Raw genomic sequence first — 57671 nt, 5'->3', positions numbered from 1 at the left:
ATCGGAACTCACATTTTAATAACTCCTTACTATAAAAACTACTAATCTCCCCTACCATAAATTTTGCAAGGTACTTCTCCTCATCCCCTAAGTACACATTGCTAGCTTGTGAGTAATAGAGATTCTTTCCATCCGGATGTAACTTTCTATAGATACTAAATCTATGCCAATTCAACACCTCATCATAACGTGAACCTAGAGCATTATATAAATTCGATATGAAGTCAAATTTGCCACGTAATATCTCCTTTAGGATAGCCATATTCTTTTCCCGATCTTCAAAACGAGTAATTGAAGCCCAACCAATATAATTATTGTCTATCGTTCCAACAATACATACTTCTCGCTCATGACTGACGTAAATATTAATCGATATCTCTTTCTCGCTAATGTCATAATTAGGGTTAATACAATTAGACTTATCAACTAAGTTAAACTTTTTCAATAATAGACCTCCCTCGTTACACCTGAAATGTCTTCAATATCGTTTTACTAGCTGACCGGCTAACTGGAATAACTGTCTTTTCCTTATTTTTCATGGTTAAATTACTTGTACCATTAAACCACGGCGTAATTTCTAAAATATGATTTAAATTTACTAAATAACTTCTGTGTGCTCGGAAGAACATATGACCCGAGAGCTTATCCTCTAGCTCTTGTAACGTCATCCTACTCATAATGACTTTATCCTCTGTATGTATTTCTAATAATCGATTATTCGGGACAGCATAATATATAGAATCAGGCGATAGGACAACCATTCGATCTCCATCATCTACTAAGAGCTTGGCTGTAGTTGGCGTCTCTTGCTCTTTCTTAATATCTTGTGATATTTCCTTGTTCATAAAACTTTTCCGGATTCGTGTCATCGCCTTCTTAAACCGCACTTCATCATAGGGCTTCAATAAATAATCCACTGCCTCAATCTCGAAAGCATCCAGTGCATATTCATCATAGGCCGTTGTAAACACAAACATAGGCGCATTACCATCTGATTGCTCCGTAATATACCTTGCTGCCTCCATCCCCGTAAATCCTGGCATTTCCACATCTAGAAAAATTAAGTCAGGCTGATGCTCAGAATATAATTGAATTAATTGTTCTCCATTTTCCGCATGAGGTGTCAATATTATATCCTTCTCATCTCGTAATAAATAGAGTAATTCCCTTCTTGCCATCATTTCATCTTCTGCTATCATCGTTCGGATATTCATCCCATCACCAGACCTTCTACTTTTTCAATCGAAATTGGAATCGAGAAGCTAACTTCACTACCGCCACTAGGTATATTGCGTATATGTAAACGAGCAGACTCCCCAATTAGTTGAATTAACCGCTGATTAACATTATAAATACCAGTCCCACCACTTTGATCCCCTACTAAAGGCTTATGACTAACAATGGGTAAAATATGCTTGGGAAACCCAATACCATTGTCGCAAATCGTTATGAATAACTCGCCTTCAAATTTTTCCATGCTAATCTCCACCTTAGCATGGTCGGCAACATTTTTCAGTCCGTGTTGCACAGCGTTTTCAACCAAGGGCTGGATGGTAGACGGTGGAATATAGATATTAGAAACATCCTCCGGTACGTGAAAGTCAATTTGTAGTCTGTTGCGGAACCGCTCCTGAATAATCGTCGTATATGCCAGTACATGTTCACATTCTTTCTCAAGCTCCACAAGGGACTTTGACACTAACCTTAAATTAAATCGCATATAACTAGCCAACTGCAAGGTCAGGTGACGTGCTAATTTTGGATCTTCCCGGAAAAGTGATGCAATCAGCTGAAGCGTATTAAATAAGAAATGCGGATTAATCTGCGCTTGAAGATTACGTAGTTCCGCATCACGAATATTGGCTTTTAATTTTTCCGTTGTCAGAACCGTTAATTGATTAGAAATATATTGTCCGAACCCCTCTGCCATCATCAACTCAACCGGTGAGATATGCTGAGATTTACGGAAATAAAAGGTGATTAAATAGGAAACATCCTCCGCTTCTGTAACCGGAATCATGATACCAGCCTCTAAGGGACATCTCTCATGTTCGCAAGGAATATCCGACTTTGCGTAACTGACTTGTATTTTCTTCGATTCAATCGCCTTTAGGGCAAGCGGCGAAATAACACGGTCGCCTTTTCTATGATGCTTATCCCCTAATCCTTTATGTGCTAATACTTCCTGTTTATTCGTAACCGAGACAGCAGCAAGTTTCAACCGTTCATAAAGTAAATCAGCAAGTCCATCTGCCACATCAATCGTCGAGTCTTTTTTCAAGAAAGGTAAAGCTTCCTCTGCAATCTTCAGAGCCTGTCTTGTCGCTAGTGCAGCCTCATTTTCCTGTTCCTTCATCACAACCCCAATCATCGTGGTAAAGATAGCAATTGCGAGACTATTCGAAAGCACAAGCGGCAATCCAATTTGATCCACAATGTCTACCATCCCTTCCCCATCCGTATAGAGAATAAGAAAGAGTTGCATTTGCAAAATCGGCGGAAAAACCCCAATAAATAATGCCTTCAATGGAGATATAACCCGCTCATTGGAAAAGAATCTTGCCGTCATTCCAGCTAATAACCCAGTCAATGGATTAACAAGGCCATTAGCTAACCAACCAACTCCACCCAGAAACATTAGATGGATTCCAGCAATCAGCCCTGCGCCAAGACCCACAATGGGACCACCAAGCAAACCAGCAATTACAATTGCTACAAGACTTAAGCTAACAATTAATTGACTATCTTCAACAGGAAAAATAACAAATGCACGAAGTATTTCCGCTTCTTCCGTAATAATAATTCCAGTTACCGTACTGGCAATCCCAAAGATTCCAAATACAACAGCATGAACTAAAGACATTCTCCAACTAAACTCCCGATACAGAAGCGACTTGAACCCAGGTGTTCTTGTCAACACAAAGGCAATCACAAGAAGCAAGCCCAATCGTTCAAATAACATGATGGTTAAATCTCTCATGCGCCCTCTCTCCTTGAATCAATCCCTGTTTGTGACCGGATATAAAATCGACTAAACTCTTCTATTGGTTGAGCTTGTTTTGACGAAAATAACGTTCCTAGAATTGCTCCCAGAAATCCAATTGGAATCGCAATAATACCTGGGTTATGTAACGAAATCACTGCTTCTCTTGCTATCCAACCACTGTCCGGATTCATAATATGTGGCCCCAACATTACCAATACTAAGGAGGCAACAAGTCCACTGACCATACCTGCTATTGCTCCGACTTGGGTAAAGCGCTTCCAATAAATCGTTAAAAGTAATACTGGAAAATTACTAGCAGCCGCCACGATAAATGTCATGGAAACTAAAAAAGTCACATTAATGGTCTCTAGTCGCAAGGCAAATAAGGTAGAAATCAACCCTATTCCTAAAGCAGTCCAACGCGCTGCTTTCAATTGCTCCTTTTCCGTTGACTTCCCTTTTTTAATAATATGATGGTAAATATCATGCGAAAATGCAGTTGTTGCAGATATGACCAGTCCCGCTACCACGGCAACAATCGTCGTAAAGGCAATTGCCGAGACAAAAGCCAACAGGAAATCTCCCCCAACTTCTCTAGCAAGTAGTGGTGCCGCTAGATTACCAGTTGGATCTGTTGCTGTCAGAGATTGATAACCTAATAATGCTACTGTTCCAAACCCTAGCACTAATGTCATGACATAAAAAACGCCAATAATCCAAGTTGAACTAATTAATGAACGCCTAACTTCCAACGTATTTCGAACAGTAAAAAGTCGTATTAAGATATGAGGCAAACCAGCTGTCCCAAGTACTAACGCAAGCTGTAGTGAGAAGAACTCCAGTGGGTTTCCGAATAAATGTCCAGGAAGGAAAAAGTCCTCTCCTAACGGTGTCCCTTCTTTTACCTTGTCAATTAGAGCGGACACATTCCAATCGAAATTAGAAAAAACGATTAACGAAAGTAAAAATGTTCCCGACATCAGCACAACGGTTTTGACAATTTGCACCCAAGAAGTCGCAACCATTCCACCGAACACAACATAGATTGTCATCAATCCCCCAATAACTAAAACAGAAATGGAGTAATCAATATCAAGTAATAGTCGTAACAAATAGCCGGATGCTACTAGCTGGGGAATCATATAAAGAATAGAAATAGTAAAAGCACCAAAAGCCATTATCCAGCGCATCTTATTACTCGGGAAACGGGAACAAATGACATCACCAAGTGAGTATTTCCCTAAGCGATGGACAGGCTCTGCCACTAGAAACAACACCACCAAATAAGAAACTAAAAATCCAATAGAATAAAGAAACCCATCATAACCATTAATCGAAATCATCCCAACAATTCCAAGAAAAGAGGCCGCACTAATAAAATCACCAGCAATGGCCATTCCGTTCTGAAAACCTGTCAAACTACCAGCTGCCGTGTAAAAGCGATTTGTTGTATTACTACGTTTAGCTGCCCAATAGGTAATAATCAACGTACAGACTATGATACAAATGAAAAATAAAAAATACGTTAGATTCACGACTGCCCCTCCCGCATTATCGCATCAACCTGCTGGTCAAATTTTTTAGCCTTCATATGATATACCCATCCGACCACCCAAGTCATCGGGATTTGCAAGAAACCATAAGCCCATGCCCAGGTCACTCCAGGGATAAAGCTTGTCTTGTTCATGGCATTAGGAATAAAGATTAGCGACAAAGGAAGCATAAAATAAAACAATAATACTAATATAATAGCTGGTACCAGTAATCGCCTTTTCGATCGAATCAAGTGCAATACACGTTCATCCATCTCTATTCTCCCAACTAGAATTGATTTATTTAAAAAATCCATTAATTATATTAATTCTAAAATATCGAATATAAGTTTGAATGTAAAGGTATTTTAGTAAGATGGGTATAAGGTCCTCGTTGGTGTTGTGTTGGCGGTGTTATTCTTTATTTAATCGGGATTTTGGGATGATGTGTGAGTGGTTAATACTTATCAGTTTAATCCTAGATTTGGATTGAAATGATGTATGAGGGCTTGTTACACATCATTTCAATGTCTTTTTTTGTTTGAGATGATGTATGAGGGTTTGCTATACATCATTTCAAACCGTTTTATTAATTGAAATGAAGAATGTGAGACTTCTATACTTTAGTTCGACCTAAGTTTTTGTTTAAAATGAAGAATGAGAAGCTTCTATGCTTCATTTCGACCTAAGTTTTTGTTTAAAATGAAGAATAAGAAGCTTCTATGCTTCATTTCGATCTGAGTTTTTGTTTGAAATGAAGAATAAGATGCATCTATACTTTAGTTCGACCTGAGTTTTTGTTTGAAATGAAGAATATGAAGCTTCTATACTTTAGTTCGACCTGAATTTTTGTTTGAAATGAAGAATAAGATGCTTCTATACTTTAGTTCGACCTGAATTTTTCTTTAAAATGAAGAATAAGATGCTTCTATACTTCAGTTCGACCTGAGTTTTTGTTTGAAATGAAGAATAAGATGCTTCTATACTTCAATTCGACCTGAGTTTTTGTTTGAAATGAAGAATAAGATGCTTCTATACTTCAATTCGACCTGAGTTTTTGTTTGAAATGAAGAAAGACCAGTTGCCATACTTCAGTGTGACTCAAGAATAAGATTGAAACGAAGAATGAGAGGCCACAATACATCAATTCTACCAAGAATTAGCATTTAATTGATCTATAAAAGTCCGCAATACAAAAACAGGACATGTTCTCCCAGAACATGCCCACTAACACTCTATCATTTTACTCGCCAATCCCCACTAACGATCCTTTCATTTAATAGATTCTCACTAGCAGCTACATACACAAAAGCTGTAGTAGTCCCTGCCCCTGTTTCAACTGATTGAATCACACGCTCATATAGATTATCACTTGCACCATCTGTATATCCTTCTAACCGGTCTAACTCTATTAATTCATCATCTGATACTTGGTATAGTTCTCCATACACTCGGGCTTCGTTTGAAAGTTTAATAGCCGGATAACCGTATCCAGTATCATATAGTTCGCCTAGGGTCGTACAATGTTCTGCAATACAGGTCGCATTTTTCAATAAAAAGTCATTTCGTTCCCCTTTTAACAAGGTGCCATAAACAAAGACGTTATGCATGCTTTTCATCTCCTAGCCCTGCACGTTTTCTACTTCTTGCATTAATACTTTTACATCACCAGATTTAGAGTTAATGCGAATAGCATTTTCCCCTTCTCCAGTAACACCTATTAACCTAGAAGAATCGTTCTGAACTTGTAGTGGAAGATTCGTTGATATTTCTTCTGAATCGCTCGTGATATCAACTGTAGCATTTAATCCTATTTCATGATCTAATTTAACCGTGATATCTCCACTGTTTGCTTCTAGATTAACTATACACTCTTCCCTAACATCGAGTTTTAAATCACCGGCTCCAATGGAACCATTTAAGCTCCCTGAGAATTCTTTAATGTTCATGTCACCCGTTTTAGTGTTTATCGTTAACATTTCCGCTTGAACATGATTAGCTTTAACAACACCAGTACGAGATACGACGGTTCCTTTTACGATATTAATTTTTTTCAAATCTACGTCACCTGAAGCTATCTTAACCTCAAGGTCTTCTCCTTGTAGGTCAGCAATTAGAATATCACCAGAACTCATCTCTGTCTTAACATTACTAACAGCAAGTTTTCGTAACACCATATCTCCAGAAGATGAGTTTACATAAAGCGTGTCTGACTTCATATTTTTAGCCTTAACATCGCCTGATGCACATCGAAGATTAAGTTGTCCAGCTTCCATATCCGACAAATTAATATCACCAGAACCGACATTAACCGTAAGCTGATCCATGATAACCTTTGAAAATCTAACATCACCAGATCCTGTTCGCACGTCCCACTTCTCCGCTACTGCAGTTGGTACGACGAGTTGCATTTTTGTTGATGGAAAAAGACCGAAAAATGTCTGTTGTTGATTTGGTTTAAAAGCTGTTATTTCCAATACATGATTTTCTAAATTCAGCTTCATTTCTGGTCCATCTTTATAGGTTTTCAATACAATATCAATATGAGGTTGATCATGACTAGTAACTTCAACATTAATACTTGATGTAATGATATGTATTTCCTTTAAACTAGCATAATCGATTCGTTCCTTTTGAATGACTTCTTCTTTGACAATAGAACGCTTCGCATTTCTGATAACTCGATTAACTACTGTTTCAACTGTCTTCTCTATTCTCATCCAATTCAACTCCGATCTTTATTTTGTTATTACCTACTAGTTTACGAGAAATAAAAAGGGAAACAAGTATCTCTAGGTGTAATTGTTCTCCGCCTAGAGACGGATAAACTAAAGCAAAAACCTAACACTCCAACCCAGAATCATGATATGATATGGATAATTCAATATGGTTATCAAGAGTGAATGAGAGCACTGGCTCTATGACTTCACAGCAACCTGCTCAAGATGAGTAAGGTGCTCCAACCAGCAAAGCTTGCTTTGAATGATAACGAACGGTGCTATAAGCTCTTTGTCCGCATTCAATTGCAACAAAGGGCTTTTTTATTTTGTTCTTATAACCTATTTGAAAAAAACATTGGAGGTAATCATATGAACACTACTGGCTTTATTAGAGGTTACATGTCTAAAAATTTGAAAGGGGAAAAATTTATAGAGCATGTTGCAACTTGTATTGAACAACAATTACAGGAATGGGATCCTAACTATCAAGTACAAGTAATCCATCTAGCAAACTACGAAATCGTCATTAAAAATAATAACGTTATATGTAATCTAACCATTTCCAAGAATGAACTAGTTAACCTACAATCCCGTTCCCCTTATGCATTAGATAGATTTATCTGGAGGAAGTTAAAAGAAAAAGGGGTGAAATATGGTGAATATGGTGGAAATTATTTAACGTATGTATTCCGCTAATGAAGGGAGGCTGAGACATAACTAAAAGTATAAGTTGAGAACCTGAACGAAACGCCACATCAGCTCCGGAAATATACGGAGACTCCTGCAGGAGGATAGGCATCGGTGAGACCCCGGAAGAGCTTTAGCTCTGAGGAGGCTCACCAGCCGCCCGCGGCAAGGAAGACACTGTGAGGTCTTTTCGAACAGATGTCGCCCCTATGCTGGCAGTAAAAGCGTAGTATATTTCCGGAGCGGGTCTATGCGCCTTTCATGTTCGTTCGGATATTAATCAACTAAAACTCTTTTGTCCCAGCCTCTGTTTAGAATGTTAACTCTTCCTCAAATACCTCTCCATTTGGATAGATAACCTTTATTGCATGATTTATATTATCACGCTTCTCTACATCTTCAATTCGAAAAAGACTAGTGTATTCCGTACCCTCAACATAATCTAGTTTTACTTCATCGATTAATTCTTGTCCCGAATACTCCAAAAGATATACTTCTTCAATTAAGTAATTATAATTTTCTACTGCTCCATGATGTAATGTTATGTCTACTTTTTCATCCATAATTTGGACCTCTGTCTCTATAATTCCATATTGTTGTACATTAAAATCCTGTAAGAAAATCTTTTGTATATCTCCATTTTTAAAAGTACCATCCTCATTGGTAACAGAAACAAAATAGTAAAATGCTGTTTCTTCATATTCTTCCTTTTTAAATTCATACTCTATTCCACTATCTGCCGTTTCCATCTCACTATTCGGTGTATAATTAATGATAACAGGATTCCAGGCTGGCCCAAGGTTAAGTTCTAGTGGAATCGATATTTGGTATAGTCCCTTATCTTTCTCTTCGGCCAGCACTTCAGTAAAGTCCCCTTCCTTCCGAAAAGAATAATTGAAGTGTACGTTAGACCCACCTTCTAGCTCTTTGACCTGCCAGGTAAAACTAATCTCCCCTTCGTCATTTTCAATTGAACTTGCTTCCACTTCCACTTCCCCTAACCAACTTTGTTGCTTCTGAAAATCATCCAAGGCACTCTGAATCTGGTGACTTTGGCCATCTACACTGTTTAACACATTATGCTGTAAACTTACCATATCACTCATCTGATTCTCTAAATTAGATACTTTGTTCGTTAATAAAAAAATGGAAATTAAACAAATTGTTAATGCAGCAACTACAAATATAGTAAAATATTGTTTAGTTTTTCTATTTTCCATGCTCTCCCCCTACTTAGAATATAAAAAAGAAAACCACTACAATAGAATCTCTTTGTAATGGTTTTAATGTAATGTAGTATTAAGAATATAGTATTACGAATAGTTGGTTTACGCAATAGATTTATTAGTATATTTAAACTAAAACCAAACATTTGTTCTACTATTATGTATTATTTCCTTCTATTATCTGATAGAATATCATTAACAACTACATAATATAGTGGGCGGTTGGCCACTTCCTTTGAAGGAGGTGGTATGAATGACGACATACGAAGCTTTGAGTATACTAGTACAATTTAGTCTCTCATTAACAGCAGGAATAACATGCATTGTAACTATTGTCGTCTTTCTAACAAACAAAAAGAAGTAACCGCCCCTAGACCATAGTGTGCGTTACTTCTTTTTAGAAAGTCTTCAATTGGTCATCCGCTCTTTATGCGGTTTGAAGTTGTGGTACTTAGTAGTTACCCGCTACTAAGTACCTTTTTCTATTATTAGTATAGAATTTTATTATTATACAGTCAAACTATTCTATACAAATCTTATCCTCACCGCTTTAGAAATTGAACAATGTCCTCATAAACTCTCTGGTTATCAACTTCATTCAACACCTCATGTCTCATCCCAGTATACACCTTACTACTCACATGCTTGTAACCTATTTTTCTAAGTGCATCAAATGAATCTTGTAACCCCTTTTCCCCACCAGTTACCGGATCATCTTCCCCAACTACACTTAAAATCTCTAATTCTGGATTATGACATGAATACTTCTGGTATTGATGTAAATTCCAATCTGCTTCAAATACCGTTAACATCCCATTATTTTGATAATTGAATTGGCATAGTGGATCATTACGATAGGCTATAAGATTCTCTTGACTCGCACTTAGCCATGAATCGTCCTTACTATTTCCATTTAGATTACGCAGTACTTTACTATAACCATGTTTACCTGAGAAAAAAGTAATTATCTTGCCTAGAAAGATACCTACACCAACTAGGGATACATAATTAGCTGTACCACTCATCACAAGCTTCTTAATTTTATAATCATGCTTTTGTAAATAACATCTTGCAAATAGTGAGCCCAAAGAATGACCAAACAAGTATAGTTCCTTACCAGGAAATCGACTCTTGATATAGTCTGTTATCATGACCTGATCCTCGATGATTTCCTCCACACCATTCATATACCCCAAAGGATACTGCTCATTGACGGAGGCCCCGTGTCCACGATTATCTGATATGATTACCGTAAATCCGTTAGTATTTAAGTAGTTTATAAAATGATAATAGCGTTCTTTATGTTCCTGAGCACCGTGAATGATCTGTAATAAGCCTTTGGTTTCATGTGCTTCAAAAAGTACCACGGATAACTCCAGTCCATCTTTTGCTGTAAGATTTATATATTCCATGGGCTCAAACCTTTACTGTTAAGCTTAGGCTATGGTTAGTTTTGATGTGGCCTACTTTCCAATAACCCTTTAAAGTTTTCCCTATATTGCCAAGCTAGATACCCTTCTAATGCCACAACAAATATTGCTAGCAGAATCAATTCGGAATCAACAAAAATGTGAAATGCTAATATGTTAATGACAACACCTGCAAGAACAACCAGTACTAATGGAATAAACCGACGAATTAATAATAACACCCCGGCTATTATCTCCACCCCTTTTTCCATCGCAAGCAAATACCCATCTCCGAGAAACTCTGTTGCAGCTGGGCTTGTCGGTGCAAATGGTTCAAACCCAAACAGTACTGCATACCCATTTAAGCCAGCTCCAAGAAAATTGCCCCTAATACAATTTCAGCAACCCTCACAGTCCATTTCATCCATACATTCCCCCATTTATTAGGAATTGATAATCACATATCTATCATATCAGTTCCACAACATCAGTAACATACATTTAAAGAAAATTCCAAGTATTTAGGTCTTTCTTCCTGAAGGTGAAACTTTTTAAAACGTTATGCGTATTTACTATAAACGCGTTTGTAGCGAGAGGTGAATTTAACAATGGAAAAGCTAGTCCAAAAACATATGCCCATTACATATTCAAATGAAGTTAAACCAACTACTACAGGCTATCTATTTTCCGCATTGTTTGGTGTACCTGCTATCGGTTCCGTCATTCTAGGGATTTATTTAGCTTCGATGATGGTGATTGGTGGGTTCTTGCCTTTTTTGTCCCGGTGGCAGTAATCCTAGGGTTCTTTGCATATACAGGTTTGCCTATTCAGAGGAAGGTAATCTATCGATATGAGCTCGATGATGAACGAATTCTCGAGCAATGGGAAAATACAAAAACTGGTGAAACCAAACAAAAAATCATTCCATACACTCAAGTGAATAAAGTCATAATCGGGATAAATCCAGTTCACATTATTGTACGGAACTCGAGTATGAACGGGTCTTTACGTTATTGTCGATTGGAAGCAATCCTTTTTATTTTGCACGGGGATGGGATGTTCACCGAAACATTTTCAAGTGCTAAGGATCTCCAAAACTGGATAGACAGGTTAGAAGACAAAGTGAGTATCACCTACACGCAACAAGATCTTAGCCAGGCACTTCGTTCAAGAGGATATGTAGATATTGATTTTTCAGAAGTAGAGGGGTCATCTAATAATATTGTTAGCGAACATGTAGGAAAAGAACTGTCTGATAACCCTTTTCCCGCATGGATGCCCATGGGGGTTCAAGAAGACGTTGAGAAGACAAAGGCTGCCATCATTCGTTCTAATACAAAGAAAGCTGAGAAATGGACCATTTTTATTTTATTTTTCTATGCTATTATTTCTGCAGCCTTGATATTACCTGGTACTCCTCTAGATGCGGATGGACTCATTGAATTTACCGATGCTATTCTTTTAGGGTACTTAGGTGTGAATCTACTAATACCATGTATACTCGTATTTTTTAGACAATTTTCCAAATGGTATAATCCTATTTTCTTTTTCTTGATTGTAACTATGGGGAACATGTTCGGGATATTTCTTGTCTCGTTCTTTTTGGATTTCCCTTCCATGTATGGCTCCATATTCCTACTGAATTTCTTTAACCTGATATTATGGACCTGCTCCATGATTGGAGCAAAATTAATCAAACTTCTATTTAGAAAATAAAGTCAAGGAAGGGTGACCATCCCTCACCTCTTTAACGCATTAAGTGGTGAAGGATGGTCACCCTCATAGCCGTTTGGATTATTTTGTTGCCAGTTCCATGAATCTTGGCACATTTCTTTTAAGCCTATTTTTGCCACCCAACCCAATTCGTTTCTTGCTTTTGATGGGTCCGCATAACAGATAGCAACATCTCCTTTTCGGCGTGGTGCTATCTCATATGGAATTTTTCTCCCTGATGCCTTTTCATAACTGTGAACCATCTCCAAAACACTATATCCTTTACCGGTGCCTAAATTATACCTATCTATTCCAGTAGTTGATTCTACTTTTTGAAGTGCATATACATGCCCTTGAGCCAAATCAACAACATGGATGTAATCACGGACACCTGTCCCGTCCATAGTTGGATAATCATTCCCAAAAATAGAAAGTACCGGTAATTTACCAATGGCGACTCGAGCTAAATAGGGAACTAGATTATTAGGAACCCCTTTCGGATCTTCCCCAATCAAACCACTAGAATGAGCTCCAACTGGGTTAAAATATCTTAAAATACCAATACTCCAATCTGAATCAGATTGGCTTAAATCAGATAAAAAATGTTCAATTATTAGCTTCGTACGACCATATGGATTAGTAGCCCCGAGTGGAAAGTTTTCAGAGATAGGTTGGTGATTGTTGGAAGGTGCATATACGGTTGCAGATGAGCTGAAGACGATTTTTTTTACATCAAATTTTTTCATTATTTCACATATGTTAATGGTACTTATAATGTTATTGGCATAATATTTAATTGGCTTTTCGGTTGATTCCCCAACTGATTTGTATCCTGCTAAATGGATAACGGAATTGATAGAGTTCTGTTCGAATATATCTATTAACTTACGTTTATGAAGTAAATCGGTCTGGTATATTTTAAAGGTTTTACCTGTAATGGTCTTTACCCGATTAATTCCTTCTACACTGGAGTTTGAAAAATTATCTACAACGACAATGTCATAGCCATGATTTAATAATTCCACACATACATGTGTCCCAATATATCCCCCGCCGCCAGTAACTAGCACTGCCAAACCAACACCCCCTACCGCTTCTTCGATTGTTGACGATACAACTCTTTCAATACTTCATTCAACCTAATCTCCCACATCGAGATATTAGCCCTGACATAGATCATGGCAACCAAATCAATTAATGAAAACATAATAGTAAAGTAAAATTGATGCTCCAAAAATACTAAATCAAATAGAATAACAAGGTAATAGACATCATTCATGAGAATCGTTTTAATAATCTTTCGGAGCATTGATGGTGCCTTTTGTTGTTCTCTTACATGCATCTGGCTTTCCTGATGCTTCATAAAATCGTAGTTAACGGTTCTCTCGAATAAAATTTGCCTAATAAATAGTGCCTCCACATCCTTTTGAGAAACATCTAAAGGGGAAAGCTCACTTAAAATCCCGACAACTAACATCACGATGAGGTATCCAATATGATTGGTATTTGAATAGAGCGCAAACCCCATAACGATGAAAAACATGGGATGGGATATATTATGTACTAGTCTATCAAAGTACACTCCTCTGATCGATCTGGTTTTTTTTATTCGAGCAATATTACCGTCTACGGAATCAAGTGCAAGCGTTACAAATGAAATGATAAAGGCAGCCAATAAGAATATCGGTTGACTAGTGACGATTGCATAGTACATCACTCCCGCTGAAAGAACATTTAGAGGTAGCATAGTAAGCGTAATGAAGTTTGCGGAGATGGAGGGATATGTCTTTAAAATGAGCCAAGTTAGAATCACGCCAGCTTTTCTCTTCAATGAAGTATAATATGATGTGGCTTCATCTTGCTTTACATATCGTTTGATCTCCTGATGGTTCAATACATTACCTCCTTTATTAGATTGGAATTCTCTTCATAGTCCTCCGTAGATTTACGTTCTTTCTTCATGATTCGTAATAATACTAGATATAAACTAAGTAACTTCACAAACGAAGAAAGAATCACTGCAATTGCTGCACCATAAACTCCATATATTGGAATAAATAGTATACATCCAATTACACTGGTCAACACCCATAATGCGGCAAGATATGGTTGTGATTTAAAATGCCGGGTTGCTAGAACACCATTTCCCAAAAATGCCGCTGGATAACTAAATAATCCCGAAAACATAATAGCAACAAATAGTCCTGAATACATCGCATAGGAAGGAGTATAAATAATAGTTAGTAAGAGTTCACCAAATATATAGGTAAATAATAGACCTAAAGCACCGATAATGGCCCCAATTCCAAGTAATGTGTATAACAGTTTATTGAAACCTTTAATATTCCCTTCTTCATAAAGGGATGCAAGTATCGGGGCTGCAGGTTGTCTTAAGGCGTTCACTACACGACTTCCCGCAAGTAGAATATAGAGAAGGGCAACAAAATAACCCAGTTCTTCCTTTCCGAGAAAATACTCCACCAGATAGCTTGGAAGATTGGTGTTTAGCGTAGTCAACAGTCCCATAATTCCTAATGGAAAGGTTAACTTTACTAATTGTTTCACTTTCATCATATTAAAACTTGGTTTGATCGTTCCATACCGTTTCACAATTAGGCAGTCATAGAATACTAGTGTCATAGTCCAAACTACAATTTGACCAATGATTGCCATGATTAAGCTGTTTGTCGTGAATAGAATCCACGAAAATACGATTACCGTCACTACGCCTTTCAAAATACTAGAAATGGTAATGTAATCCATTCGTTCATATTTATGTAGTTTCCCTAGCAAAATATCGCTTAAAGATTCTGGTAGTTTGGCAATCCCTATTAAAATAATAATGATAGATGTTTGATATTCATAACCAATGATAAGAACAACTGCCAATATAAGTAGTAAAGATAAGAGTACAGATAAGATTCTAGTACCTAGATAATGATTAAACCCGAAACTACCTTTAGCATCGGTAACAAGGGATAACCGAAGCCTCATCTCGGTCAACATTATAATGGGTGCTGTTACCGCTAAGCCTAGAGCATACTGCCCAACCATTTCAGGGGTCCCAAGCTTAGCAATAACGATTAATAATAACCATTGGGTAAAGGAATAAATAATGGTACCTGCTAAGGTCCAGGTCATATTTGTTTTGAGTGATAGTTTTTTTAACACCACGGTGTACCCCTCATTTTGTTCTTAGGATAAAATGATCTATGACAGCGAATACTAACTCTTCGATAAATCCCATTTCTTTCCTTGGAGTGTTCGTGCACGTAAGAACTCAGGTCTCTTGCGCATTTTGAACCAAAATATTAAGGCTGTTACTCTACCTACCAATGTTAACGGATAAATTCTCTTGTCGACATCAACTTCTTTTCCTCCGAACTCCCGTTTAAACCGGTTGATATGTTCTTCCTCATCTCCCAGTGTTTCTACGAATAATCCTCCAAAATCGAACCATTTATGCCCCATGTTTCGGAAGCTTTTTATATCCTGCCAATGAAGATATCGATTAGCGCGACCAATCAGGTTACGAATCGTCGAATTCTCAAATCGAGCAGAAGCAGAGAAAAGTAGTGAACAATAGGTCCCTGTATTTACATAGGCATGGTAGCATAAGGCATTGCCTTCCTCATCTGTCATATAAGAAATAATCAACGCTTCTTGGTCTCGTAAACGTTGTAATCGTTCCGTATTCCCTTTTGGTAGCTTTTTATGTTTGGCAAATTGATCAAAAAATCGGATGAAATCATTTATTTCGTCATCCGTTGGTTGTGTGAGTTCATGATAATAGATTGGGTCCCGTTTACTTGCACGGTTAATTTTATACCTGGCATTCTTGTGAATACTTGCAAAGATGTTATTTTCAGGTTGATCCAAGTCTATAATTAACGTCTTTCCAAAGCTATGGATAAATTGCTTATTTGATAGGATTTCATCTGGCTTTTCATTAGGAAAAAGCACCTTTGAGGTAATCATCACATCTACGTTTTTACTAGAAACCTTTTTCGTAGAACCATAGATATCCATCATTTTTACTAGTCCTCGCTTATAACGAACCTCGACCATTCCCTCCACTCCTTATGGTTAGTAGTAATACAAATTTTTCTTAAGTTGCTTTTTCCCATTAAATACTGCACCGATTAGATTAGCACCAGCAAAACTAAGCTGTTCTTTAGCCTTTTTAACATCCTTTACCTCGTTCTTCTTCGCCCGAACTACTAATAAAGTGCCATCACATTGATTGGCAATCAACGTGGAATCTGTCACAACTAAAACAGGTGGGGTATCAAAGATGACCACATCATAGAGATTCATTACTTGTGAAATGAATATGCTCATTTGTCTCGACCCCAGTAATTCTGCCGGATTTGGTGGGATAATACCACTTGTGATAAGATCCAAATCTGGCCGATAAGTTCGCATTATTATATCCTCTAATGCTTTTTGTCCAATCAAATAATTACTCAATCCCACATGATTTTCTAGTCTAAAGGCATGATGGACTTTTGGCCTTCTTAAATCGGCATCTACTAATAAAACCTTTTTACCTTCTTGATTAAATACAATTGCTAGATTAGTAGCTGTCATCGTTTTTCCATCTCCTGCACTAGAAGATGTCACGACAATACTCCTTAACCGTCTATCAACAGATGCAAAGTTTATATTGGAGCGAATGGAGCGAAATTGCTCTGCGGCAATGGTATTATTTCGTTCAATCGTGATTAGTGTTCCTCGTTCAAGCTTCTTCCGTTTTCGCCTCATAGTTCACTCCCCCCTTTCTCCTTTTCTTCGTTCTCTTACCTGCCTTTTTCCCGAATACCGTAATCGATCCTAATACCGTTATCCCTAACGCTTCGATATCGGCTTCGGTTTTCACTTTAGTATTCATAAACTCAAGTAATAACGCTAAGCCAATTCCAGTAGCTAACCCAATAAACCCTGCTACAATCATATTAATTACTGGTCTTGGTTGGATTGGTTCTTCCGATAAGGACGGATTTGCCTTCGATAATATATAAATATTTTCAACCCTCATGATAGAAACAATAGTACTTTGAAATTTTTCTACTACTAAATTGGCAAGCTCTGCAGCAAACACAGGGCTCGCGCCAGTTGCTGATACGGTGATAACTTGAGAATTTTCACCACTACTTACTTGCACTTGTTTCCCTAATTCCTCTGGTGTTATGGATAACCGCATTTCTCCAATGACTTGCTCTAAAATGGATGGACTCTTCAATATTTCTTTATATGTATTCATAAACTCTAGCTGAGTTTCAATCTCTGAAACATTAACTTGCATATTATCGTTTTGTTGTTGAATGACAATAAATTGAGAGGTGGATTGATACGTAGGTTCTAACAAATAATAACTAATTAACCCTGCAATAATTACGAGTCCAATGGTTAAAGTAAGAATAAGTAACAGCCTCTTTTTTAAGTTTAATAGGATGTCTTGGATGGACAGCATATCCTTCAACTTTTGTCACCTCCATTTATTTCATTTCCTGAGTAGACGATTGGAGTAGCCTCATGTTGAGTAGGGAAGCCCTTTAACACTACAAAAGCAATCGTAAGGTACAGCCAAACGAACCGGATATTTTCAATATTGATGGATAATGCCTGAATCGATAGAGCTATTAAGCCTATCAATAAATAAAAATAAATCTTTTCCCCTCTACTTATTAACCCAATTATTAAACTACCTAGGATTAAGACAGGAAACCAGATAAAGGCTATGAAACCAAAAGCACCTGTTTCCGTCAAAAAGGATAAATACGTATTATGGGGGATATTCGTAAACGTATCCCCATACATTTCTGTTGAATATGGTATAAATTGTCCTATCCCAATGCCAAGGAAAGGATTACTAGCCCACATCTCCAATGCTGATTGCCATAAGAATATACGGTATGATGTTCCATCCCCTTCCGTCCCTATTCTTACTACTCGTTCTAGAGCAAAGTTTAAGATATCAGTAGACTGATTAATCCATAAAATAATAAAAAAAACAAAAGAGCCAATGAATAAAAACAGAATCAGTTCCTTTATCCGTGCTGAAATCAAACTAATAAAAAGGACAATGGATACACTTATAATCAGACTCAAGATTCCACCGCGTGATGCTGTCAGAGTAAGTGCTAGTAATATAATTAAAACAGGTAGGTTAATAATCATTTTTTTACCGGATAGAATGCTAAATACAATCACTAGAGAAAGGGAAATAATCAGATATAAAGCAGCTAAATTAGGATCATTTAATGTTGCCTGGGCACGACCTTGCAAGTTAAAGGGATTATCCATTCCCATCTGATATAAAATAACACTGCCAATACATTGAAACGATATGATCAGTGCCGCAATCTTCCACCATCGTAATACCAGAACTAATAATTCTTCCTTATATTTTTCAAAGAAGATTAAAAATACAATGATATAAACAAAGTTAACCGAGAGCTTTAATATAGCTGATACCCCATAGGGAAAATCGATGAAAATATTTGTTACATAATTAACCATACTGACAATACAAAAATAGATAAAAAGAAGCATATATAGAATGATTAGATAATATTTTCGTAGAGCAATCGCCATGTATTCTCTATTTTCCTGATGGGCGATTAACCAAAACATCACCAAAACCATGAGAATATCGGAAAAAGAAACATTCAATGTAATCATGACATCTAAATGAAACATAAAAGGTAAACATAGAATCACAAATGAAACGAGAGTAAAATCAAGCCTTCTGGTAGATAGCATGGGAAACACCACGATTTTCTCTAAAATCTTCATCCTTCTTTTTACTTGAATCGTTAAGTAAGGTATTCGCAAGTTCACCCATATGAACACTTTCCATCCCATACCGATCATTCAACATTTGATAATGTGTGATAATCTTATCGAGCATTTTCATGCTTTCTTCCAAGTCGGCACCAAAATTATGTGGATGCCACCAGAGGTGATATAATTTTCTTTCTTTTGCTGCCTTTTCCATCGCGATTTTGATTCTTCTTAATTTCAAAGGTTCCAGTCCACGCAATCTTTTACTATACGGTCGTAGAAATCGACTGGATGGTATGTTGATGACATCATCCTTCTGGATTAGTTCATCCAAATCATAAATATGTTGGCCAGAGAGATTCATATAACTATCTAGTAATCTCATTAATCGTTTGATGGGGTTATCCTGTTTCCCGGTTATCTTATACAACCAATGATTCTCGCACCCTCTGTATCTGGTTACCCCATGTTTTTTACAGATAGTTAAGTAATTTTGATTGATCTGATTTCGCGGGAATATAATCGTTTGGATAGATAGATGATGTTTTTTAGCGACTGTGATAGCTTTACTTAAATCCGTCTCAAAGTTATCCGCACACTGACCTTTGGCTAAACAATAATAGTGACTAAATGTGTGTGTTGCGATTTCTTGATTAGGAAATTGCTTGATAAGATGAATCAGTTGGCTTCCATAATGAAATGGATCCTCTATCTCATTTTCCCCGATTTGTTGAATATGTTGGTATGCAGACAAGGTCATATCATCATAAGATGGTACTTTATCTGGTACTTCTTTTAATAAATCATCTTTATTACTGAAAAATAAGAATCCTACAATTCCCCATGTTGCATGAATGTTATCTTGGTTAAATTTCTTCAGCAACTCAGGTACTACTTCACGAGCACCTAATAGATTATTCCTGTACTGCTGGATGGTAAATACGTCAAAAACGCCCCAATTCAATTCCAAATCTAGGGATATCACAAATTTACCGGTTTCCTTCAGGTTCATAATGCACCACCACTTATTTTCATTATTCCATTTCAAATATTAACCATGTCTCGATGAACTGTATGATGATCGTCCCGGTTAACCTTTAGACCAATCGTTTCATATACGTTCCTTGTTTCTTTTAGTATGATCGATAACTCATATCTTTCTAAGATGTCCCTCCTACCGTTCTCCCCCATTATGTTTCTAAGCAAATTGTTCTGAATTAGTTTGTTTAATGCATTCATTAGTTCATCTGGATTTCTTACGGGAATGACAAACCCTGTTTTCCCGTCTTTCACCAGTTCACGATTTCCACGTATATCGGTAACGACTACAGGTATTTGCATGGCCATCATTTCCATTACTGACTTGGGAAGACCTTCCCTTAGCGATACTAATAAGCCAATATCGGTAATACTTAATAAATCTTTAATATCTGTTCTAAACCCTAAACACCGAACATGATCAATCAGATTCCGGTTCATTATTTCGGATTGGATTTCCTCTAGTAGGACTCCATCACCAACTAAGAGGATGAAAAAATCCGGATTAATTTTCTGTAACTTCTCTGCAGCATGGATAATATCCATTTGTCTTTTGTTCCCGTTAAATTCCGCCACATGGGTAATGACTATTTTGTTATCTGGTATAGTTAATGAATATCGAAGCCTCTCTTTCTCTTTAACGGAATAATTTTCAGGATTAAAATAAGTCGCATCCACTCCAATCCCATGAATATAATGAATTTTATCCTCAGGTAATAGTCCTTTTGCTTTCTCGTAATCATCCTGATTAATTACGATCAATCCATCTGTTTTTTTAGCAGCAAGTCTCTCGGCTAAATAAAAGATGCGATTACTAATTTTTGATCCATTTTCATTAAAATGAAATCCATGTGCTGTATAGACTACTTTTGTCGTTTCTGGCACAGCTACTCTGGTAAAGAATGATGCAATAGGGGAATGAACATGAACTAGTGAAAATGATTCTCTTTTGAACAACTTTCTCAACATTTGAAAGGCTTTTAGATTAGAAAGGCTATAGACTTTTCTTGAAAATGGCAGATGTAATAGAGTGATATCTGGTAGGAGTTTTGTTAATTGATGTTTATCAGTAAGAGAGGTAGCAATAGTAACCTGATAGCCCATTTCTTGAAGCATGCGGATATGTGGTATTAAAAATAGCTGCACTTGCCTTTGCAAGGTTGTCACGATAAGGCATTTCATAGACTTCCCCCTTGTTTGTATTGTCGCTAAATACTAGCTATTTAACGAACAAATTCCAATTATCGTTCTGATTAAAGAACGATAATTCCTAAAAAAAAATCATCTAGCACCTTCTCCTGAAAACACGATTTTTATAGTATTCAAGATAATCTTTAAATCCATTTTTATTCCTTGTTTTTCAATATAGTATATATCTAATTCTAGTTTCTTATTTGGTGACAGGTTGTATCCCCCATTTACTTGTGCCAATCCAGTGAGTCCAGGTTTAACCAATAATCTCTTTTTAAACCCTGGATATAATACTTCGAATTCCTCTGTAAACATAGGCCGTTCTGGACGTGGGCCAACTAGAGACATCTCCCCTTTTAATATATTGAACACTTGGGGAATCTCGTCAATCCTGGTTTTCCTCATAAAGGCACCAATCCTAGTAACTCTTGGATCATTTTTAATGGCCCATCTAGCTCCTTCTTTTTCCGCATCGACAATCATAGACCTCAGTTTGCATACATTAAAATCCCGTCCATAAAGTCCAACCCTCCTCTGAAAATAAAATGCTGGACCGGATGTTTCTATTTTTATTAGAATGACAAAGACCATGATGATAAAAAGTACAATAGGAAGACTTATGAGTACAAAGAAAATATCCATCATTCTCTTCACTATACGATAGTACGTGATATGGTCATGTTTTGCGTGAGTAATAGCTCCAGCATATTCTTCCATATATCGGTCTGCACTTGAAATGCTTTTCAACCTTATCACCCCCCCTTCTTAATTTAGATGTGCTTAATCTAAATGGTTAGTTCGGATACTGGGAGAGATTAATGGAGATTGTCGCTACAATCCATTCACAATCTGTTAAATGTTTAAATACTGGCATATTAAACTTTCTAGTAAATGTAAAAAATCCATGTCGTTATACTTATTCTTTTACTAATAAATTCCTTTGTGAATAGATTTCTATTACCTTATCCCTATTGTATTCCTGACAGTTCTATTAATGACATTTTTCTCCATTTGATGGACAATGGCAAAAATGGAAACTATATTTATGGAAGTTATAGAACTTCCAAGCTATCAAAGGTAACAAAATGGAATCAATATGGTAAACTTCTAGTATGCAAATAAATAACTTTAGGAGGGGAAATAATGACTACTTCAATTCCAGAAATCATCCTAAACGATGGTAATAAAATTCCCGCAGTAGGCTTTGGTACATATAAACTTAAAGGTAATGAAGGTGCTACAGCAATCGAAAGTGCCATCAATCAGGGTTACCGACTATTAGACTCTGCTTATAACTATGAAAATGAAGGAACAGTCGGCACAGCAATTCGCCGAACTTCTATACCTAGAGAAGAATTAATTATTACCTCTAAACTCCCAGGTCGTTATCATCGCTATAACGATGCTGTCGTTACGATTCAAGAATCACTATACCGTGCCAACTTGGATTACTATGATATTTATCTTATCCACTGGCCAAACCCAAATCGTGATCTATATCTGGAGGCATGGCAAGCATTAATCGACGCAAAAAAATGGGGATTAATTCGCTCCATAGGTGTTTGTAACTTCTTACCGGAGCATCTACAACGCCTTCAAGATGAAACTGGGGTAATGCCTGCTCTCAACCAAATCGAACTACACCCATTTTTCAACCAAGAAGAACAACGAAAATGGCATGAAGAAAATGGTGTTGTGACAGAATCTTGGAGCCCACTTGCTAGAGCAAATGATGTGTTCCAAAACAACGTACTACAAGAGATTGCAACAACTTATAATAAAACAGTTTCTCAAATCATTTTGCGCTGGCATTACCAACTTGGCGCGGTTGCAATCCCTAAATCTGCAACCCCTACTAGACAACTAGAAAATATTTCAATCTTTGACTTTTCATTAGATGATCAAGCCATGCAGGCAATAGCTTCACTTTCCCGACCTAATGGAAGAATGAAAGGTCAAGACCCTGCAGTCTATGAAGAGTTTTAATTTGAAAGTTTAACATCCCTACTCCTTCCTGAGTGGGGATTTTTTTATCTTAAATTCCATTGCATTAGCCATGACACATTGTTATGTTAGAAGAAGAGAGATTGATAGAAAGGGTGTTACAAGGGGATGAACGAGAAAGTATTATCATTACAAAATCTAACTATGAGTTATGCAAGTAAGGCTGTTTTAAACGGGATTAACCTAGATGTCTATCGTGGACAAATCATTGGCTACATCGGGCCGAACGGTGCTGGAAAAAGTACCACATTAAAGATCATGCTTGGATTAGTGGATGGATACGGGGGAACAGTAGAAATTCTTGGACATGATATTGCAACGAATGACTATACATATAAACAAAAAATTGGCTATGTACCAGAAAACGCAGAGATATATGACAACCTAACTGCCGCTGAGTATCTTACCTTTATTGGGGAACTTTACGGTTTGACGCGAGAAGAGGCGACTACGAAAACATTAAAGCTTCTAGACGAATTTGATATGGGGGATGTTTTTCATTCCAGAATCTCATCTTTCTCCAAAGGAATGCGTCAAAAAGTCCTGATTATTTCCAGTCTGCTCCACAATCCAGACTTAATTTTTCTTGATGAACCATTAAGTGGCCTAGACGCTAATAGTGTCATGGTAATTAAAGACATGTTAGAAGCTCTAGCTAATCAAGGAAAAACGATTTTCTATTCTTCTCACATTATGGATGTGGTGGAAAAGATAAGTAATCGAATCGTTCTTCTAGTCAATGGACAAATAGCTGCAGATGGCTCTTTTGATGAGTTGAAAGAGCAAAGTAAAGCAGGTTCACTGGAAAGTATCTTCAACCAACTAACTGGATTTGATGAACATAAAGAAACCGCAAATAAAATAGTCTCCATTGTAACAGGGGATGGTCAAGATGAGTGAAATTCGTATTCTAAGAATTCTTGATCCGTTCCAATCTGTCTTTCGTAAAATGAATATTGATTATAGTGTGATGCGCAAAATTCTGGAAGTAAAACTTACCATGGACCAACGACGGGTCCCAACCATTCTCAGTCAAAATGCTAAGAAAAAGGAAGGAAATCAATTTCTTAAATCATTATGGATTTATGCTCTATACGGTCTCCTCTTAGTCCCATTTGTATTTTTGGGAGATAATTATTTATTCCAAGTTAGCATTATGGCTGGTATTGCCATGTTCATTCTAATGACATCGATGATTTCTGACTTTTCTTCCGTACTTCTAGATGTACGAGATAAAGTAATATTACATACCAAACCAGTGAATTCAAGAACCATAAGCGCTGCAAAAATAATTCATATCGCGATTTATTTAACCTTGCTCACAGGTGCATTTGTCGCGATACCGGCGATCGTTTCTCTAGTTGTAGAAGGATTTTCTTACTTTCTACTTTTTATCCTAACAATCCTTCTAATCGATTTATTTGTATTAGCTTTCACCGCACTCATTTACATGTTTGTCTTACAATTTTTTGATGGGGAAAAGCTGAAGGATATTATTAATTACGTACAAATCTTACTAGCAGTTGCTGTAGTAGTTGGTTATCAAATTATTATCCGTTTATTTGATGTAGTAGATTTAGAATATGTTTATGACTTTAGTTGGTGGCATGCACTAATTCCACCAGTATGGTTTGGGGCACCATTTGAGATGTTATTAAATCAAACTTTCTCAAGTGAGATGATTATCCTTTCCTTGTTTGCCGTGTTCGGACCAATTTTATCTATTATTCTATATTATGTACTGATGCCATCCTTTGAACGTAATTTACAAAAGCTAATGGAAGAATCTAGTACAAAGAAAAAGAAGAAACGTAGTCTCCAAGACTTTTTCGAAAAGGTTGTCTGCTTTAGTCGGGAAGAGAGATTATTTTACCGATTTGCTTCAATAATGATTAGTCGTGAGAGGGACTTTAAGTTAAAAGTTTATCCTTCACTCGGAATGGCCTTTGTTTTCCCTTTAATCTTTTTATTTAATAACTTAAGCTTTCAGTCTTTTGAAGAACTGGGGCAAGGGAGATCATTTTTAACAATATATTTTGCCAATGTAATGATTGGGACAGTAGTTTATATGGTCCAGTTTTCTGCAAAATATAAAGGTGCATGGATCTTTCAAACCACACCAATCCAAAAACAATCCATTGTATATAGCGCCACATTAAAGGCTTTCTTTATGAAGCTATATTTACCTTTGCTATTACTTTTATCCATCCTATACATTTGGATCTTTTCATTCCGTATTGTTCTAGATTTGATGGTGGTCATGACTAGTGCTCTATTGAATATACTCATTGCTTATAAGATATTTAACAACGGGAAATATCCATTTACAGAACCAATAGAATCCGCACAACAAGGTGGAGGCGCAACAGGAAAGATAATCATATTAATGCTCTTTGTCGCAGCATTTACCATTATACATCTCATCGTCTCCTTCATACCATTTGCCATATATATCTATCTAGTACTACTAATCACCCTAACCGCAGTACTATGGAAAATAGTCTTTAAATAAGAAGAAACAGGCACCCGCTTTGCTGGAGCCTGTTTCTTTTTTCTAGTGCCTGTTTTTCTAGTGCCTGTCACTCCCCGGATTTTGTCGAATGACTTAGGCGCTAACCCGTTAGAACCGCTTCACTACCACTGCCCCTATACCAATTAACACATATAAAATCATCATGTATACAATAAGCATCCCTGTTTCTATGTATTGAATACCCATTCCAAATAGGACAAGTAATAGAGCACCACTTCCAATCAGAACCACATATAGGACACCTAAGAAATACCTTCGCATCAATACTAAACTTCGCTCATCCACTTCAGGTATATTGCCTCTTCTTTTCTTAAGCCATCTGGTAACAAATAGGCTTATTAGGATTCCTCCAACAGAACCACCTATCACAGAAGCTGCTAAACCAAAGTCAAATACACCTTCTTCTTTTCCAATTAAATAAACTCCTAATAATCCACCCACAATAAACATCATCACAATAAAGAGATAAATCAAGATTTCATAACGCCTTTTCACACCCTACTCCCCCTTAGGTTTAAATTCTTCTTCTAAATAAAACATTTCTTCTATTGGTACATCGAAATACGCAATCAGTTTTAATGCAAGTTCTAGGCTAGGATTGTATTTATTTTTCTCTATGGCATTGATCGTTTGTCTCGTAATCTGTAAGTCCTCTGCCATTTTAACTTGCGTAATGCCTCGCTTCATTCTAATTTCTTTAATATGATTGATTACTTTCAATAAATAAACACCTTCTTTAAATGGTAAAGATATCTTTACATTAAATATAGAGAATAATAAAAAACATGTAAAGACATCTTTACACTTTTTTCTCATTTAATCTTAAAAAAACAAAAAAGCCCCATCTCATAATAAGATAGAACTTTTTATTATAACCATAAAAACATTAGGCACTTTCACTTGAGTATTGTTTTCTATTAGTTCGGTTCTCTATTAAATTAATTAGCTCTTTAAATTTCTTTAACGTAAAAGCAAATACAGGACTTTGTACAAACGTAAAGATAAAGGTGAATAAGAACACTGGACCACCCAATACTAATCCAATTAATAGTACCAACGTCTCCACGACAATCCGTACCAAGCCAACCGATTTTCCCAGTTTATCTGATATTGATAACATGAAACCATCACGTGGTCCCGCTCCGATTTCACCAGAGTTATACAGCCCTCCACCAAAGCCCATAGTAATAATTCCAATTATCATGATTAGATAATCCGTCCATGTATGACTTGCACTAGGTAAAAAATCGATCCATAAAAATAAATCAACAAAAGCCCCAACAAGAATAGCATTTAAAAACGTGCCTAATTTCACATAACTTTTATCCAATACCAGTGATACACAAATAAGCAGTATCGAGATAATAATGGCCCAAGAACCAATCGTTAAGCCAAACTTTTCAAATAAAGCTACATTTAACACATCCCAAGGATGCACCCCAAGATACTGCATCTTCAACGCAATCGTTATCCCATAACTAAAGATAACTAACCCCGCAAAATAAAATAACCAACGAATCGAACGTATCATCATATTCCTTCTTTCTACTATATGGTGGTGCCTACCTGGCTGTATAGCGGTGCCTGTCACTACCCGAATTTTAGCTAATTATGTCGAAATCAATAAAACACTAGGGGTGTGTTCATTCATAAAAATAAGGAGAATGCACAACGAAGAGAGCACTTCCACCCGTTATGCATTCCTTTAAATCTTTCTAAAAAGCTCAATCAATCTCTAAGACTAATTTTCCAATATTACGGTTTTCCTTCATACGGTTATGAGCTTCCTCCACATCAGTCCAATTATATACCTTGTCAATAACTGGTCTAATTGTACCTACCTTTATTTTATCTAGAGCAAACTGTGAAAAGGCCTCTGTTAGTTCTATCTTAAATTCAGGTGTTCTTGTTCTTAGGGTAGAGCCCATATATTTTATTCGCTTTGCTAAGAAAGCACCAATATTAACATCGCTCACTTTGTTTCCGCCTAAAGTTCCAATCAATACCCATCTTCCATCAATTGAAATAGAGTTCACATTATATTGCCAGAAAGAAGCTCCAATAAAGTCTAGTATGAGATCAACACCTTGATTATTCGTGATTTCCATGACTTTATCGCTGAAGTCACCATCTTTATAGTTAATGGCAAAGTCCGCACCGAGAGATAAACAGTAATCCAATTTCTCCTTAGATCCAGCTGTAACAATAACCGCGGCACCTATCTCTTTAGCAAGTTGAATTGCTGCAGTTCCCACCCCACTCGCGCCTGCATGAATGAGAACATATTCCTTTTCTTTCAGATCCCCTAACGTAACAAGGTTTAAGTAAGCCGTTAAAAATGCTTCTGGTATAGCAGCAGCATCCGTATACGATATATTGTTCGGAATTCTCATGGCCATCTTACTAGGAATAACTACCTTTTCTGCATAGCCTCCTCCTGGTAATAATGCAAAGACCCGTTCCCCAATTTCCCAGCCGGTTACCTGCTCCCCAACCTGTTCCACAATACCTGCCATTTCTAATCCTAGTATAGTACTTTCCCCTTTGGGTGGTGGGTATTTACCTTCCCGTTGCAATAAATCTGCACGGTTCAATGAAGTTGCTTTTACACGTACCAATAACTCATTTTCACCACATACAGAATCAGTGGCCTGCCCAATATATAAATCTTTTGTGATTTCATCAATCAGGACCGCTTTCATCCCAAACACTCCTTTTTCTGTCGATTTATCATATCGTAAGTATAACATCATCTACTAAAGTATTGGTGTCTGGCACTCCATTAATAGCAAAACTAGGCCAGCAACTCCAATCGATCAGGAGAAGCTGGCCTGTACTTGAATCCTTAAAGTAAATATGGCACCATTAGGTTTCATCCACAAACAATCTCGTAAACAATCTTTTTACATCTTGAAAAAACAAAAAAATCAACCCCAATACGATAAACACCAAACTCACATTATAAGGAAATTCAATCATCAATTCATGACGTACCAACTCATCCAAATCTGAAGGACTAAATTCCCCAAACCCTCCACGTTCCGTAAAATAATTCGCCATGGCAAGTCTCATAAGCGCAAACAATAAAACCCCTGAAATGAAAAAAGTTGCCCCAATAAAATCAGATCTCTTCATCTAACATACACTCCCCCTAAAAGCTTTTCTTTGCCCATAAATTCATATGCAAATTAGAAACGGTCACCGTCATCACAGATTCTTTCTCCAAATCTAATTCAATTTCTGCTTCCTCTGGAATTAAATAATAACCAAAACTGTCCCCATCCCGATAATTCAAACTAGATAAACTAGCATTCCATAGATTGAATGTCTTCCACATCATTTGCAATAATACCGATTCCATTAATCCAGAGGTTAGCCCTTTGACCAATCCAAAATAAAACCACAATCGCAATTATAATAATTAAAAGTCCAGCTATCCCCTTATCTAAAGATATTTTCCTCATAAGCCCCCCAAAGATCCAATACATATCTATTAACAAGTGTACCATATTGTAAGTTAAAAATTTTGAATAATTATTTAATTAACATTGTGCCACACGGAGCTTAATTCATAAAAACCATTTTAAGGATAACAATAGTATATAGTGAAAAAATACAAATCTTGTTCACAATTCTGTCACATACCTCACAATTGTCGATGTTACATAACCTATGTTAGTATAAAGTTATGTAACATTAATGGAGAATAAAACTATGGAATTTGTTGTCCCTATAAAGGATATTTCAAAAATAAATGCAATGAAAAATATACTAGAATCGTCTTCTTTGAGAGATTTCGTGCTATTTGTGATTGGTATTAATACCGGTATCAGTGCACAGGTTTTATTGAATCTAAAAGTGGAAGATGTGTGGGATGGACAAAAGACGAAAGAGTTTCTCTATGTCCGAGATGAAAAAACTTCTGAGGTCAGTGAACATTTTCTCAACAACCAAGTACATAGTGCTTTGGATAAATACTTAGAGAAATATAAGCTAGAACAGAAGGATTTTTTGTTTAAGTCAAAAAAGAACGAAAAGCCCATTACACGCCAACAAGCTTATCGAATCATTAATAATGCAGCAAAAAAGGCGGGAATTGAAGAAAAGGTCGGTTTACATTCGATACGGAAGACTTTTGGCTATCATGCCTACCGAAAAGGTGTTACCATCTCCATCTTAATGAAAATGTTTCACCACAATTCTAGAACAGAAACCTTAAACTATATCGGAATTACAACTGAAGAAAAAAATCAGGTTAGAGTAGATGTGAATTTATAAAAAAAGACTCTCCAATCAGTTGGAGAGTCATCCCTATGACTTGCTTTCCTGTTCGTAATCTACGTTCATTTCAACTTTCTTTAGTTCTTTTACCGTACCATCTGTTACTTGAACCTTAAACATTTCCTTATCTCTCATAAACTTGAAGATACCATTATCAAAATCAGTGCCTTGTTCTTTAAAGAAAATTCCCTCATAATCAACGGAATTGGAATGTTTAAATGTTAAACGGTAATGATCTTCTTCCTTCGATAAATATGCTCGACAACCTCTTTGGAATTGTCCATTTTCATTGCGGATATAACGAGTAACAGAAATTATATGCAAATCTACAAATGGAATTTCATGAAGTAATGTGTTAATTAACGAACCTTTTGTAATTTGTTCCCATCTACTTTGTGCTGTTTGACCAAGTATGATTTGTGTAACATGTTTATCTCTGGCGACTTGTGCGATAACCTTTGAAACCGATCGTTTCTCATTATCTAACATCATAAATTCGGAAGCTTCATGCTCTTCTGCTAGCTGTTTCCAATGTTCAATATAAAATGTCTTCTCTGCATCCATTTCATCAAATGGCTTCGAGTCAATTGTAAGAATATATAACGGACAGCCTAGCATATTAGCTATTTTGAGGCCTCTTCTAATTAGACGTTCGCCATTTGGACCATAGTGTACACAGACTAGTATGCTTTCGTCCAAACGACCATTTTTATTTTCCATGATATATTCACCTCGTAAAAAGTTTTATAAAAGCTTCCATTAGTTTTCTTAGAATATGCTTATAAACATAAATAAAATATGACTTTATAATTAAACTATGTATGACTATATCATGTTGTTGTTAAATGTCAATGAAATAATGGAAATCAGTAATTTTGTGAAAAAAGTCTTTTTTCATACAGGGAGTTGGAAGTTTTGAGTTTTATGCACTTTATTATTTTATTACCTTTTATCGCGGCATTATTCGTGCCCATTATTTATAAAAAGTGGAACACCTCTCTTCATACAGGATGGTTCGTTATCATTGTTCCCCTTTTTATTTTTATCAACCTATTATTACAAATACCTGCTATCTCAAATGGTGAAACTATTTCCATTACAATGGAGTGGATTCCATCTTTAGGTATTAATTTTGACATTTATTTAGATGGCTTAGCACTGATGTTTGCCCTAATCATTAGTGGAGTCGGTACATTAGTCGTGCTATATTCCATCTTTTATATGGCCAAAGATCGTGAGGCGCTTCATAACTTCTATATTTACCTTCTCATGTTTATGGGGGCAATGTTAGGCCTTGTAAGCTCAGATAATGTATTAGTTCTTTATACACTATGGGAATTAACCAGTGTATCTTCTTTCCTACTAATTGCTTATTGGTATGAACGTAAACGATCTCGCTCTGGTGCGTTAAAATCAATGATTATTACCGTGTTCGGTGGCCTTGCAATGCTTGCTGGATTAATAATGTTAGCCATGATTACCGATACGTATAGCATACGTGAGATGGTAGCAAATGTTGACCTTATCACGGGAAGTTCCTTATTCATACCAGCCATGCTACTTGTATTGATAGGTGCGTTTACTAAATCTGCACAATTCCCATTCAGTATCTGGCTGCCAGATGCAATGGAAGCACCAACACCAGTCAGTGCTTATTTACACTCGGCAACTATGGTAAAAGCAGGAATCTACTTAGTAGCCCGTATGACGCCGATTTTCGGTGGGGATGCAAGTTGGTTTTGGATAGTTGGTGGGATTGGAATTATCACATTAATATACGGTTCTGTTCGAGCCGTAAGACAAACTGACCTAAAAGCATTACTGGCATATTCAACCATCAGTCAACTTGGTCTCATTATGAGTCTACTCGGAGTAGGTTCTGCTGCCCTATATTTTAATATCGGGCAAGCACAAGAGATTTATGCTTTTGCAGTTTTTGCTGCTCTCTTCCATCTTTTTAATCATGCTACTTTTAAAGGAGCGCTTTTCATGGTCGTAGGGATTATTGACCATGAAACAGGAACCCGTGATATTAGGAGACTTGGTGGATTAATGGCCATTATGCCTGTTACTTTTACCATTGCATTAATCGGAAGTCTTTCCATGGCGGGATTACCACCGTTTAACGGTTTCTTGAGTAAAGAAATGTTCTTTACCGGAATGCTTAACGCTTCAGAAGTTAGTGTATTTGGACTAGAAGGGATCACCATGATCTTCCCTATCATTGCTTGGGTGGCAAGTATTTTCACCTTTATTTATTGTTTGATATTGTTGATTAAGCCGTTTTTAGGAGCGCTTCATCGTGAGAGACTCCCTAAAGAAAATGTACATGAAGCACCAATCGGGATGCTGGTTCCACCAGCTATTCTTGGTTCTTTAGTTGTATTCATTTTCTTTTTTCCAAATTTACTTGCAACCTATATTTTAAAACCCGCTTTAGTATCTGTTGTACCTACTATTTCTACTGATAGTAAATTATTTGAAATTAAAGCCTGGCATGGATTTGGTACAGAACTTTGGATGACAATTGGTGTGGTCATACTCGGATTGCTACTTTTCTTATCAATTAAGAAATGGAGCATTGTTCTCCGAGTATATCCGGACAAACTTAGTTTAAATCACTTATATAATACCAGCTTAGAAGCGATGGAAAAACATTCAGAATCCTTCACTAACCGATATATGACAGGAAACATACGTCACTATTTACTTTATATCTTTATATTTATTACGGTTATCATGATTGGTTCTTTAGTTGGGTTAGATGCACTTTCCTTTAATTTCTCAAATCAAGGAGAAATTTCTGTTTACGATATTGGTATATTGGTTGCGATGGTTGCTGCGGCTATGGCAACTCTGTTAACGAAGAATCGGATTACTGCCATTGTATCCCTTGGAGCCGTTGGCTATTTAATGGTAATGTTATTTGTTATTTTCCGTGCTCCTGACCTAGCGTTAACTCAGATGGTAGTGGAGACCGTAACAACTGTACTATTCTTACTCTGTTTTTACCATCTTCCGAAACTAGGGAAAAGATTAGAAAAAATGAAGTTTAAAGTAACAAATTTAATCATTTCTATTAGTGTTGGGCTAACCGTAACGGTCATGACATTAATTGCAACTGGCCATAAGATCAATGTACCGATTACGAAATTCTTTGAAAATGCTTATGAACTCGCAGGTGCAAAGAATATCGTGAATGCCATACTAGTAGATTTTAGAGGCTTTGATACCATGTTAGAAATAGCTGTATTACTAATTGCTGGTTTAGGAGTCTATACCTTAATTAAGCTTAGACCAAAAGGAAGTGATCATGATGAAGCCTGAACCTAATGATGTCGTTTTGCATACTGTCACCAAACTAGCCGCTGTCATCATCTTCACTTTTTCCATTGATCTGTTTTGGGCAGGACACCATTTTCCTGGTGGAGGGTTTATCGGTGGGTTGACGACAGCTGCAGGAATTGTCTTGCTCTATTTATCATTTGATATTGAACGAATACAGACCAATTTGCCGATTGATTATAAAAAGATGGCAGCCCTCGGTGTGTTAATCTCTGTTGCTACAGGGATGGGGGGCATGATATATGGAGATAATTTCTTGGAGCAAGCATTTGGTTATTTTGACTTACCAGTATTTGGTGAAACAGAGCTTGCAACAGCAGTACTATTTGATATTGGCGTAGCATTCGCGGTTATCGGAACTGCTATCACCATCATAACAAGCATAAGTGAGGATGAATTGTAATGGAAACACTAATAGCAATTGTAATTGGAATTCTGTTTTCCATTGGCACTTATTTAATCTTATCCAATCAGATGCTACGGATTATCCTTGGACTTTCATTAATTAGTCACGGAATTAATCTGATGATTATGGTGATGGGTGGACTCAAAACCGGTGGTCCCCCATTACTATCAGAGACTTTCCAAAGCTTTACAGATGCTATTCCACAGGCTCTGATTCTAACAGCAATCGTAATTAACTTTGCTGTTACTGCATTTTTACTCGTGTTAAGCTACCGCACCTATAAAAAGCATGGCACAGATGATATGAACCAACTAAGGGGACATGAACATGAATAACCTATTAATCTGGCCAGTTATATTACCCTTAATAGCTGGACTATTATTTATCCTATTACGTAATCATATTCGCCTACAACGAGTTATTAGTGTCGTTGTACTTGGTGTGGTTGCTGGGATTTCCATAGCGATTATGAATCAAATTTCGGTAAATGGTATTCAAACCTTGCAGCTTGGCGGCTGGCAAGCACCATTTGGAATTGGCTTAGTAGCAGATATGTTCTCGATGCTACTTGTCTTAACTACCAGTATTATCGCATTTTGTTGTGTTATCTTTTCTTTTCGAACTATTGGAAAAGAACGAGAAAGACATTATTTTTATTCTCTATTCTTATTTCTCATAACAGGTGTAAATGGTTCATTTATGACAGGGGACTTATTTAATTTATATGTATTCTTTGAAGTACTTCTACTTGCTTCGTATGTATTAGTTTCATTAGGTGGGACGAAGATACAGTTAAGAGAGACCATGAAATATGTCATTATTAATGTTCTATCTTCTGCATTTTTCTTAGTAGGAATCGCTTATATCTATTCGATAACAGGAACATTAAACCTGGCTCATATCTCCGTTAGAATCGCAGAAGCTGGACAAGATGGATTTATCACCACTATTGCCATATTATTTTTACTTGTATTTGGTATAAAGGCGGGGCTCTTTCTATTCTACTGGCTACCAGGCTCATACAGTGCACCACCAACAGCAGTCTCTGCCCTATTTGCAGCCCTTCTGACAAAGGTGGGTATATATGCCATTATTCGTATGTACACACTGGTATTCTATCATGAACCACAAATAACCCATTTATTACTTGGTATCTTAGCCGCATTGACCATGATTCTCGGCGGGATTGGCGCAGTCGCCTATTCAGACATCAACAAGATCTTAACTTATAACGTTATTATAGGAGCAGGCTTTATATTAGCAGGAATTGCAGCCTTTACAGAAAATGGTGCACTCGGTTCTATTTATTATTTAATTCACGACATGATTGTAAAAGCACTTATTTTTCTAATCGGTGGTGTTATTGTTTATTTAACAGGAACAACCACTCTAAAAGAGATGAGTGGATTAATCAGAAACCATCCATATCTAGGATGGATGTTCTTTATTGGATCATTGTCTTTAATCGGAATTCCACCATTAAGTGGCTTTATTGGTAAGGTTTTTGTGACTAGAGGTACGTTTGAAGCTGGTTATTACTGGTTAGGGTTTATTGGTTTGATCGCGAGTCTTATGATTCTCTACTCCGTCATGAAGATTTTCATGAATGCCTTCTGGGGTGAGACGGTATTGAGTGAGGAAGAAGAAAAAGGAACCACAAAAGGGGTTATGGTTCCGATTGCCTTGTTAACTGCTTTAACCATTGCTCTTGGAATCGGACCTGAAATTATCAATTCTTATGTGGAGACTGCGGTTGAAGGTCTGATGAACCCACAGATTTATATTGATGCTGTTTTTGGTGGGAATGAGATTCCTTAAATTTATTGTAGAAAGGAAGAGCAGTAATGCCTTTTCAAATATTAGTTAATATATTTATTGCTTTTCTTTGGATGTTTTTCCAGGATGAGTGGAATTTCCTTTCCTTTTTGAGTGGTTATATCGTTGGATTGATAATTCTATTCTTTATGCGAAGATTCTTCCAAAAGCCCTTTTATTTATTCTTTGTCTGGGCAGCTTTAAAACTATTATTCGTTTTTGCAAGGGAGTTAATGAGTTCTGCAATTGTAGTGATTGGTCAAATACTTCGCCCAAAAAATATTACTCCTGGCATTTTCAAGATTGATACAGACTTAGAGGGCGATGTAGAGATCACCCTACTCTCTCTTCTCATCTGTTTAACTCCTGGATCGGTTGTAATGGAAGTAACCCCAGATGGGAAAAGCTTGTACGTTCACGCGATGGATATTCCCGATTCAAAAGAGTCCGTACTCAAATCCCAAATTATATTTGAACGGGCTATAAAGGATGTGACTAGAAAATATGTTTGAGATTTTAATGATTTTATCCTTAGTTATTTTAACAATAACCATTCTGTTTAATTTTTACCGGGTAGTTAAAGGCCCCTCAAGCGTGGACAGAGTTCAAGCATTAGATGCAATTGGTATAAATTTAATTGCCGGTACTGCTATTTTCTCCGTATACCTTGATACACACGCGTTCTTTGAATTAATCTTATTAATCGGCATCCTATCCTTTATAGGAACAATTGCATTTGCACGGTTTATTGAAAGAGGTGTCGTCATTGAAAGAAAGCGCTGAGGTCATTGCCGGGGTACTCATATTATTTGGAACCATCATTAGTTTAATTAGTGCAATTGGTTTAGTTCGTCTGCCAGATGTCTACACAAGGTCACATGCTGCATCAAAGAGTTCCACAGTTGGTGTGTTATTCATCCTAATTGGTACCTTACTTTATTTCTTAATTTCAGAAGGGTATTTTAGCATTCGACTAATACTGGGAATTATCTTCGTATTCTTAACAGCACCTGTTGGAGCACATGTTATTAGTCGTGCTGCGTACCGTGCTAATGTTCCGTTAACGAAGTCTAGTGTTGAAGATGAGTTGAAAGATTATTTTCAAGAACATGAAAAAGAAAGAGGATAACTTTAGTAGTGGGATGGCGCGCTTCCAAGATATATCATTTCAGTTGGGGTTTAATGGTGAAATGATGTATGGGAGTGTGCCATCTTTCTTTTTAATCAGGATTTAGTTGTGAATTGATGTATGGGGGTGCGGCATTTTTCTTTTTAAACAGGATTTAGTTGTAAAATGATGTATGAGAGTGCATCATTCTTCTTTTTGAATATGATTTGATGATGAATTGATGTATGAAGGTGCGACATTCTTCTTATTAAACATGAATTAGTTGTGAAATGATGTATGAGAGTGCATCATTCTTCTTTTTGAATAAGATTTGATGATGAATTGATGTATGAAGGTGAGGCATTCTTCTTTTTGAACAGGATTTAGTTGTGAAATGATGTATGAGAGTGCATCATTCTTCTTTTTGAATATGATTTGATGATGAATTGATGTATGAGAGCGCAGCATTCTTCAACTTAAACCAAATTGAATACAAAAAGAAGAATGGCAGCATACCATTCTTCTTTCCACATTAAAGCTAATTAGCAAGGGGTGTTCCATGCTCAGTCACCAAGACTAGTGAGCACCATCAATCCCTCTCTTTTGTTCACTTTCACCTATTCCCTCCACCATGCTTCTCATATCATTTCCTGATGGACTCTGGAAGATTCTCAATTCAAATTGGGATGCAACGGCAAATAGATGATCAAAAATATCAGCCTGAATGGATTCATAAACATCCCATCTAATATCGCTTGTAAATGCATAAATTTCTATTGGTAAACCAAGTTCGGTTGGTGCAAGTTGTCTTACCATTAAGGTCATATTCTTATTAATACCGGGATGGCGTTGAATGTAATTACTGATATACGACCGAAACACACCGATATTTGTCATTGCTCTTCCGTTAACAGGATTATTACGATTCACATGATTCTTTTCATTATACTCGACAATCTCATGTTCTCGCTTACTAATATAGTCCGTTAATATTTGAATCTGTTTAAACTTCTCTACCATCTCTTCCGTACAGAAAGCGATACTAGTTGTATCAATATAAATTGATCGTTTAATTCTTCTTCCACCAGCATTTTGCATGCCTCTCCAGTTTTTAAAGGAGTCTGAAATAAGGGCATAGGCTGGAATCATGGTTATCGTTTTATCCCAGTTCTGTACTTTAACAGTATTTAACGAGATATCAATAATGTCACCATCTGCATCATATTTCGGCATTTCGATCCAATCCCCGACTCGAACCATATCATTCGCAGTCAACTGAACTCCTGCAACAAGTCCTAGAATTGAATCTTTAAACACTAACATAAATATGGCGGATAGTGCACCGATTCCACTCAAGAATACAAGAGGGCTTTCCCCTATTAAGCTTGCGATAACTAAAATAACACCAATGATGATGACGACAATTTTAACAACTTGAATATATCCTTTTATTGGTCTAATCTTAGATATTTCATATGTTTGGTAAATATCATTAATTGCATTTAGAAAGCTATTGATAATCGTAATCCCAACAATAATTATATAAGCAACGGCTAACTGTTTAATTAAATCCGTATAATTCGGAAATGTCTCTGCCTCGGCAAATGAGAATATAATAACTGCTGGAACAATATGTGATAACTTCCTGAAGACCTTTCTCTCTAACAGAATATCATCCCACTGAAATTTGTTCCTTTTTACAATATGTGTGATGATCCTGATCACAATATGCTTTGCAATAAAGTTGGCGATAATACAAAGAATAGCAATAAACAGAATCATTATCGTTACAGAAAGTGCTTTAACTGCTTTGGGATTTTCAATTCCAAAATTGTTAAGCTGTTCCACTATAAAATCCATTTTTCTCCTCCATTATGTGTAAGCCCTTTGAAAAGAGATTAACTATGTAATAAATATTTCTCTTTATTATAACAGAAAATGCTTACCTCCTATGAGTAGGAGGTTAAATTTAAGTCTAGAGTCATACTCTTTGATAATCAACTGATTAAAAACTCCATTGTCCTACAAATTTCATGGAACTTATTGCCCACCCACTCATATAATAAGTTATGTTGTTTAAATTCTTTTCAAAAAAACATGAGATTAGGAGGATGACGTTGTTGTTTTGTCACCAGTGTGGAGAAAAATTATTAGAGGGTTCGAGCTTTTGTAATACTTGTGGCTCTAAAGTCGAACCGGTTAAGGAAGCTTCTACCCAACTTGAAGAACATGTTCCCGAGCAACCTATCGTATCAAATGATGTACAACCACAACCTACTAATATTCAGCCATCACCACAAATTAGCCAACATACTTATCAACCCGAACAACCCCCGAAAAAAAAATCAACCTTTAAATCTTTTCTACCATTTCTTGTCCCATTACTAAGCTTGATTATCGTTACGGTTGTATTAATAATCTCTTTTACAACCGAACAAAAGAAAAACAATACGGTTCTAGATCTTCAAAAAAGTGGTGAAAGTGAAGCTCTAGCCGGAAACTATGATGCGGCAATAAAGGCATTTGATGAAGCAATTGATTTAAGACCCGATTATGAGACACTACAGTTGAATAAAGAGGAAACCAATAAAGCAAAAGAATTCTCTGCCCAACTAGATTCTGTAAGTAAGTCCATTTCCTCACAGGACTTTGCAGGAGCAGAACAAGTGCTAGCAACTCTAAAAGAACAGATTAATACGAACAATGGCCCACTATTCACCAATTTTCAAGCTAACATTACGAAAGAAGAAGAACGGATATCAATAGGTAAGTTAATGCAAGAAGTTGCCAGTATCAACACTATCGATGAATTGGCTAGTAAATTAAGTGAGCTTGAAACTATGTCATCACCTGAGGCAGAAAGTGTTCGTTCAGAGATTTTAAATAAAATTGTTCAAATTACGAACACGGAAGCTACGGATTTTCTAGCAAATGGACAATTTGCTGAGGCTTTAAATGTAGTAAATAAAGGGCTAAGCTATAAGTCAGATGATGAAGGACTCCTTCAGTTGAAAGAAAAAATAGAACAAGAAAAAGTTGCAATGGAAGAACAAGCAGCTGAAGAGGATTTGCATAATCGGACCGCTGCAGTGGAACTACTTACGTTTACAGCAAATCTGGAAGATAACGGGGATATTTCGATCGAAGGTACTATTAAAAGTAATGCAACCATCCCAATTTACACTATCGTTCTTTATTATGCGGTATACGACACAAATGGCGAGTTTCTACTAGAGGGAAGCGTTAATGTCGAACCAAACCAATTAGAACCAGGCGATGAGGGGACTTTCTCTGCCATAATATCCGGTGTGGACCAAGAAGCAACAGTAGAAATGTACCATGCAACTTGGTATTTCGATGAATAAGGAAAGGATGGTAAACTGCAATGAATAAACGCTGGTTAATCAGTTTGTTGATTACCCTTGTACTGGTGTGTGTTGGCATATTTGGGGTATTTTTCATTAAAGGACATATGTCCAATAAATTAGATGAACCTTCCACTATCTTAGCGGAAGGTTCTGTTGTCCCGGAAAAGGATGAAACAGCGGTCGAAGTAGAAACAAAAGAAGTCAAAGATATAATTCAAGAAGCGCAAAAGAAAGTGGTAAAAATTGAACTCGAGAATGGGTCTATCGGTTCTGGTTTTTTATATAACGATATGGGCGACATCATTACGAATGCCCATGTCGTTAGTGGTGTTAAAGAGGTTACCATCATAACTTCAGACGAACAACGTTTCATTGGGACGGTTATAGGTATTAGCACTGATATTGATATTGCAGTTGTAAGAGTGGATGGCTTACGTGATATAGAGCCATTGAAAATACGGATTGAAAAGGCAGAAATCGGGGATGAAATACTCGCATTAGGTAGTCCCCTCGGGCTAGACAATACGGTTACAACAGGAATCATTAGTGGAATAAACCGCGATTTAGAAATTGAACCATATTCTTACAAAGACCTCTATCAAATCTCTGCACCAATTGCCCCAGGAAATAGTGGCGGCCCACTCCTCCATGGTAAAACAGGCGAAGTGATTGGTATAAATTCAGCTGCATCCGATGTTGGGACTATCGGGTTTAGCATCCCTATAATGAATGTGTTGTCGATGATTAAAGGGTGGTCTGATGCCCCGATGGTAGATTTACCAGGGGTGGATTAGGGTTGTGCTGGGCTTGGGTTGATGATTGCTAGGTTTGGGCTGATGGTTGGTGGGACTGGGTTGATGGTTGCTAGACTTGGGCTCATGGTTGCTAGGCATGGGACGATACTTGCTGGACTTGGGCGCATGGTCACTGGGCTTGGGACGATACTTGCTGGACTTAGGCTCATGCTCACTCGGCTTGGGGCGATACTTGCTAGACTTGGGTGCATGGTCACTCGGCTTGGGACGATACTTGCTGGACTCGGGATCATGCTTGCCGAGATTGGGTGCATGTTAGTTAGGTTTGGGTGCATCCTCCCCACACTAGGGACGATACTAGTTTGGGTTCGGGCTCATCCTCCTCACTCTCAGTACGATGCTCTCTCAAAAAGGGCCCATGCTTTTAATTGCCTAGGTCAAGCCCCTTTTCTTCTCCAACTCAAGACCGAGAACAAATCATCCCCGAGCGGCATTGTTAATAAACACTCCATACATTACAATTAATTTAGAATAGTTAAACAAGGGGGACCATCATGTATACTAATATATTTCGAGAAATTGTTGACATCATGCATCATGACTATGCTGGCTACATAGACAAAAGAGGTTGGGATAATCCTGAAGAATTTGAGAAAAAGATAGTAGATTTAGAAAGTAATGGAGAGCTAACTGCGAATCGGTTTACTGAAATTGTACAAGATTACATACTAGATTTTAAGGATCCTCACATATTGTTCAACCTTATTGAATCTGAAACACAAAAAGAATTTGATAATGGTTTTCGAGTAAGACGTTATGAGGACAAGCTTTACATCACAAAACTTTCTTCAGAAACCCGTGTTGAGATTGGTGAAGCAATCATTTCGTTAGACCAAATTTCTATACCTCAGTTAGTCGAAAAACATCAACGTGAATTAATGGAAACAAAAGCAGAAAGAGAAGATTGGAGAAGTATTATATCAAAATACAATGTGGCAGAGATAATAGATTCGAGTGGAAACATTCGTCTTCTTGAATTAAAGCAATACGAAAAATCACCATACCAGCCCGTTCATTCTATGAAAAAACTAAACGAGGATACTTTGTTTATGACTCTTTCTGACTTTTTCGAGCCTACACCTATAGATAATTTAATAGATGAACATAAGGAAGAATTAGAAAGCATAAATAATTTAATAATCGATGTTCGTACAAATAACGGTGGTAGAGACTTATCATTTATGAATCTAACCAAGTACATCTTCCCTGCTGGTACAAATAGGATTGATAGTAGTTTCTACAACATGAAATTTAACTGCACAGAAAGAAATGCAGATCTAACTATTAAATCTATAAATGAAGAATTAGAGAAGGCTGATAATGAACAATATCTAGAAGGACTGCAACAATGGAAAGAACCTTGGGTAAAGAATCGTGGTAAAGGATTTATTAGTTTCAGAGATGAAACAAGTGGTTCTGAATTCGAAATCGATGGCTGTGAATACCCGAAGATTATTATTATCTTAACAGATAATTACTGTGGCAGCGCGGGCGATATTTTTGTTTACTTATGCAAACAATCTTCAAAAGTCACCGTGGTTGGTCGTCCTACTATGGGAATCAATGATTATGCGAACTTAAATGAAATTAAATTGAACAACCAGTTTAACTTTCTCTACCCAACATCTAGATTGGACCAACTAGATAATCGTGACCCAAATCACGAACAAGGAATAAAACCACATATCTATATACCGTGGACACCAGAGCATCTTGAAAAGGACATCGACATGGAAAAAGCCCTAAGTCTACTTCATGAAAGTATTAAATGAACTCCTAGATAGGCATTGAGGAGTAATTGTTTCCTTATGAACTTTTCGTGACATTAGGTTATAAAAGCGCTTATTATGGTAAAATACTAGGTATTATACATAGTATTGGAGCGACTTTAAATGAAAATACTACGATTAACCTTTCTAGCAGTACTACTTATTTCCATCATGGCTGCTTGTAATAATGAGACTTCAGAGAACAATCAAGAGAAAGACATTAAAGAAATGGTTCATGACTATAGTGTTGGTGATTTTGAAGACATCACAGCCTCTATTACATCACATGAACTAATTGTAATGGATCAAAATAATAAGGAAACAACTTATGACCTACCGGAGGATGAATTTTTTGTCTCCATAGCACCTTTTGAAACCACAACCCATGAATGTGCCATCCATAGCTTGACTGGTTGCCAAGGAGAATTAGTGGAAAAAGATTTCCAAGTCCATATTGAAGATGAAGACGGGAATGTTGTGGTGGATAAAACAATGACTACATTCGAAAATGGCTTCATAGATTTATGGTTACCTCGTGATCAGAAATTTAACGTAACCATTGAACATAATGGTAAAGTTGCTGAGTCTATAATCTCAACTTTTAAAGGAGATAATACTTGTATTACGACCATGCAGCTAGTATAAAATAAACGATAAAAGCACCTTAAATGCTACGGAAATAGCATTTAAGGTGCTTTTAAATTTCACAAACGTACCTATTAAGCTATTCTAATGAACTAGTTACCAATTCCATTCTGTATATAAGGAATGGCTGTTTTAATAAATTCCTCTGGAGAAACAGAATCACTACTTCTTCTCCACTCCATCGAAGCCCCGTAAAGCCCCCAACTTAACATGGTTGCGGAAAGCTTTAGTCCTTCCTCTACTTCTTCTGGATGCTGAAGTTCAAGCATTCTAAAGAATATTACTTCTAACTGGTCCCGAATGATTCGTGCAATGGTATCTTCATAACCTCGATGACAGCGAGTCGATAAGGAAGTCTGAAAATCGGTAATCGCAGTGAATAGACTTATGAGAGTCTCTTCATTGAGCTCGCTATTTTCATATTCTTTCCCATTTAAATTGACTAGTAATACTTCTGTTAATGCCTTATCGAGAAGATCATAGATATCCATAAAATGATAATAAAACGTTGCCCGATTAATCATCGCCTCTGTGGTGATATCTTTTATCGTAATATCCTTAAATTCCTTTTTACTGGAAAGGTCAATAAAAGAATCCATTATTAATTTACGAGTACGAAGAATACGCGGATCAGTTTTTGCCTCAGTCAACTCGAAAACCCTCCTATTTTTCCAACAGTTTTCCCGATGTGTTGGATATCCAACATTTCCGTCAAACTATTGGTGTTCCTAGTTTCGATTATCTTATAAACTAGCCTTAGAAGCAAACGGAAGGCTTAATATTTTGAAAATAAAGGCTTTCTAAGTAGCACTTATTACACAATATTAGGAGGTATTCGATTATGGTTAGAATTGGAATTATCACAGGGAGTACAAGAGATTCCCGTGTTAATACACAGGTTGCAGAATGGGTGAAATCCATCGCAGACCAAAGAACCGATGCAGAATTTGAACTAGTGGACATTAAGGATTACAACTTACCAAGATATAATGAATCTGTACCTGCAGTCTTTACGCGAGATTATCAAACACCTGAAGCAAAACCTTGGTCGGAAAAAATTGACTCACTGGATGGATTTATATTTGTACTAGCAGAATACAATAAAGGCATAACTTCCGGATTAAAGGATGCAATCGATTATCTATACCAAGAGTGGAATAACAAAGCTGCAGGGATTGTCAGTTACGGATCAACACTTGGTGTTTCAGCTGCAAATGAATTACGCCTGATCTTATCGGTTCCAAAAGTAGCAACCGTAGGAACGCATGTTGGAATGAGTTTATTCACCGACTTTGAGGAGATGAGCAAATTCAATCCAGCGCCATTCCATAAGGATACAGTTGAAAAGTTACTAGATGAAGTGATTGAATGGTCTACCGCACTTAAAACGATTCGTGTAAAGGAGGAAGTTACTGTATGAGTAACCAAAATATGATTTGTGACTTAGAAACTGGAATTTGTGGGGAAGCTGGTGACGACGAAATGGAAATCATTGATTTAAACCAACCTACTAAAAAAGTAGATTTATACTATGTTACCGACCCAATTTGTTCCCATTGCTGGGCGATTGAGCCTACACTTCGCCGCTTCACAGAACAATATGGTCACTATTTCAACTTCCACACTGTAATGGGTGGACTATTGGAAAAATGGCATGACGGGCCAATTGATCCTGCTAATGGCATCTATAAACCTGCAGATGTTGCTGGTCACTGGAGAGAAGTTGGGGAGCATACACGTATGCCAATTGATGGTTCACTGATGATTGACAATCCTGTTCAATCATCTTTCCCTCCATCTCGTGTATTTAAAATCATTCAAAAACTGCACGGTAATGAAAAAGCATCTGAATACTTACGTCGTGCAAGAGAAGCACTATTTGCTTTCAATGAGAACATTGGTGAAAATGCGGTTATGATTGCGGTTGTTAATAAGATGGGGCTAGATGGAGAAGCAATTGTAAAAGAAGCAAACGAAAAAGCCGGACATGATTTGCTCATGGAAGACTTTGCTCTAACTAGAAAACTTGGTGCTAGAGGTTTTCCAACGATTATCATGGTTAACGAAGATAATAAAGGGGTAAAAATTGTTGGAGGCCGCCCATTTGAATATTATGTATCAGGTTTAGCACAAGCCTTAGATGATACTCCGGAGCCTAAAAAACAACCATCTCTTTCTGATTTGATAAAAGAAGAAAAGTTGCTATTTGCTAAAGAGATTGAAGTGATGTATGATGTCGCTCCATCCGAGCTTACTAATTATGTGAAAGAGCAATTGGCTAGTGATACGTACCAGGAAAAGGAACTTCTTGGTGAAAAATACTTTGTAAATAGATAACAGACATAAAAATCTGTAAAATCCTAATAGGGTTTTACAGATTTTTTAATCGTTACAAGTAATAACTAACTTCGATTGATGTAATATACTAGATTATCAGTCCATTCTTCAAATTCATAGATAAAGCCTTTACGAACACATTCAAATTCCATTCCAACACTTTCAGCTAGCTTAATGGAAGGAAAATTATCAAGATTAATATGTGCTTCAATACGGTGGTAATTTAGTTTCTCAAAAGCAAAATGAATGGCTGCTTTCACAGCTTCCTTCGCATAACCTTTTCTCCAAAATTGATTATGTATGGTATACCCTACCCTTGCCCACTGGAAATCATCTCTTAATAAAGTAGAGAAGTCGATTGCACCTAGATGGGCATTGTCAGCTTTACGAAAAATGCCAAAAACATAGATTTTGTCTTCCAATGCCAAGCTACGATGATTATCTACCAATTGTTGAAACCACTTTTTCGTACAGACTCCCATATCTAATTTCCCCTCATCATATCTATGTTGTGACGGAAGCCTATTCTCAAATTGAGTGTACCAGGTAGTATAATCTTCATTATTAAGTGGGCGGATAACCAATCTTTCTGTCTCTATCATATCGCTAAATACGTCCAAATAAATCTTCCTCTCAAAATAACACGGTTAGGATTATTTTACATGATTTCTCTGTAAATCTCGCCAATTAACCCTTCCATCTGATGTACACCTAATTCTGCATTAGTCATGATCACAGTGCCTATCCCTATATGTGGCTTAGCAACCATCATACACTGGAATCCTACTCCCCAACCTAGTGATGACACTTCTAAACCATTACCGGATTCGCCTAGGAAAACCCCTAATCCAGTCCAATCTTTCCCTCCCTGTGGGCTAATCATTTCATTTACACTATTTACTGAAATGCCCAACGTGCTATTCCCATGGACTGCATGCAATAATTCAAGAACTAATTTGGCTAAATCAGAGGAAGTTGTCCATAATCCCGATGCCGCAGGGTAGGGATATATTGGATATTTCCCAGTAACGATTTCACCGTTCTTGTTATGACCGCAAGAAAAGCTCCCATTTCCAAGTTCTGAAGTATCTACCAAATATGTACTACTTTCCATTTCTAATGGTTGAAAAATCTGTTCCTTCATTACCTGTTCAAAGGAGGCTCCGGTCACATCTTCTATTAGTTGTTGAATAATACAGTATCCTGCATCTGCATAATGAAATTCACTTCCTGGTTCATGCGTTACCTGTATAGGCGAAACACAATAAGGGGTTTTCCCTTCTAAAATCTCTATCATGGAAGGATTACCAAACCGAGAATCTAATTCTATAAAACTACCTTCCGGATCCACAATACCTGACTGATGACTGAGTAAATGTCGTAAAGTTACCGGACTACTAAATTGATGTTCCTGGACTTTCCAACCTTGCAACTTTATATTCACGTCCTCATCCAAATCAAGAACGCCAGCTTCCTTTAGCTTCATCACAAGCATTCCCGTTACAAATTTACTAATAGAACAAGCACTAAATACAGTTCCATTTTCTACTTTTCTATTAGTTCCTGCTTCTAGCACTCCGTAGTTTTCTATGGCATCAACCCGGCCATTATTCATTAAAGCGATTGTTAATCCTTGTACCTTATAATAATCCATCCGCTCTTGTATGTTTATGATTTCTTTATTCATTCTTCATCGCCACCTTTTACAAGATTATATCACGAATATATGTTCCTATTAAATGAAAATTTATAATATATTATAATAATATGATAGTATAATAATGAAATGTAACGACAATAGGTGGAGATAAGATATGGATGTAATTGGATATTTAGTAGTGACTATCTTTGTTTTAGGAGTTTCGTATGGTCTATTACTTCAAACAAAGCATCTGCTAAACATGAAAAAGAATAAAACAAATACAAAATCTAGTAGATTGTGGTTATGCAGTTGCTTAAGGTGCTTTTCTATTGCAGGTTTTTTAATATCCTTTCTTTTAAACATGTTGGTACACTTGCAACTTATTCATTCACACTTCATTACAAGTAATAGCACAAATATTTTCTGCCTGGTATTCCTAACGGCAATTATTATCGCTAAATACATCATTACACCAAGAGACTATACTAAAAACAAACTTTCCATTTAATGGGTATAAACGTTAAACTAGAAAAATAGAACCTCCAAATAATTGGAAGTTCTATTTCTTTTAAACCCAAACAAACATATGTGCAATCGTCACAAAAATAGCACCCAACACATAATGAATTAATATCAATGGCCAAATCCATTTAAACCACTTACCATACGAAATCCCCGCCATTGCAATTCCGGCTAATAATAATCCACTTGTCGGGGCAAAAATATTCGATATTCCATCTCCCATTTGGAAAGCGAGAACTGCTGTCTGTCGATTTACATCTAGTAAATCCGCAAGAGGTGTCATGATGGGCATGGTTAACGCTGCCTGACCGCTTCCTGATGTTACAATAAAGTTCATTAACCCTTGCATTACATACATTCCAAGTGCTGCTAATTCACTAGGCATTCCTGAAATAGCTTTTGTAATACCATTTAAAATCGTATCGATAGTGTTGGAATCTTGTAGTAAAACTAGAACACCATATGCGAACCCAACAACAAGTGCACCGACAACAAGCTCCTTACACCCTTTTACAAAGTTCTCTGCTATCTCATTGATTTTCATATTATTAATAAGACCGACTATAATACCAAAAATCAAAAATAACGCAGCAATCTCGATAATATACCACCCATATTCAAGTACACCATAAGCAAGAACGACTAATGTCAGTAATAAGACACCTAATGTTATAGCCTGTATCTTGGTTAATTTCTCTTGTTTTTTCACTTTCGTTACAGTAGACGTAACTTGTCCTTCCTCGTACATGATACTTTTCGTCGGATCTTTCTTCACCTTATGTGCATACCTCATGACAAACGCAATACTTACCGCCATAAATAATAACCAGTAAATAATTCGTAGTGTCATCCCAGAGAAAATTGGTAATTCTGCTATCCCTTGGGCAACGCCAATAGTAAATGGATTGGAGAAAGCTGCCGTAAATCCTGCCGAAACACCAACTAAAACCATTGCAGTTCCTACAATAGAATCAAACCCCAATTTAATGGCAATGGGAACCACTGATGAAAATTTTCCATCATTACTTTGTCTAATGTGGCGTTACGAATCAAATCCGAGGTGCCGCTATCAAACTCCATTTCTAGCTCTGTCTCTGTCATTAGAGCTGCTCCTTCAGCAATTTTACAAACTCGTTGATAGATTTTCTCTACTTCTCCAACCTTTGGTGCACGGATTAAATACAATACCTCGGCTTCCGCCTGTACCACATTGGGAGAAAATCCACCGGTATTGGTAATGGCATAATGAATTCTTGCATCGTCAATAATATGTTCACGTAAATAATTCACACCGACATTCATTAACTCCACGGCATCCAGCGCACTTCTACCTAGATGTGGTGACGCTGCTGCATGGGAAGCGCGACCCTTGAAACGGAAATACACTTGATAGGTTGCTAGAGCATTCATTAAACTTACCGCATTAACTGACATCGGATGCCAGGTTAAGGCAAAGTCAACATCATCAAATAAGCCTTCCCGTACCATATAGGTTTTACCATCACCACTTTCTTCTGCTGGACACCCGTAGTACCGTACTGTTCCTGGAAGGCCATTCTCCTCCAGATATTCTTTTACTGCAACAGCAGCTGCAAGTGCTCCTGTTCCTAGCAAATTATGACCACAACCATGCCCACTACCATTTTTCAAAAGAGGCTTATACTCCGCTAGCCCTTTTTCCTGACTCAAACCTGCTAGTGCATCAAATTCACCAAGAATAGCCATAACGGGACCACTGTTTCCAAAACTCCCGATAAAAGCCGTGTCTATCCCAGCTACCCCTCGTTCTACTTCAAACCCTTGTTCTTCTAGAGCTTTACAAAGCAGTTCAGCTGATTCTTTTTCCTCGTAACTCATCTCAGCAAAGTCCCATATTTTTTCGCTTATATCAATATATAAATCTCGTTTTCTTTCAATAATCTCATCTATCTTTATAGTGTGATGCACGTCATACACTCCCATTTATGTAAAATCAAATACACATAATAATTCATTATAATGTATAATTATAAAAATACTGTAATAAAGTGTCAATAACATTCGATATAAAAGTTAACAATTTTTCTCATCCATGCTTTATAATCATACTAATTGAACATGTCTTCTTCTGATTACATCCCTATTGATAGGAATGGATAGGAAAGAACTAGGAGAGTTAGAGAGTAGGAGAGTAAAGATGAAACAATATATTGGGGATGGAATGCTCCTTATTACCGCAATTGTTTGGGGCAGTGGATTTGTCGTCACTGCGATTGCATTAGAATATTTATCTGCTTATCAAGTCATGGCCGGTAGATTTGTATTAGCTACCATCATACTGGTTCTATTATTTGGAAAGAAGTTTAAAACATTCACTAAATCTATTATCTGGAAGGGCGCCATATTAGGAACGATATTATATATTGGATTCGCCTTACAAACGGTTGGGTTAGAATACACAACACCATCTAAGAATGCCTTTTTAACAGCGGTAAATGTTGTTATTGTCCCAATTATTGCCTACCTTATTTATAAACGGAAGATTGATCGTTACGAAATTTGGGGTTCTATCATTGCCATTATTGGTATTGGATTCTTATCCTTACAAGGCTCACTAACAATCAATATTGGAGATGCACTGTCTTTAGCTTGTGCCGTGGCCTTTGCGTTCGATATTTTTTACACGAATCATTTTGTAAAGAAAGAAGATGCAATTTCACTTACCATCATGCAATTTATTACGGCATCTTTCATTGGGATTGTTGCCGTATTGATTCAAGGAGATATTCCAACAACATTTGAAAAAGAAGCTATTTATTCGATTGTCTATTTAGCAGTGTTCTCAACAACGATAGCCTATGTTTGTCAGAATGTTGCCTTCCGCTATACAACGGCTACCAAGGGTGCGATTATTCTTTCCATGGAATCATTTTTCGGGATGGTCTTATCGGTAATATTCTTACATGAAATTTTGACTGGCCGCATGATTACAGGAGCTGTGTTAATTCTAATGGCAATTCTAATTGCTGAATTAAAGCCAAGTTTTCACAGGAAACGATTAAGGAATGTTTAAACTGCTAACCTAATTAAGAGGTATCAAGATTGGATAATGAGGGTGAGATAATGGAGATACAATTAGAAAAAGCAACAGTAAAAGATGCACAATCTATATTAGAAATACAAAAAGAGGCTTTCCAACCATTATTGGATAAATATAACGACCATGATTCAAATCCAGCTAATGAAACGATTGAAAGGGTACTAACTAGAATCAATTACCCACATGGTGGATTTTATAAGATCATAGCAGAAAATACCTTGGTTGGAGCTATCTGTATTAATCGTAAAGAGGACACACGGTTTTGGATAAGCCCGATGTTCATCCTACCAACTTATCAAGGGAATGGAATAGCGCAGAAGGCTATTACCTTAATAGAAGAAATGTTTCCTCAGGCAATTACATGGGAACTGGCGACCATATTGGAGGAAGAAAGAAATTGTTATTTATACGAGAAAATGGGCTATCAGAAAACCGGTGTTACTAAGCGATTAAACAATCACGCTACCCTCGTTTATTTCAAGAAGAGAATTATAACTTGAATGCTTAATTAGAAAAAGGGAACATGAGATTTATTCATGTTCCTTTTCTAATTACTTATCTTGTTTTATTTATTCTAGAAGTTCTCCCTTTTACTCTTTTCAACGTTGCTACAATAAGAAAACTAACAATGACTAATAAGACCCAAGAACTTACTTTTCCGAGAGAAACCAGACTCCAGGCATCCGTTTGGTTTGGATATTTCCATGCTCCAAAGAATGTTGCAATATTCTCTGCAATCCAAATAAAAAATCCGATAAGGACAAAAGATAGCGCCAGAGGCATTCTGTATCTAGTTCCATTTACATCGTAAGAGACCCATGATTTCCAAAAAACAATGATGACTAACCCAGCCAACCAGTACCGAATATCAATCCAATAATGGTGGGTGAAAAAATTTAAATAGATGGCAGCAGCAAGTGGAACTACTAGCCAAAACGGGGGCCACTTTATTAATTCAACCTGTAGTCTCCTCCATGCTTGGCAAAGGAAACTGGCTACACTCGCATACATGAATCCACTATACAACGGTACACCGAAAACTTTTGCGATACCGTCCTCCGGATAAGACCACGATCCCATATGTACCTTAAAGATTTCAAGTGCAAGCCCAATTAAGTGGAATAGTGTAATGACCTTTAATTCATCCTTCGTTTCCAGACCAGAACGGACCATCCATACCTGCATGAGAAGAAAGATAATGAGTAACCAGTCATACCGAGGTAAGAGTGGCATGGAGATGGTTTGTGTAATTGCTAATGAGGCAAATATTACAACAGGAAATACACAGGAAAGGGCAAGCTCCCATCCAAAATGAAAGAGCTGCTTTAGTGGTCTCAAAGGCTGACTCTTCCTTGTATTTTTTTCTACTTCATGTTGGATAGCTAAACCCATACTATATCATCCTTTCAGTCCATTCCGCTTCATAAATATCATCAGGATATAATTTCTATATTGATTATAAAACAACTTTTATCGTTTTACAATAAAAAGTTATTGATTATTACTGTTTTTTTATTGTTAATATCCACAGAACACAAAAAAGGACTTGGCAAATCCCAAGTCCTTACACTATATTTATTACATTAAGCATATCTTGAAAGTCTGATTTACTTTTTATCACGATTAGTAATTTTGTATTTTTCACCTTTACTATCATAGGTGATCCATTCCCCAACTGGTTCACCCTTGTCAAAATATCCTGACCGCTTGATTGTTCCATCTACACGATACCATTCCCAATAGCCTTCTGGTTTATCATCCATTATCTTTCCTTTTGACCACATGGTTTTACCATTTGCATGGTACTTTATCGTGTATCCATCAATTATTTCTAATTTCTTTTCTTTAACACCATTTGGTTGTGTTAAGTCTGATTTTTCATTCACCATGACTTACCTCCAATAACTACTTTTAATAACAATGCTGTCTCGATACTTTTTGTACTTCCTGCACAATCATTCTGACTCATGCAAAATAGTTATTATCTCATCATAATCATAATCCCCACAACCTTCAAGATAGTATTCCGTTCTTTGAGACAGTTCAATCACTTCAATGGCGTTACATGTCGCAGTATGTAAGTTTCCTTCACCAAACTTATCGCTTCTTGTATCAAAAGTCGATTTAATAACGTCTCCATTGTATTCCAAATCATGAAGTAATGGGTCGCCTTCTGTTGTATAATTTACCACGCGGACAGTATCTTCCTTACCATTTAAAACGTTATGGTAGAATTCCTGAAATCTTTCCACATTCTCCACTTCTACATACCTATTTATCACATCCTCCGACGAGGGTTTGTATTTAGAAACCTTATCTTGGCATCCTGCAATTACAATTGTTATGAACAAAATAGATATAGCGAACATCCTTTTCATTATTTACATCCTTTCAGGAAGAAAATGTCCGAATGATTCCAGGTTAGATTAATGATTTTACCAATGTATTTTCTCCTTAAGATATTTACAATAATTCAAACACAAACACCGGATTAACTATTCGCAGATTGGTAAGTAAATCTCTACCTCTTCTTCGCCACCTTCTATAGGATGATAGGTTTCAACTATATACGAGTCAAGATCTCTTTTATACCCTTGTTCATTTGCCCATCCTAACAAACTTGAATGAAGTTCTCCGATTCTAGTAATCTTACCTCTAGTCGTTACATAATGTTGCTCTGTTTCAATATAATCCATAGCAACAGGGACTTCTTTAACCGGATTTGGAACGATTAATCCTACATAGTATTGTCCTTCAAGATGGTTCTCGTCTTTCTTAGGCTCAAAAAATGCTACCTCAACACCGGTCTGACTTTGAATTTCATTAGAGCGAAGCATTACTTGTTGAGCAAGTGAGGGTACATCGTTAGCGAAGTTAGAGAAAGCTCCATAACCTTTCATACCCACTGCCTTAAAATCTTTTATTACCTTGTTAAACTTCATCCTTATCCCCCCATGTTTCTAATTAACACATACCTTCTGCAATCTTCTTTAATTCCCTAGCCCTGTTTGCTAGAAAAACAGTCATATACTTTTCTAAAAACAACTTATCTGCAATAACCCCAAAAAAGCCAAAGGGTGACTTGTATTCAAAAGTATCGATCATAAAAGTACCATCAGCTTCTTCAACAAATTCGTGTGTATGCATAAACGAGTGAAATGCTCCCTTCACCATTATATCGATGAACTTCACAGGCTTTTCCATATAAATGACCTTAGCTGTTAATCTTTGTTTTATTCCGAAGTGAGTTGCTTCCCAAGTAACCGAATCACCTTTTTCTAGCAGTCCATGTGTAGTGCCCGCCACAGCTTTTTCTTTTGTAGATTCGGTCGTTTTAGTATGTATGTCTACGTTTCTAGCTAGATCAAAGCATAATCTTATCGGTGCTTCGATAAATTGCTTATGGATGATAACTGGCAAAATCCTCACCTATTTTCAATTAAATAGTAGGTTATAAATCATTTATCATTATTTTCTAGTTCCTTTACTCTATTTTCTATGTTTTCTAGTTTAGAAAATGCAAACAACGCAAGCCCTAATGCCCCTGCTGCAATGGAAAATGCAAATATCTCCATATCATCTCTACTCCCTTTCTATCTTTCATTTTTACTTTTATCAAGTAGGTCATTGCTTATATTCAAATCTCATGAAATCACCTTAACTGTCATACTTAAATGTACATCATAAAAAGATCGAAACCACACTTTAATTAAAAATATTAATTAACCATATAAATAAAAAGATTGGTATACCCACAATTAACATTCCAGTTAAGAGATAAGAGAAACCTTTGATAATAAATTTGATGAAATCGTAAATTGCACCAGCTAAATCATCTACAAAACCTCTCATAGCCACTCCTTATTCATTCTCTATAGGATTTCTAATTAGATTATAAAAGCTACTGTACATCATAAAAGCTCCCATGAACTCACCATGGAGGTTATGTATCTGGATTCTTAATGATGATCTAGATGTTCCTTTTCCTTCTTTTAAAACATGGAGTTGGTCTTCTATATATAGAATGTTTTTAATCGTAGAGACTAAATAGTCTCGCTGCTCTACGGTATAATCCTCTCTTGCAATCAGGTCCAATAGAGTTTCTCTTACATTCCCCACTTTAAATAACATATCTTCTATATCTCTTTTACTAATTCGGACCGGTTCTTTACTTACAAGCCAATCTTGATCAAATAACGAAAGGATATATTGTGTTCTATCAACTGTAAAATTAATATATCCATCTTTTTCTTGATTTTCGTGTTCCAAGTCTTTTTCTAAAGAAATCTTAAATTCATTTAGATCCTCTAAATATCCAGCAACCATTACAGAATCTGGTTTATAGTTATAGCTTTGATAAATACTGTAATTGGAAAACGGATAGAACCACGTCATAAATAAAATAATGATAATAATGATAGCAATAAAACTGATTACTAACCTTTTAATTCTATAATTCACCATTACACCTCTATGTTGTTCATATTGTTATTGCACTCTTACCTCACTAAAATACATTCCCTCTTATGTGAATAGATTTAATTCACTTTAGAACCATTAACTCGTGTTAAAACGAAAAGGAAATCATGATACCTACTGGAATAGAAGCCCAAGTAATAAATATTGAGAGAAAAAGAAAAGGTAATGTATCTTTGAAGAACTGAATGGAAGCAATAATTGCAGAAATCCCCCATACTACCAGAATAATAAAAAACTCTGGTGCAACAAAAGTTTTGTCTGTGTAATTTTCACCAATTGCCCCTTCAGCAAAGAATAAGGTTATCATCAATGCAGCAAAGCCACTTATGACAAGGTTAATGAGGGCTATAACTTTTCTTTTATTCATGATGACATCACCCCTTAAACGCAACCGCTTCAAATGTAATAATTTCACTAGTTTTCGTTGGATACTCACCATACTTGTAATCTGCAGAAATCTGAATATCTCTAAATCCAACTTGTTCTAGAACCATTTTAAATTCTTCAATCCCATACCATCTTAATGGGAATCTTTCTAATTCTGTCTGAATTAATTCACCGTTACGCCACTTCTCATACCGATGATGCGAGACTGTGTATTGATTAATGTGGTCCACTTCAACAAGCTTACTATCTAATGTAATAATCTCCCCACGGCTAGTTTCCCATTTCCTCGTGGTTACATTGGCCATTGAAAAGTCGGTTTGTAAAAAGATATCCAAAATTAGCCTGCCACCATTTTCCAGATGGTCATAAAAATTTGTTAATGCTTGTATCGAATCCTCTCTTTTATGCAAAACCAGAAAAGTTCCAGTAGGTACAATAATAGCTTCATAGTTTTCATCCAAAAAAACCGATTGCATTTCCCCATTAAATAACTTAGGTTTTAATCCTCTAGACTCACAATGATGTCGGCAAATGGTTAACATCTCATCCGAAACATCAAAACCGTCAACATGAAGTCCATTTTCCAATAGTGGGATGAGGATTCTACCCGTTCCTACACCAGGTTCAAGGATTTTCCCTTTGCAATTAGCCAATCGTTCACTATAAAACTCTACATCCCCATATGATAAACCAATATATTTATCTATGTCATATACTTCAGAAGAAAGCTTATTATAGAACCATTGCATTCGTTTTTCTCCTCTAATTAGATTATAATTTCATATGTAAGACAACTTCTCCTGCTGCAATTTCACCCGTTTTAGAAAAACCAATCTTTTCGTATAACTTTGAAGCTACTTCATTCTCAGGAACCGTTGTGATTCTTAGGTCAATATTTCCATACTCACTTCTAAAGTAGTCTATGAACTTCCTTAATGCTGCCTTACCATATCCTTTGTTCTGAAACTCTTTATCTATCATAAATCTTTCAATCCACCATGAATCTAGAGGGTAATCATCATCTGCAGGATAATAACAATACATAATAAATCCAACCATCTTTTCGTGATCGTAAATCGCCAATGGATGCTTCTCTCCCCCTTCGTATTTCTCCTCAAGTAACGAATACCAATTTGGAGCAACGAAATCTTCTTGCTCTTTATTTACAGTTAATTCAACGCATTGTTCATAATTATTTTTATCAATTCCCTTAAATTCCAGTTGCATCTATTTCTCCCCCATCAAGTTAGTCCTAAACTATTCCCACTAAACGGATTCTTAAAGATAAATCTCCTTATGAAGATTTTACAAGCTTTTTTCTAGCCTTTATCTCAAAATATGAACTTACAATCATAAAAATAGTTCCAAATGTTATTAATAAATATCCGTAAAGGAAATAATCATTGGAAATTAACAACACGCCAGACAAAATGATTAGAGTATATAAAACCCTTAACATAAAGTACTTGAACATCATACTTCACTCTTTCCTTCTAGTACTGGCCTCTCAAAGATTATTTCATATGACTTCGGCTTTCCGTATCCATTATATTCTAATGGCAACACCTGAACTAATTTCCAACCATCAACTGCATAAGAGTTAATGGTTTCCTTATATGTAGAAGGAGAAAAGAGTCCACCAAGTGACGTTTCTACAAATTTATACTCATACATTGTTTATCCCCCTTGTTTTTCATATCATTATCCCCATTAATTAATACGTATTGTCAAAAGTTTTTATAAAAAATCTATTAGTATTCCCTATTTCATGCGTTTTTATACAAAAAAACTTGCCACCCCCTCGAATTTAGGGTATTAGTGAGGTAACCACACCAAAACAAATACCT

The 57671-nt window shown here is 36.6% G+C and carries 67 protein-coding genes, 1 pseudogene and 1 riboswitch (1 of these 69 running past the window's edge); of the genes and pseudogenes, 23 read left to right on the top strand and 45 right to left on the bottom strand.

The features are described from left to right. The 7 genes from BN999_RS16895 to BN999_RS16865 all read right to left on the bottom strand — a co-directional run. A protein-coding gene (locus BN999_RS16895) for a hypothetical protein (protein WP_096273346.1) crosses the window boundary here: on the bottom strand, positions 1-445 show its 5' portion. 221 nt of this gene lie to the left of the window's left edge; 445 of the gene's 666 nt are visible here — the first part of the coding sequence; the start codon lies at positions 443-445; the stop codon falls past the left edge of the window. A 16-nt stretch (positions 446-461) separates the two neighbouring features. After that, positions 462-1214, bottom strand: a complete 753-nt coding sequence (locus tag BN999_RS16890; RefSeq protein WP_096273344.1) for a LytR/AlgR family response regulator transcription factor — start codon at positions 1212-1214, stop codon at positions 462-464. After that, positions 1211-2980 (bottom strand): LytS/YhcK type 5TM receptor domain-containing protein, encoded by a 1770-nt coding sequence (locus BN999_RS16885; protein WP_096273342.1) that lies wholly within the window; start codon positions 2978-2980, stop codon positions 1211-1213. Before BN999_RS16885 ends, BN999_RS16890 begins: the two co-directional genes overlap by 4 nt. Then, positions 2977-4521 carry a solute symporter family protein gene (locus BN999_RS16880; RefSeq protein WP_096273340.1) on the bottom strand — a complete coding sequence of 515 codons (1545 nt, stop codon included), beginning with the start codon at positions 4519-4521 and terminating at the stop codon, positions 2977-2979. Before BN999_RS16880 ends, BN999_RS16885 begins: the two co-directional genes overlap by 4 nt. Then, positions 4518-4793, bottom strand: a complete 276-nt coding sequence (locus BN999_RS16875; RefSeq protein WP_096273338.1) for a DUF485 domain-containing protein — start codon at positions 4791-4793, stop codon at positions 4518-4520. Before BN999_RS16875 ends, BN999_RS16880 begins: the two co-directional genes overlap by 4 nt. Before the next feature lie 963 nt (positions 4794-5756). Beyond that, positions 5757-6128, bottom strand: coding sequence for a gamma-glutamylcyclotransferase family protein (locus BN999_RS16870; protein ID WP_096273336.1), 372 nt, complete (start codon positions 6126-6128; stop codon positions 5757-5759). Between the two features lie 12 nt (positions 6129-6140). Beyond that, the gene (locus BN999_RS16865) at positions 6141-7238 is read right to left on the bottom strand and encodes a DUF4097 family beta strand repeat-containing protein (RefSeq protein WP_096273334.1); all 1098 of its coding nucleotides are present in this window, start codon (positions 7236-7238) and stop codon (positions 6141-6143) included. A gap of 167 nt (positions 7239-7405) precedes the next feature. Further along, positions 7406-7510, top strand: a riboswitch (SAM riboswitch). Between the two features lie 97 nt (positions 7511-7607). On the opposite strand from BN999_RS16865, the gene BN999_RS16860 reads away from it, so the two are divergent. After that, positions 7608-7934, top strand: a complete 327-nt coding sequence (locus tag BN999_RS16860) for a hypothetical protein (protein WP_096273332.1) — start codon at positions 7608-7610, stop codon at positions 7932-7934. Between the two features lie 302 nt (positions 7935-8236). On the opposite strand, the gene BN999_RS16855 is transcribed toward BN999_RS16860, so the two are convergent. Continuing rightward, on the bottom strand, positions 8237-9145 hold the full coding sequence (locus BN999_RS16855; RefSeq protein ID WP_096273330.1) for a hypothetical protein: 909 nt from the start codon (positions 9143-9145) through the stop codon (positions 8237-8239). A gap of 259 nt (positions 9146-9404) precedes the next feature. On the opposite strand from BN999_RS16855, the gene BN999_RS21110 reads away from it, so the two are divergent. Further along, the gene (locus BN999_RS21110) at positions 9405-9515 is read left to right on the top strand and encodes a putative holin-like toxin (protein ID WP_255247511.1); all 111 of its coding nucleotides are present in this window, start codon (positions 9405-9407) and stop codon (positions 9513-9515) included. Positions 9516-9693: 178 nt separating this feature from the next. On the opposite strand, the gene BN999_RS16850 is transcribed toward BN999_RS21110, so the two are convergent. Next, a complete protein-coding gene (locus tag BN999_RS16850) occupies positions 9694-10563 on the bottom strand; it encodes an alpha/beta hydrolase (RefSeq protein ID WP_096273328.1) in 870 nt (289 codons plus the stop codon). Positions 10564-10598: 35 nt separating this feature from the next. Continuing rightward, on the bottom strand, positions 10599-10841 hold the full coding sequence (locus tag BN999_RS21105; RefSeq protein ID WP_255247510.1) for a hypothetical protein: 243 nt from the start codon (positions 10839-10841) through the stop codon (positions 10599-10601). Between the two features lie 327 nt (positions 10842-11168). Here BN999_RS21105 and BN999_RS16840 point away from each other — a divergent pair, with 327 nt between their 5' ends. Together BN999_RS16840 and BN999_RS16835 are read left to right on the top strand one after the other, a co-directional pair. Then, the gene (locus BN999_RS16840; protein WP_096273324.1) at positions 11169-11354 is read left to right on the top strand and encodes a hypothetical protein; all 186 of its coding nucleotides are present in this window, start codon (positions 11169-11171) and stop codon (positions 11352-11354) included. Further along, a complete protein-coding gene (locus tag BN999_RS16835) occupies positions 11345-12277 on the top strand; it encodes a hypothetical protein (RefSeq protein WP_096273322.1) in 933 nt (310 codons plus the stop codon). Before BN999_RS16840 ends, BN999_RS16835 begins: the two co-directional genes overlap by 10 nt. 23 nt (positions 12278-12300) lie before the next feature. Here BN999_RS16835 and galE read toward each other — a convergent pair whose 3' ends face one another. The 10 genes from galE to BN999_RS16785 form a co-directional block, all read right to left on the bottom strand. Continuing rightward, positions 12301-13350 (bottom strand): UDP-glucose 4-epimerase GalE, encoded by a 1050-nt coding sequence (gene galE / locus BN999_RS16830; RefSeq protein ID WP_096273320.1) that lies wholly within the window; start codon positions 13348-13350, stop codon positions 12301-12303. An 11-nt stretch (positions 13351-13361) separates the two neighbouring features. Next, positions 13362-14168, bottom strand: a complete 807-nt coding sequence (locus BN999_RS16825; protein ID WP_096273318.1) for a CDP-alcohol phosphatidyltransferase family protein — start codon at positions 14166-14168, stop codon at positions 13362-13364. Further along, the gene (locus tag BN999_RS16820) at positions 14165-15445 is read right to left on the bottom strand and encodes a lipopolysaccharide biosynthesis protein (RefSeq protein WP_096273316.1); all 1281 of its coding nucleotides are present in this window, start codon (positions 15443-15445) and stop codon (positions 14165-14167) included. The genes BN999_RS16825 and BN999_RS16820 overlap by 4 nt, the downstream gene beginning before the upstream one ends. 54 nt (positions 15446-15499) lie before the next feature. Continuing rightward, positions 15500-16342 (bottom strand): hypothetical protein, encoded by an 843-nt coding sequence (locus BN999_RS16815; RefSeq protein ID WP_096273314.1) that lies wholly within the window; start codon positions 16340-16342, stop codon positions 15500-15502. A gap of 18 nt (positions 16343-16360) precedes the next feature. After that, positions 16361-17038 (bottom strand): CpsD/CapB family tyrosine-protein kinase, encoded by a 678-nt coding sequence (locus BN999_RS16810; RefSeq protein ID WP_096273312.1) that lies wholly within the window; start codon positions 17036-17038, stop codon positions 16361-16363. Next, positions 17013-17747, bottom strand: coding sequence for a YveK family protein (locus BN999_RS16805; RefSeq protein ID WP_255247518.1), 735 nt, complete (start codon positions 17745-17747; stop codon positions 17013-17015). Before BN999_RS16805 ends, BN999_RS16810 begins: the two co-directional genes overlap by 26 nt. A gap of 5 nt (positions 17748-17752) precedes the next feature. Next, entirely contained in the window at positions 17753-19039 is a 1287-nt protein-coding gene (locus tag BN999_RS16800) for an O-antigen ligase family protein (protein WP_176482016.1), read from the bottom strand. After that, positions 19017-20072 (bottom strand): polysaccharide deacetylase family protein, encoded by a 1056-nt coding sequence (locus tag BN999_RS16795; protein WP_255247509.1) that lies wholly within the window; start codon positions 20070-20072, stop codon positions 19017-19019. Before BN999_RS16795 ends, BN999_RS16800 begins: the two co-directional genes overlap by 23 nt. Before the next feature lie 32 nt (positions 20073-20104). After that, entirely contained in the window at positions 20105-21280 is a 1176-nt protein-coding gene (locus BN999_RS16790; protein WP_096273306.1) for a glycosyltransferase family 4 protein, read from the bottom strand. 99 nt (positions 21281-21379) lie between these two features. Beyond that, positions 21380-22006 carry a sugar transferase gene (locus tag BN999_RS16785; RefSeq protein ID WP_096273757.1) on the bottom strand — a complete coding sequence of 209 codons (627 nt, stop codon included), beginning with the start codon at positions 22004-22006 and terminating at the stop codon, positions 21380-21382. A 426-nt stretch (positions 22007-22432) separates the two neighbouring features. On the opposite strand from BN999_RS16785, the gene BN999_RS16780 reads away from it, so the two are divergent. The 3 genes from BN999_RS16780 (at position 22433) to BN999_RS16770 (ending at position 25805) form a co-directional block, all read left to right on the top strand. Then, positions 22433-23275: an aldo/keto reductase gene (locus BN999_RS16780; protein WP_096273304.1), complete on the top strand. Its 843-nt coding sequence runs from the start codon at positions 22433-22435 to the stop codon at positions 23273-23275. 126 nt (positions 23276-23401) lie between these two features. After that, positions 23402-24193, top strand: a complete 792-nt coding sequence (locus BN999_RS16775; protein WP_096273302.1) for an ABC transporter ATP-binding protein — start codon at positions 23402-23404, stop codon at positions 24191-24193. After that, complete coding sequence (locus BN999_RS16770) at positions 24186-25805, top strand: hypothetical protein (protein WP_096273300.1); 1620 nt, start codon at positions 24186-24188, stop codon at positions 25803-25805. The genes BN999_RS16775 and BN999_RS16770 overlap by 8 nt, the downstream gene beginning before the upstream one ends. 108 nt (positions 25806-25913) lie before the next feature. Here BN999_RS16770 and BN999_RS16765 read toward each other — a convergent pair whose 3' ends face one another. The 6 genes from BN999_RS16765 to BN999_RS20365 form a co-directional block, all read right to left on the bottom strand. Beyond that, complete coding sequence (locus BN999_RS16765) at positions 25914-26321, bottom strand: hypothetical protein (protein WP_255247507.1); 408 nt, start codon at positions 26319-26321, stop codon at positions 25914-25916. Between the two features lie 3 nt (positions 26322-26324). Beyond that, entirely contained in the window at positions 26325-26546 is a 222-nt protein-coding gene (locus tag BN999_RS16760) for a helix-turn-helix transcriptional regulator (RefSeq protein WP_096273753.1), read from the bottom strand. Between the two features lie 166 nt (positions 26547-26712). Then, the gene (locus tag BN999_RS16755; RefSeq protein WP_096273298.1) at positions 26713-27357 is read right to left on the bottom strand and encodes a YczE/YyaS/YitT family protein; all 645 of its coding nucleotides are present in this window, start codon (positions 27355-27357) and stop codon (positions 26713-26715) included. A gap of 193 nt (positions 27358-27550) precedes the next feature. Beyond that, a complete protein-coding gene (locus tag BN999_RS16750) occupies positions 27551-28579 on the bottom strand; it encodes an NAD(P)H-quinone oxidoreductase (protein ID WP_255247506.1) in 1029 nt (342 codons plus the stop codon). 112 nt (positions 28580-28691) lie between these two features. Beyond that, a complete protein-coding gene (locus tag BN999_RS16745; RefSeq protein WP_096273294.1) occupies positions 28692-28961 on the bottom strand; it encodes a hypothetical protein in 270 nt (89 codons plus the stop codon). Positions 28962-28977: 16 nt separating this feature from the next. Continuing rightward, entirely contained in the window at positions 28978-29238 is a 261-nt protein-coding gene (locus BN999_RS20365) for a hypothetical protein (RefSeq protein ID WP_141249085.1), read from the bottom strand. A gap of 302 nt (positions 29239-29540) precedes the next feature. On the opposite strand from BN999_RS20365, the gene BN999_RS16740 reads away from it, so the two are divergent. Continuing rightward, positions 29541-30104, top strand: a complete 564-nt coding sequence (locus BN999_RS16740; RefSeq protein WP_096273292.1) for a tyrosine-type recombinase/integrase — start codon at positions 29541-29543, stop codon at positions 30102-30104. 33 nt (positions 30105-30137) lie between these two features. On the opposite strand, the gene BN999_RS16735 is transcribed toward BN999_RS16740, so the two are convergent. After that, positions 30138-30827, bottom strand: a complete 690-nt coding sequence (locus tag BN999_RS16735; RefSeq protein ID WP_096273290.1) for a universal stress protein — start codon at positions 30825-30827, stop codon at positions 30138-30140. Between the two features lie 195 nt (positions 30828-31022). Here BN999_RS16735 and BN999_RS16730 point away from each other — a divergent pair, with 195 nt between their 5' ends. The 7 genes from BN999_RS16730 to BN999_RS16700 are packed head-to-tail and all read left to right on the top strand — an operon-like array spanning position 31023 to position 36802. Continuing rightward, the gene (locus tag BN999_RS16730) at positions 31023-33434 is read left to right on the top strand and encodes a Na+/H+ antiporter subunit A (RefSeq protein WP_096273288.1); all 2412 of its coding nucleotides are present in this window, start codon (positions 31023-31025) and stop codon (positions 33432-33434) included. Further along, a complete protein-coding gene (locus BN999_RS16725; protein WP_096273286.1) occupies positions 33424-33855 on the top strand; it encodes a Na(+)/H(+) antiporter subunit B in 432 nt (143 codons plus the stop codon). The genes BN999_RS16730 and BN999_RS16725 overlap by 11 nt, the downstream gene beginning before the upstream one ends. Continuing rightward, the gene (locus tag BN999_RS16720; protein ID WP_042149866.1) at positions 33855-34193 is read left to right on the top strand and encodes a Na(+)/H(+) antiporter subunit C; all 339 of its coding nucleotides are present in this window, start codon (positions 33855-33857) and stop codon (positions 34191-34193) included. Before BN999_RS16725 ends, BN999_RS16720 begins: the two co-directional genes overlap by 1 nt. Next, a complete protein-coding gene (locus BN999_RS16715) occupies positions 34186-35676 on the top strand; it encodes a Na+/H+ antiporter subunit D (RefSeq protein ID WP_096273284.1) in 1491 nt (496 codons plus the stop codon). Before BN999_RS16720 ends, BN999_RS16715 begins: the two co-directional genes overlap by 8 nt. Before the next feature lie 26 nt (positions 35677-35702). Next, complete coding sequence (locus tag BN999_RS16710; RefSeq protein WP_096273282.1) at positions 35703-36185, top strand: Na+/H+ antiporter subunit E; 483 nt, start codon at positions 35703-35705, stop codon at positions 36183-36185. Further along, entirely contained in the window at positions 36178-36456 is a 279-nt protein-coding gene (locus BN999_RS16705; RefSeq protein ID WP_042149871.1) for a Na(+)/H(+) antiporter subunit F1, read from the top strand. Before BN999_RS16710 ends, BN999_RS16705 begins: the two co-directional genes overlap by 8 nt. Beyond that, positions 36440-36802 carry a Na+/H+ antiporter subunit G gene (locus tag BN999_RS16700; RefSeq protein WP_096273280.1) on the top strand — a complete coding sequence of 121 codons (363 nt, stop codon included), beginning with the start codon at positions 36440-36442 and terminating at the stop codon, positions 36800-36802. The genes BN999_RS16705 and BN999_RS16700 overlap by 17 nt, the downstream gene beginning before the upstream one ends. A gap of 555 nt (positions 36803-37357) precedes the next feature. Here the strand turns inward: BN999_RS16700 and BN999_RS16695 are convergent. Next, entirely contained in the window at positions 37358-38641 is a 1284-nt protein-coding gene (locus tag BN999_RS16695) for a mechanosensitive ion channel family protein (protein ID WP_096273278.1), read from the bottom strand. 260 nt (positions 38642-38901) lie between these two features. Here BN999_RS16695 and BN999_RS16690 point away from each other — a divergent pair, with 260 nt between their 5' ends. Together BN999_RS16690 and BN999_RS16685 are read left to right on the top strand one after the other, a co-directional pair. Continuing rightward, positions 38902-40146: an FxLYD domain-containing protein gene (locus BN999_RS16690; protein ID WP_096273276.1), complete on the top strand. Its 1245-nt coding sequence runs from the start codon at positions 38902-38904 to the stop codon at positions 40144-40146. A gap of 20 nt (positions 40147-40166) precedes the next feature. Continuing rightward, positions 40167-40943, top strand: coding sequence for a S1C family serine protease (locus BN999_RS16685; protein WP_096273274.1), 777 nt, complete (start codon positions 40167-40169; stop codon positions 40941-40943). Here BN999_RS16685 and BN999_RS20360 read toward each other — a convergent pair. Then, the gene (locus BN999_RS20360; protein ID WP_141249084.1) at positions 40940-41218 is read right to left on the bottom strand and encodes a hypothetical protein; all 279 of its coding nucleotides are present in this window, start codon (positions 41216-41218) and stop codon (positions 40940-40942) included. The genes BN999_RS16685 and BN999_RS20360 overlap by 4 nt on opposite strands. A gap of 240 nt (positions 41219-41458) precedes the next feature. Between BN999_RS20360 and BN999_RS16675 the strand changes: the two genes are divergently transcribed. Further along, positions 41459-42736, top strand: a complete 1278-nt coding sequence (locus tag BN999_RS16675) for a S41 family peptidase (protein WP_096273270.1) — start codon at positions 41459-41461, stop codon at positions 42734-42736. A 120-nt stretch (positions 42737-42856) separates the two neighbouring features. Beyond that, entirely contained in the window at positions 42857-43378 is a 522-nt protein-coding gene (locus BN999_RS16670; RefSeq protein WP_096273268.1) for a CueP family metal-binding protein, read from the top strand. 92 nt (positions 43379-43470) lie between these two features. Here the strand turns inward: BN999_RS16670 and BN999_RS16665 are convergent, their stop codons facing one another. Beyond that, positions 43471-44028: a TetR/AcrR family transcriptional regulator gene (locus BN999_RS16665; protein WP_096273266.1), complete on the bottom strand. Its 558-nt coding sequence runs from the start codon at positions 44026-44028 to the stop codon at positions 43471-43473. Between the two features lie 191 nt (positions 44029-44219). Here BN999_RS16665 and BN999_RS16660 point away from each other — a divergent pair, with 191 nt between their 5' ends. Both BN999_RS16660 and BN999_RS16655 read left to right on the top strand, forming a co-directional pair. Beyond that, complete coding sequence (locus BN999_RS16660; protein ID WP_096273264.1) at positions 44220-44798, top strand: NADPH-dependent FMN reductase; 579 nt, start codon at positions 44220-44222, stop codon at positions 44796-44798. After that, the gene (locus tag BN999_RS16655; RefSeq protein ID WP_096273262.1) at positions 44795-45715 is read left to right on the top strand and encodes a DsbA family protein; all 921 of its coding nucleotides are present in this window, start codon (positions 44795-44797) and stop codon (positions 45713-45715) included. Before BN999_RS16660 ends, BN999_RS16655 begins: the two co-directional genes overlap by 4 nt. 65 nt (positions 45716-45780) lie before the next feature. On the opposite strand, the gene BN999_RS16650 is transcribed toward BN999_RS16655, so the two are convergent. The 4 genes and pseudogenes from BN999_RS16650 to BN999_RS16630 all read right to left on the bottom strand — a co-directional run. Next, complete coding sequence (locus tag BN999_RS16650; RefSeq protein WP_096273751.1) at positions 45781-46317, bottom strand: GNAT family N-acetyltransferase; 537 nt, start codon at positions 46315-46317, stop codon at positions 45781-45783. A gap of 56 nt (positions 46318-46373) precedes the next feature. Next, entirely contained in the window at positions 46374-47402 is a 1029-nt protein-coding gene (locus tag BN999_RS16645; protein ID WP_096273260.1) for a serine hydrolase domain-containing protein, read from the bottom strand. 523 nt (positions 47403-47925) lie between these two features. Next, on the bottom strand, positions 47926-48861 hold the full coding sequence (locus BN999_RS16635; RefSeq protein WP_255247505.1) for a YfcC family protein: 936 nt from the start codon (positions 48859-48861) through the stop codon (positions 47926-47928). Positions 48862-48881: 20 nt separating this feature from the next. Further along, a pseudogene (locus BN999_RS16630) lies at positions 48882-49841 on the bottom strand (amidohydrolase); the annotation flags it as partial. 214 nt (positions 49842-50055) lie between these two features. Here BN999_RS16630 and BN999_RS16625 point away from each other — a divergent pair. Beyond that, positions 50056-50931, top strand: coding sequence for a DMT family transporter (locus BN999_RS16625; protein WP_096273252.1), 876 nt, complete (start codon positions 50056-50058; stop codon positions 50929-50931). Positions 50932-50981: 50 nt separating this feature from the next. Further along, on the top strand, positions 50982-51458 hold the full coding sequence (locus tag BN999_RS16620) for a GNAT family N-acetyltransferase (protein WP_096273750.1): 477 nt from the start codon (positions 50982-50984) through the stop codon (positions 51456-51458). Positions 51459-51513: 55 nt separating this feature from the next. Here the strand turns inward: BN999_RS16620 and BN999_RS16615 are convergent, their stop codons facing one another. The 11 genes from BN999_RS16615 to BN999_RS16570 form a co-directional block, all read right to left on the bottom strand. Next, positions 51514-52296 (bottom strand): DUF817 domain-containing protein, encoded by a 783-nt coding sequence (locus BN999_RS16615; RefSeq protein WP_096273748.1) that lies wholly within the window; start codon positions 52294-52296, stop codon positions 51514-51516. A 269-nt stretch (positions 52297-52565) separates the two neighbouring features. After that, a complete protein-coding gene (locus BN999_RS16610) occupies positions 52566-52847 on the bottom strand; it encodes a hypothetical protein (RefSeq protein ID WP_096273250.1) in 282 nt (93 codons plus the stop codon). 66 nt (positions 52848-52913) lie between these two features. After that, positions 52914-53336: a DUF4362 domain-containing protein gene (locus BN999_RS16605; protein WP_096273248.1), complete on the bottom strand. Its 423-nt coding sequence runs from the start codon at positions 53334-53336 to the stop codon at positions 52914-52916. A 117-nt stretch (positions 53337-53453) separates the two neighbouring features. Further along, positions 53454-53900 carry an AraC family transcriptional regulator gene (locus BN999_RS16600; protein ID WP_096273246.1) on the bottom strand — a complete coding sequence of 149 codons (447 nt, stop codon included), beginning with the start codon at positions 53898-53900 and terminating at the stop codon, positions 53454-53456. A gap of 22 nt (positions 53901-53922) precedes the next feature. Continuing rightward, on the bottom strand, positions 53923-54378 hold the full coding sequence (locus BN999_RS16595; RefSeq protein ID WP_096273244.1) for an SRPBCC family protein: 456 nt from the start codon (positions 54376-54378) through the stop codon (positions 53923-53925). Positions 54379-54663: 285 nt separating this feature from the next. Further along, the gene (locus tag BN999_RS20765) at positions 54664-54810 is read right to left on the bottom strand and encodes a hypothetical protein (RefSeq protein ID WP_176482014.1); all 147 of its coding nucleotides are present in this window, start codon (positions 54808-54810) and stop codon (positions 54664-54666) included. 9 nt (positions 54811-54819) lie between these two features. After that, positions 54820-55419, bottom strand: coding sequence for a hypothetical protein (locus BN999_RS16590; RefSeq protein ID WP_096273242.1), 600 nt, complete (start codon positions 55417-55419; stop codon positions 54820-54822). 106 nt (positions 55420-55525) lie between these two features. Then, the gene (locus BN999_RS16585; RefSeq protein WP_096273240.1) at positions 55526-55804 is read right to left on the bottom strand and encodes a hypothetical protein; all 279 of its coding nucleotides are present in this window, start codon (positions 55802-55804) and stop codon (positions 55526-55528) included. Between the two features lie 7 nt (positions 55805-55811). Continuing rightward, positions 55812-56573 carry a class I SAM-dependent methyltransferase gene (locus tag BN999_RS16580; RefSeq protein WP_096273238.1) on the bottom strand — a complete coding sequence of 254 codons (762 nt, stop codon included), beginning with the start codon at positions 56571-56573 and terminating at the stop codon, positions 55812-55814. A gap of 22 nt (positions 56574-56595) precedes the next feature. Further along, on the bottom strand, positions 56596-57051 hold the full coding sequence (locus BN999_RS16575) for a GNAT family N-acetyltransferase (protein WP_096273236.1): 456 nt from the start codon (positions 57049-57051) through the stop codon (positions 56596-56598). A gap of 246 nt (positions 57052-57297) precedes the next feature. Further along, positions 57298-57498: a DUF4177 domain-containing protein gene (locus BN999_RS16570; protein WP_096273235.1), complete on the bottom strand. Its 201-nt coding sequence runs from the start codon at positions 57496-57498 to the stop codon at positions 57298-57300. Positions 57499-57671: the final 173 nt, after the last annotated feature.

The sequence above is a fragment of the Paucisalibacillus globulus genome, from assembly GCF_900184735.1.
GTDB lineage: Bacteria > Bacillota > Bacilli > Bacillales > Amphibacillaceae > Ornithinibacillus > Ornithinibacillus globulus_B.
Note: the sequence above shows the minus strand (reverse complement) of the source record. Positions and strands in the feature narration are given on the sequence as shown.

Bases quoted from the DNA above. Each gene is read 5' to 3' on its own strand.
- BN999_RS16890 (WP_096273344.1), bottom strand. From the start codon at position 1,214: ATGAATATCCGAACGATGATAGCAGAAGATGAAATGATGGCAAGAAGG.
- BN999_RS16885 (WP_096273342.1), bottom strand. From the start codon at position 2,980: ATGAGAGATTTAACCATCATGTTATTTGAACGATTGGGCTTGCTTCTT.
- BN999_RS16875 (WP_096273338.1), bottom strand. From the start codon at position 4,793: ATGGATGAACGTGTATTGCACTTGATTCGATCGAAAAGGCGATTACTG.
- BN999_RS16870 (WP_096273336.1), bottom strand. From the start codon at position 6,128: ATGCATAACGTCTTTGTTTATGGCACCTTGTTAAAAGGGGAACGAAAT.
- BN999_RS16865 (WP_096273334.1), bottom strand. From the start codon at position 7,238: ATGAGAATAGAGAAGACAGTTGAAACAGTAGTTAATCGAGTTATCAGA.
- BN999_RS16860 (WP_096273332.1), top strand. From the start codon at position 7,608: ATGAACACTACTGGCTTTATTAGAGGTTACATGTCTAAAAATTTGAAA.
- BN999_RS16855 (WP_096273330.1), bottom strand. From the start codon at position 9,145: ATGGAAAATAGAAAAACTAAACAATATTTTACTATATTTGTAGTTGCT.
- BN999_RS21110 (WP_255247511.1), top strand. From the start codon at position 9,405: ATGACGACATACGAAGCTTTGAGTATACTAGTACAATTTAGTCTCTCA.
- BN999_RS16850 (WP_096273328.1), bottom strand. From the start codon at position 10,563: ATGGAATATATAAATCTTACAGCAAAAGATGGACTGGAGTTATCCGTG.
- BN999_RS16840 (WP_096273324.1), top strand. From the start codon at position 11,169: ATGGAAAAGCTAGTCCAAAAACATATGCCCATTACATATTCAAATGAA.
- BN999_RS16815 (WP_096273314.1), bottom strand. From the start codon at position 16,342: ATGGTCGAGGTTCGTTATAAGCGAGGACTAGTAAAAATGATGGATATC.
- BN999_RS16810 (WP_096273312.1), bottom strand. From the start codon at position 17,038: ATGAGGCGAAAACGGAAGAAGCTTGAACGAGGAACACTAATCACGATT.
- BN999_RS16805 (WP_255247518.1), bottom strand. From the start codon at position 17,747: ATGCTGTCCATCCAAGACATCCTATTAAACTTAAAAAAGAGGCTGTTA.
- BN999_RS16800 (WP_176482016.1), bottom strand. From the start codon at position 19,039: ATGCTATCTACCAGAAGGCTTGATTTTACTCTCGTTTCATTTGTGATT.
- BN999_RS16795 (WP_255247509.1), bottom strand. From the start codon at position 20,072: ATGAACCTGAAGGAAACCGGTAAATTTGTGATATCCCTAGATTTGGAA.
- BN999_RS16790 (WP_096273306.1), bottom strand. From the start codon at position 21,280: ATGAAATGCCTTATCGTGACAACCTTGCAAAGGCAAGTGCAGCTATTT.
- BN999_RS16785 (WP_096273757.1), bottom strand. From the start codon at position 22,006: ATGGAAGAATATGCTGGAGCTATTACTCACGCAAAACATGACCATATC.
- BN999_RS16780 (WP_096273304.1), top strand. From the start codon at position 22,433: ATGACTACTTCAATTCCAGAAATCATCCTAAACGATGGTAATAAAATT.
- BN999_RS16775 (WP_096273302.1), top strand. From the start codon at position 23,402: ATGAACGAGAAAGTATTATCATTACAAAATCTAACTATGAGTTATGCA.
- BN999_RS16770 (WP_096273300.1), top strand. From the start codon at position 24,186: ATGAGTGAAATTCGTATTCTAAGAATTCTTGATCCGTTCCAATCTGTC.
- BN999_RS16755 (WP_096273298.1), bottom strand. From the start codon at position 27,357: ATGATACGTTCGATTCGTTGGTTATTTTATTTTGCGGGGTTAGTTATC.
- BN999_RS16750 (WP_255247506.1), bottom strand. From the start codon at position 28,579: ATGATGTTATACTTACGATATGATAAATCGACAGAAAAAGGAGTGTTT.
- BN999_RS16745 (WP_096273294.1), bottom strand. From the start codon at position 28,961: ATGAAGAGATCTGATTTTATTGGGGCAACTTTTTTCATTTCAGGGGTT.
- BN999_RS16740 (WP_096273292.1), top strand. From the start codon at position 29,541: ATGGAATTTGTTGTCCCTATAAAGGATATTTCAAAAATAAATGCAATG.
- BN999_RS16735 (WP_096273290.1), bottom strand. From the start codon at position 30,827: ATGGAAAATAAAAATGGTCGTTTGGACGAAAGCATACTAGTCTGTGTA.
- BN999_RS16725 (WP_096273286.1), top strand. From the start codon at position 33,424: ATGAAGCCTGAACCTAATGATGTCGTTTTGCATACTGTCACCAAACTA.
- BN999_RS16720 (WP_042149866.1), top strand. From the start codon at position 33,855: ATGGAAACACTAATAGCAATTGTAATTGGAATTCTGTTTTCCATTGGC.
- BN999_RS16715 (WP_096273284.1), top strand. From the start codon at position 34,186: ATGAATAACCTATTAATCTGGCCAGTTATATTACCCTTAATAGCTGGA.
- BN999_RS16710 (WP_096273282.1), top strand. From the start codon at position 35,703: ATGCCTTTTCAAATATTAGTTAATATATTTATTGCTTTTCTTTGGATG.
- BN999_RS16705 (WP_042149871.1), top strand. From the start codon at position 36,178: ATGTTTGAGATTTTAATGATTTTATCCTTAGTTATTTTAACAATAACC.
- BN999_RS16695 (WP_096273278.1), bottom strand. From the start codon at position 38,641: ATGGATTTTATAGTGGAACAGCTTAACAATTTTGGAATTGAAAATCCC.
- BN999_RS16685 (WP_096273274.1), top strand. From the start codon at position 40,167: ATGAATAAACGCTGGTTAATCAGTTTGTTGATTACCCTTGTACTGGTG.
- BN999_RS20360 (WP_141249084.1), bottom strand. From the start codon at position 41,218: ATGCACCCAATCTCGGCAAGCATGATCCCGAGTCCAGCAAGTATCGTC.
- BN999_RS16675 (WP_096273270.1), top strand. From the start codon at position 41,459: ATGTATACTAATATATTTCGAGAAATTGTTGACATCATGCATCATGAC.
- BN999_RS16670 (WP_096273268.1), top strand. From the start codon at position 42,857: ATGAAAATACTACGATTAACCTTTCTAGCAGTACTACTTATTTCCATC.
- BN999_RS16660 (WP_096273264.1), top strand. From the start codon at position 44,220: ATGGTTAGAATTGGAATTATCACAGGGAGTACAAGAGATTCCCGTGTT.
- BN999_RS16655 (WP_096273262.1), top strand. From the start codon at position 44,795: ATGAGTAACCAAAATATGATTTGTGACTTAGAAACTGGAATTTGTGGG.
- BN999_RS16650 (WP_096273751.1), bottom strand. From the start codon at position 46,317: ATGATAGAGACAGAAAGATTGGTTATCCGCCCACTTAATAATGAAGAT.
- BN999_RS16645 (WP_096273260.1), bottom strand. From the start codon at position 47,402: ATGAATAAAGAAATCATAAACATACAAGAGCGGATGGATTATTATAAG.
- BN999_RS16625 (WP_096273252.1), top strand. From the start codon at position 50,056: ATGAAACAATATATTGGGGATGGAATGCTCCTTATTACCGCAATTGTT.
- BN999_RS16620 (WP_096273750.1), top strand. From the start codon at position 50,982: ATGGAGATACAATTAGAAAAAGCAACAGTAAAAGATGCACAATCTATA.
- BN999_RS16610 (WP_096273250.1), bottom strand. From the start codon at position 52,847: ATGGTGAATGAAAAATCAGACTTAACACAACCAAATGGTGTTAAAGAA.
- BN999_RS16605 (WP_096273248.1), bottom strand. From the start codon at position 53,336: ATGAAAAGGATGTTCGCTATATCTATTTTGTTCATAACAATTGTAATT.
- BN999_RS16600 (WP_096273246.1), bottom strand. From the start codon at position 53,900: ATGAAGTTTAACAAGGTAATAAAAGATTTTAAGGCAGTGGGTATGAAA.
- BN999_RS20765 (WP_176482014.1), bottom strand. From the start codon at position 54,810: ATGAGAGGTTTTGTAGATGATTTAGCTGGTGCAATTTACGATTTCATC.
- BN999_RS16585 (WP_096273240.1), bottom strand. From the start codon at position 55,804: ATGAATAAAAGAAAAGTTATAGCCCTCATTAACCTTGTCATAAGTGGC.
- BN999_RS16580 (WP_096273238.1), bottom strand. From the start codon at position 56,573: ATGCAATGGTTCTATAATAAGCTTTCTTCTGAAGTATATGACATAGAT.
- BN999_RS16575 (WP_096273236.1), bottom strand. From the start codon at position 57,051: ATGCAACTGGAATTTAAGGGAATTGATAAAAATAATTATGAACAATGC.
- BN999_RS16570 (WP_096273235.1), bottom strand. From the start codon at position 57,498: ATGTATGAGTATAAATTTGTAGAAACGTCACTTGGTGGACTCTTTTCT.